At 54.0% G+C, this 57,671-nt stretch carries 51 protein-coding genes (1 of these 51 running past the window's edge); 28 read left to right on the plus strand and 23 right to left on the minus strand.

Features of this window, described 5'->3' with window-relative positions:
- Positions 1-1,005 precede the first annotated feature (1,005 nt).
- Complete coding sequence (locus ACJAXR_RS04085) at positions 1,006-1,566, minus strand: hypothetical protein (protein WP_415056988.1); 561 nt, start codon at positions 1,564-1,566, stop codon at positions 1,006-1,008.
- A 16-nt stretch (positions 1,567-1,582) separates the two neighbouring features.
- A complete protein-coding gene (locus ACJAXR_RS04090; RefSeq protein ID WP_415056989.1) occupies positions 1,583-3,766 on the minus strand; it encodes a galactose oxidase-like domain-containing protein in 2,184 nt (727 codons plus the stop codon).
- Positions 3,767-4,088: 322 nt separating this feature from the next.
- On the opposite strand from ACJAXR_RS04090, the gene ACJAXR_RS04095 reads away from it, so the two are divergent.
- From ACJAXR_RS04095 to ACJAXR_RS04125, 7 genes are all read left to right on the plus strand, one after another.
- Positions 4,089-4,607, plus strand: a complete 519-nt coding sequence (locus ACJAXR_RS04095) for a hypothetical protein (protein WP_415056990.1) — start codon at positions 4,089-4,091, stop codon at positions 4,605-4,607.
- Positions 4,608-5,093: 486 nt separating this feature from the next.
- The gene (locus tag ACJAXR_RS04100; protein ID WP_415056991.1) at positions 5,094-5,768 is read left to right on the plus strand and encodes a CsgG/HfaB family protein; all 675 of its coding nucleotides are present in this window, start codon (positions 5,094-5,096) and stop codon (positions 5,766-5,768) included.
- A 19-nt stretch (positions 5,769-5,787) separates the two neighbouring features.
- A complete protein-coding gene (locus tag ACJAXR_RS04105; protein ID WP_415056992.1) occupies positions 5,788-6,150 on the plus strand; it encodes a DUF4810 domain-containing protein in 363 nt (120 codons plus the stop codon).
- Complete coding sequence (locus ACJAXR_RS04110; RefSeq protein WP_415056993.1) at positions 6,147-6,803, plus strand: DUF799 domain-containing protein; 657 nt, start codon at positions 6,147-6,149, stop codon at positions 6,801-6,803. Before ACJAXR_RS04105 ends, ACJAXR_RS04110 begins: the two co-directional genes overlap by 4 nt.
- Before the next feature lie 60 nt (positions 6,804-6,863).
- Entirely contained in the window at positions 6,864-7,355 is a 492-nt protein-coding gene (locus tag ACJAXR_RS04115) for a YgjP-like metallopeptidase domain-containing protein (protein WP_415056994.1), read from the plus strand.
- An 88-nt stretch (positions 7,356-7,443) separates the two neighbouring features.
- Positions 7,444-8,073 carry a glutathione S-transferase family protein gene (locus ACJAXR_RS04120; RefSeq protein ID WP_415056995.1) on the plus strand — a complete coding sequence of 210 codons (630 nt, stop codon included), beginning with the start codon at positions 7,444-7,446 and terminating at the stop codon, positions 8,071-8,073.
- 312 nt (positions 8,074-8,385) lie between these two features.
- Entirely contained in the window at positions 8,386-11,676 is a 3,291-nt protein-coding gene (locus ACJAXR_RS04125) for an EAL domain-containing protein (RefSeq protein ID WP_415056996.1), read from the plus strand.
- 58 nt (positions 11,677-11,734) lie between these two features.
- Here the strand turns inward: ACJAXR_RS04125 and ACJAXR_RS04130 are convergent, their stop codons facing one another.
- Both ACJAXR_RS04130 and ACJAXR_RS04135 read right to left on the minus strand, forming a co-directional pair.
- On the minus strand, positions 11,735-13,291 hold the full coding sequence (locus ACJAXR_RS04130) for a BCCT family transporter (RefSeq protein ID WP_415056997.1): 1,557 nt from the start codon (positions 13,289-13,291) through the stop codon (positions 11,735-11,737).
- A gap of 80 nt (positions 13,292-13,371) precedes the next feature.
- Positions 13,372-13,794, minus strand: a complete 423-nt coding sequence (locus ACJAXR_RS04135) for a hypothetical protein (protein WP_415056998.1) — start codon at positions 13,792-13,794, stop codon at positions 13,372-13,374.
- 318 nt (positions 13,795-14,112) lie between these two features.
- On the opposite strand from ACJAXR_RS04135, the gene ACJAXR_RS04140 reads away from it, so the two are divergent.
- On the plus strand, positions 14,113-16,311 hold the full coding sequence (locus ACJAXR_RS04140; RefSeq protein WP_415056999.1) for an OsmC domain/YcaO domain-containing protein: 2,199 nt from the start codon (positions 14,113-14,115) through the stop codon (positions 16,309-16,311).
- Here the strand turns inward: ACJAXR_RS04140 and ACJAXR_RS04145 are convergent.
- Positions 16,308-17,006 carry a DUF4197 domain-containing protein gene (locus tag ACJAXR_RS04145; RefSeq protein ID WP_415057000.1) on the minus strand — a complete coding sequence of 233 codons (699 nt, stop codon included), beginning with the start codon at positions 17,004-17,006 and terminating at the stop codon, positions 16,308-16,310. The genes ACJAXR_RS04140 and ACJAXR_RS04145 overlap by 4 nt on opposite strands.
- A 226-nt stretch (positions 17,007-17,232) precedes the next feature.
- Here ACJAXR_RS04145 and ACJAXR_RS04150 point away from each other — a divergent pair, with 226 nt between their 5' ends.
- The 7 genes from ACJAXR_RS04150 to rarD all read left to right on the plus strand — a co-directional run bounded on the left by ACJAXR_RS04150 (position 17,233) and on the right by rarD (position 23,532).
- Positions 17,233-17,454: a general stress protein CsbD gene (locus ACJAXR_RS04150; RefSeq protein WP_415057001.1), complete on the plus strand. Its 222-nt coding sequence runs from the start codon at positions 17,233-17,235 to the stop codon at positions 17,452-17,454.
- 67 nt (positions 17,455-17,521) lie between these two features.
- Positions 17,522-18,166: a class I SAM-dependent methyltransferase gene (locus tag ACJAXR_RS04155; RefSeq protein WP_415057002.1), complete on the plus strand. Its 645-nt coding sequence runs from the start codon at positions 17,522-17,524 to the stop codon at positions 18,164-18,166.
- A gap of 41 nt (positions 18,167-18,207) precedes the next feature.
- Entirely contained in the window at positions 18,208-18,609 is a 402-nt protein-coding gene (locus ACJAXR_RS04160) for an antitoxin Xre-like helix-turn-helix domain-containing protein (protein ID WP_415057003.1), read from the plus strand.
- A complete protein-coding gene (locus tag ACJAXR_RS04165) occupies positions 18,603-19,301 on the plus strand; it encodes an RES family NAD+ phosphorylase (RefSeq protein ID WP_415057004.1) in 699 nt (232 codons plus the stop codon). Before ACJAXR_RS04160 ends, ACJAXR_RS04165 begins: the two co-directional genes overlap by 7 nt.
- Positions 19,302-19,430: 129 nt before the next feature.
- Positions 19,431-19,832: a MerR family transcriptional regulator gene (locus tag ACJAXR_RS04170; RefSeq protein ID WP_415057005.1), complete on the plus strand. Its 402-nt coding sequence runs from the start codon at positions 19,431-19,433 to the stop codon at positions 19,830-19,832.
- 22 nt (positions 19,833-19,854) lie between these two features.
- The gene (locus tag ACJAXR_RS04175) at positions 19,855-22,302 is read left to right on the plus strand and encodes a heavy metal translocating P-type ATPase (protein WP_415057006.1); all 2,448 of its coding nucleotides are present in this window, start codon (positions 19,855-19,857) and stop codon (positions 22,300-22,302) included.
- 321 nt (positions 22,303-22,623) lie between these two features.
- The gene (gene rarD, locus ACJAXR_RS04180) at positions 22,624-23,532 is read left to right on the plus strand and encodes an EamA family transporter RarD (RefSeq protein ID WP_415057007.1); all 909 of its coding nucleotides are present in this window, start codon (positions 22,624-22,626) and stop codon (positions 23,530-23,532) included.
- Here the strand turns inward: rarD and ACJAXR_RS04185 are convergent.
- The 3 genes from ACJAXR_RS04185 to ACJAXR_RS04195 are packed head-to-tail and all read right to left on the minus strand — an operon-like array spanning position 23,527 to position 26,815.
- Positions 23,527-24,477: an alpha/beta fold hydrolase gene (locus ACJAXR_RS04185; protein ID WP_415057008.1), complete on the minus strand. Its 951-nt coding sequence runs from the start codon at positions 24,475-24,477 to the stop codon at positions 23,527-23,529. The two genes, rarD and ACJAXR_RS04185, sit on opposite strands and share 6 nt — an antisense overlap.
- 28 nt (positions 24,478-24,505) lie before the next feature.
- Positions 24,506-25,324, minus strand: coding sequence for an SDR family NAD(P)-dependent oxidoreductase (locus ACJAXR_RS04190; protein WP_415057009.1), 819 nt, complete (start codon positions 25,322-25,324; stop codon positions 24,506-24,508).
- Between the two features lie 15 nt (positions 25,325-25,339).
- A complete protein-coding gene (locus tag ACJAXR_RS04195; protein WP_415057010.1) occupies positions 25,340-26,815 on the minus strand; it encodes a flavin-containing monooxygenase in 1,476 nt (491 codons plus the stop codon).
- An 82-nt stretch (positions 26,816-26,897) separates the two neighbouring features.
- Here ACJAXR_RS04195 and ACJAXR_RS04200 point away from each other — a divergent pair, with 82 nt between their 5' ends.
- A complete protein-coding gene (locus ACJAXR_RS04200; RefSeq protein WP_415057011.1) occupies positions 26,898-27,524 on the plus strand; it encodes a TetR/AcrR family transcriptional regulator in 627 nt (208 codons plus the stop codon).
- 7 nt (positions 27,525-27,531) lie between these two features.
- On the opposite strand, the gene ACJAXR_RS04205 is transcribed toward ACJAXR_RS04200, so the two are convergent.
- The 4 genes from ACJAXR_RS04205 to acnB all read right to left on the minus strand — a co-directional run bounded on the left by ACJAXR_RS04205 (position 27,532) and on the right by acnB (position 32,273).
- Positions 27,532-27,924: a hypothetical protein gene (locus ACJAXR_RS04205; protein WP_415057012.1), complete on the minus strand. Its 393-nt coding sequence runs from the start codon at positions 27,922-27,924 to the stop codon at positions 27,532-27,534.
- 105 nt (positions 27,925-28,029) lie between these two features.
- Positions 28,030-29,349 (minus strand): 30S ribosomal protein S12 methylthiotransferase RimO, encoded by a 1,320-nt coding sequence (gene rimO / locus ACJAXR_RS04210; RefSeq protein ID WP_415057466.1) that lies wholly within the window; start codon positions 29,347-29,349, stop codon positions 28,030-28,032.
- Between the two features lie 125 nt (positions 29,350-29,474).
- On the minus strand, positions 29,475-29,600 hold the full coding sequence (locus ACJAXR_RS04215) for a hypothetical protein (protein ID WP_415057013.1): 126 nt from the start codon (positions 29,598-29,600) through the stop codon (positions 29,475-29,477).
- A gap of 78 nt (positions 29,601-29,678) precedes the next feature.
- Positions 29,679-32,273 carry a bifunctional aconitate hydratase 2/2-methylisocitrate dehydratase gene (gene acnB, locus ACJAXR_RS04220; protein ID WP_415057467.1) on the minus strand — a complete coding sequence of 865 codons (2,595 nt, stop codon included), beginning with the start codon at positions 32,271-32,273 and terminating at the stop codon, positions 29,679-29,681.
- Positions 32,274-32,612: 339 nt separating this feature from the next.
- Between acnB and ACJAXR_RS04225 the strand changes: the two genes are divergently transcribed.
- Positions 32,613-33,065, plus strand: coding sequence for a DUF1289 domain-containing protein (locus ACJAXR_RS04225; RefSeq protein WP_415057014.1), 453 nt, complete (start codon positions 32,613-32,615; stop codon positions 33,063-33,065).
- A 24-nt stretch (positions 33,066-33,089) separates the two neighbouring features.
- On the opposite strand, the gene ACJAXR_RS04230 is transcribed toward ACJAXR_RS04225, so the two are convergent.
- On the minus strand, positions 33,090-33,950 hold the full coding sequence (locus ACJAXR_RS04230; RefSeq protein WP_415057015.1) for a universal stress protein: 861 nt from the start codon (positions 33,948-33,950) through the stop codon (positions 33,090-33,092).
- Between the two features lie 196 nt (positions 33,951-34,146).
- On the opposite strand from ACJAXR_RS04230, the gene ACJAXR_RS04235 reads away from it, so the two are divergent.
- The 4 genes from ACJAXR_RS04235 to ACJAXR_RS04250 all read left to right on the plus strand — a co-directional run bounded on the left by ACJAXR_RS04235 (position 34,147) and on the right by ACJAXR_RS04250 (position 38,983).
- On the plus strand, positions 34,147-34,752 hold the full coding sequence (locus ACJAXR_RS04235) for a tRNA-(ms[2]io[6]A)-hydroxylase (protein ID WP_415057016.1): 606 nt from the start codon (positions 34,147-34,149) through the stop codon (positions 34,750-34,752).
- Positions 34,753-35,063: 311 nt separating this feature from the next.
- The gene (locus tag ACJAXR_RS04240; RefSeq protein ID WP_415057017.1) at positions 35,064-36,350 is read left to right on the plus strand and encodes a DASH family cryptochrome; all 1,287 of its coding nucleotides are present in this window, start codon (positions 35,064-35,066) and stop codon (positions 36,348-36,350) included.
- Positions 36,351-36,582: 232 nt separating this feature from the next.
- Positions 36,583-37,374, plus strand: a complete 792-nt coding sequence (locus tag ACJAXR_RS04245) for a substrate-binding periplasmic protein (protein WP_415057018.1) — start codon at positions 36,583-36,585, stop codon at positions 37,372-37,374.
- A gap of 151 nt (positions 37,375-37,525) precedes the next feature.
- Positions 37,526-38,983 (plus strand): PLP-dependent aminotransferase family protein, encoded by a 1,458-nt coding sequence (locus tag ACJAXR_RS04250; RefSeq protein WP_415057019.1) that lies wholly within the window; start codon positions 37,526-37,528, stop codon positions 38,981-38,983.
- Between the two features lie 45 nt (positions 38,984-39,028).
- On the opposite strand, the gene ACJAXR_RS04255 is transcribed toward ACJAXR_RS04250, so the two are convergent.
- From ACJAXR_RS04255 to ACJAXR_RS04285, 7 genes are all read right to left on the minus strand, one after another.
- Positions 39,029-39,940: a hydroxymethylglutaryl-CoA lyase gene (locus tag ACJAXR_RS04255; protein ID WP_415057020.1), complete on the minus strand. Its 912-nt coding sequence runs from the start codon at positions 39,938-39,940 to the stop codon at positions 39,029-39,031.
- The gene (locus ACJAXR_RS04260; protein WP_415057468.1) at positions 39,937-41,898 is read right to left on the minus strand and encodes an acetyl/propionyl/methylcrotonyl-CoA carboxylase subunit alpha; all 1,962 of its coding nucleotides are present in this window, start codon (positions 41,896-41,898) and stop codon (positions 39,937-39,939) included. The genes ACJAXR_RS04255 and ACJAXR_RS04260 overlap by 4 nt, the downstream gene beginning before the upstream one ends.
- A gap of 19 nt (positions 41,899-41,917) precedes the next feature.
- A complete protein-coding gene (locus ACJAXR_RS04265) occupies positions 41,918-42,712 on the minus strand; it encodes a gamma-carboxygeranoyl-CoA hydratase (RefSeq protein WP_415057021.1) in 795 nt (264 codons plus the stop codon).
- A 40-nt stretch (positions 42,713-42,752) separates the two neighbouring features.
- The gene (locus ACJAXR_RS04270) at positions 42,753-44,297 is read right to left on the minus strand and encodes a carboxyl transferase domain-containing protein (protein ID WP_415057469.1); all 1,545 of its coding nucleotides are present in this window, start codon (positions 44,295-44,297) and stop codon (positions 42,753-42,755) included.
- 87 nt (positions 44,298-44,384) lie between these two features.
- Entirely contained in the window at positions 44,385-45,548 is a 1,164-nt protein-coding gene (locus ACJAXR_RS04275) for an isovaleryl-CoA dehydrogenase (RefSeq protein ID WP_415057022.1), read from the minus strand.
- Between the two features lie 30 nt (positions 45,549-45,578).
- Positions 45,579-45,980 (minus strand): MerR family transcriptional regulator, encoded by a 402-nt coding sequence (locus ACJAXR_RS04280; protein WP_415057023.1) that lies wholly within the window; start codon positions 45,978-45,980, stop codon positions 45,579-45,581.
- 123 nt (positions 45,981-46,103) lie between these two features.
- Complete coding sequence (locus ACJAXR_RS04285) at positions 46,104-47,048, minus strand: LysR family transcriptional regulator (protein WP_415057024.1); 945 nt, start codon at positions 47,046-47,048, stop codon at positions 46,104-46,106.
- Positions 47,049-47,236: 188 nt separating this feature from the next.
- Between ACJAXR_RS04285 and ACJAXR_RS04290 the strand changes: the two genes are divergently transcribed.
- Positions 47,237-48,445, plus strand: a complete 1,209-nt coding sequence (locus tag ACJAXR_RS04290; RefSeq protein ID WP_415057025.1) for an acyl-CoA dehydrogenase — start codon at positions 47,237-47,239, stop codon at positions 48,443-48,445.
- Between the two features lie 195 nt (positions 48,446-48,640).
- On the opposite strand, the gene infA is transcribed toward ACJAXR_RS04290, so the two are convergent.
- From infA to aat, 3 genes are all read right to left on the minus strand, one after another.
- A complete protein-coding gene (gene infA, locus ACJAXR_RS04295; RefSeq protein ID WP_022962512.1) occupies positions 48,641-48,859 on the minus strand; it encodes a translation initiation factor IF-1 in 219 nt (72 codons plus the stop codon).
- A gap of 175 nt (positions 48,860-49,034) precedes the next feature.
- Positions 49,035-49,742, minus strand: a complete 708-nt coding sequence (locus tag ACJAXR_RS04300) for an arginyltransferase (protein ID WP_415057026.1) — start codon at positions 49,740-49,742, stop codon at positions 49,035-49,037.
- A gap of 63 nt (positions 49,743-49,805) precedes the next feature.
- On the minus strand, positions 49,806-50,501 hold the full coding sequence (aat, locus tag ACJAXR_RS04305) for a leucyl/phenylalanyl-tRNA--protein transferase (protein ID WP_415057027.1): 696 nt from the start codon (positions 50,499-50,501) through the stop codon (positions 49,806-49,808).
- 230 nt (positions 50,502-50,731) lie between these two features.
- On the opposite strand from aat, the gene ACJAXR_RS04310 reads away from it, so the two are divergent.
- The 6 genes in view from ACJAXR_RS04310 to cysG are tightly spaced (at most 40 nt apart) and all read left to right on the plus strand, a layout consistent with a single transcriptional unit that may run on beyond the window.
- A complete protein-coding gene (locus ACJAXR_RS04310) occupies positions 50,732-53,137 on the plus strand; it encodes a DNA translocase FtsK (RefSeq protein WP_415057470.1) in 2,406 nt (801 codons plus the stop codon).
- A gap of 40 nt (positions 53,138-53,177) precedes the next feature.
- A complete protein-coding gene (lolA, locus tag ACJAXR_RS04315; protein ID WP_415057028.1) occupies positions 53,178-53,816 on the plus strand; it encodes an outer membrane lipoprotein chaperone LolA in 639 nt (212 codons plus the stop codon).
- Entirely contained in the window at positions 53,800-55,140 is a 1,341-nt protein-coding gene (locus ACJAXR_RS04320) for a replication-associated recombination protein A (RefSeq protein ID WP_415057029.1), read from the plus strand. The genes lolA and ACJAXR_RS04320 overlap by 17 nt, the downstream gene beginning before the upstream one ends.
- A 6-nt stretch (positions 55,141-55,146) precedes the next feature.
- Positions 55,147-55,518: a fluoride efflux transporter CrcB gene (gene crcB / locus ACJAXR_RS04325; protein ID WP_415057030.1), complete on the plus strand. Its 372-nt coding sequence runs from the start codon at positions 55,147-55,149 to the stop codon at positions 55,516-55,518.
- A 39-nt stretch (positions 55,519-55,557) separates the two neighbouring features.
- A complete protein-coding gene (serS, locus tag ACJAXR_RS04330) occupies positions 55,558-56,841 on the plus strand; it encodes a serine--tRNA ligase (protein WP_415057031.1) in 1,284 nt (427 codons plus the stop codon).
- Position 56,842: 1 nt separating this feature from the next.
- On the plus strand, positions 56,843-57,671 hold the 5' portion of the coding sequence (cysG, locus tag ACJAXR_RS04335) for a siroheme synthase CysG (RefSeq protein ID WP_415057032.1). It continues 620 nt past the right edge of the window; only the first 829 of its 1,449 coding nucleotides appear in the window; it begins with the start codon at positions 56,843-56,845; the stop codon falls past the right edge of the window.

The raw sequence follows: 57,671 nt of genomic DNA on the forward strand, positions 1-57,671 counted from the left end.
ACTCGGCCACGTCAGACGCTAGGCTGGAAGTTCCCGGTCGAGGTGCTTGTGGAATACCTGCAGCTTTCGCAGAGCAATAACCTTCAGACCATCAACTGAGTGTTGCACTTGGACCCTGAGACCGCCCAGTGTTCCAAGTTTGGTCAGCGACTAAAATTCGCCAACCCCGCAGATGACCTTGGCGTTGAGCACGAAAAAATCACTTGTCCCATTGGTGTAAGTAAGGCCCACGCCCGATACCTTCCCGCTCTATTTGATGGAAAATTTCATAACCGCCGGCCTGTGCTTCAGAAACCAAGACTGTGATTGAGAATCCAGCAATATTGAGTGGACCTGAGCGTTCTTCAGGCGGCAAAATCTGGCATAGTTTTCTTATATCAGAAGCTCCTGCCGTAACTAATATTTTACATTCCAGTAGGAAATATAGCTGCGATATCATGGCGCGTCTAATTGGTTGCTTCGCAGCAAGGCCATTACCTAATTGCTACGCTATCAGTTTGGACTTATAACGCCGCTATGAAAGGCGCGCGTTAACGCTTCCAATGGTAGTCGTTTTTGGCTCAGAATAATTTTTGATATCTTTTTAGCTCTCACCCTGCACCTCAACTTCACAACCCTTCTTCTGGAAATCTCTCTGCCTCTCTTAGTAGAGCGAGTACATACTCTCTAAAAAATACCCTCTAGATCCGCTGTCATTCGCCTCACATATCGCGGATGGTCGCGGTCAAGGCGTTACGTCCGTCAAGCTGACTTAAAAAGCCTTGGCGGAACTTCGACGGTGGTGCGAATAAGCGGGTCATGGTCGGCCTATAAATACTGCTCATCGGGGTAATTTGGCCCAGATGAACATTAATTCTTCTGCTCCTTTGCTGGTCGATCTGGTTTCCCTTCTCGGACTGATTGCCCGCTGAGTAGAAATGATTGTCTGGCACCGGCTTTGACCCCTGTTTGCAAAAAAGCCCCTGCAATGCAGGGGCCCAGGAGCAAGTGATACTTGTTTAGCGGTTATTCATAGGCCCCGAACATCAGCACGCCACTAATATGGTCTACTTCGCCGTTGGGTCCGCGCAAAGCAATTGACCATTCTTGCTGGGTATCCGCAGTATGGTGTACATCTGCCATTGTGTTGAGCCTTGGATCCAGCCAACTGAAGTTGCCCGCGTCCGACAGGCTGACCCAGGCCGGTTCTTCACCGGTGTCGCCAGCTGTTGAAGGTTGAGCCACAGGTGTTGAGCTATCGCTTGACGCCTCCCAGCTGGGACTGCGGGTATTTACCGATACGCCATCCTGGCTGAACAATAGAAAGGCTTCCCCTTCCATGCCCAGGACCGTCACGGGTTTCTCGCCGCTGTAGCGAAGCATTATGCCTGGCCTGGGCGCGCTCAGAATCATCGCATTCAGTCCTTGGATATTCGATCGGTCGGTGATGCTGGCCTTGACGAACCCCTCTGGCACATCGTCCAGTTCAAGGGCACCGTGAGCACCTGCCAGCCCGGAGGCTGACAGGCACACTAGGCCGAACAAAACGAGTCCCGAAAAGGCGGTTCTTGTTTGTCCGATGGTCATGTTTATCTCCTTGTGATCACAGAATATCGAGTGTCGACTCGATGACTCCATCAGCGGTGATAACGTCCGTGGATGCCATGACCGGGGCCATGCAAGCCAGGCTGGTATTAACGACCGTAATCGGCGCTGAGACAGACGGTATGCGACCCTCTGGCGTGTTCTTGCTGACAAACAGCATGTACTCACCAGCAGGCACCACGTTGTGGTTGTTCGGCATGGTCAGCGTGAGCTTATTGCCTGGGCCTTTTACGATATTGAGTTCAATGGCGCGCTGATCACCATCAATCAGGTGCGTCATAACCGTGCGTCTGATCAACAGGGCCTTGTCGATCTGGTCAGCCTGATCCACTTTGATTCTGAAGCGGTCACCAACGGTCAGATTGCTCGGCGCACGTTGAATCTGCGGACGGTCATTACTCATTGCGTAGGGAGGCGTATAGATCTCAAAGCTCGGATCACGGCCGTCATACGGTGCAAGACCCAGGCCCTGAAGATCTACAAAGGTCAAATAGGCAGTGTTGATCGGCGAGTGTCCGGCAACCATCACGCGGCCGTCATCCATCAGCACCGCGGTATTGTGATAGGTGCGGGCACGATGACCGGTTGCCATCTCTGTCCAGTTACCAGTTTCTGGATCGAAGCGCTCAGCAGTGCGAATCGGTCCTTCCAGCCCTGGCCCAACAACGCCGTCCCGGTCACCGCCGCTGAATACAGTGACGCTACCGTCAGGCATGAGTACATTGGTGCCGTACCAGCGTGGCTGATTCAGAGGCCCTGTAAGACGAGACTCATAGTCGATCTGATCACCATTGGTGCTTATGCGATCAATGCGGCTCTGAGCGGTAGGCAGGTAGCCGCCCGGGTTGGTCAAGACGCCGTAGCTAGGCACGCCACCAGCGGTCAGTAGCTCAATGTCGGTATACTCGCCTTCGGCATTGGGCTTCAGGGGCAACATGGTGGAGGAGGTTGAACCACGCATTCCGCCAGCAATGGCTATTTGTAGCTCTTCATCAGACACGCCAATGTCCAGCCCGTTTTCTATCAGAGGCTCCGGCGCCGAAACCACATCGCCCAGCAAAGAAGTGGTCTGCGTAAGTGACAGATTGCTTACATTCAGCGTGCTGCCGAGTTGGTCCAGGCCAACTTCGTCGAGCCTAAGGGGAAGGCCGGCATAACCGATATCGGTCCAGCGCTGTGTGGAGGGATTATAGCTGGCAGTGATATTCCACAGGGCCTGGTCATAACCTTGGCCGAATGGATTGAAGGCCTGGCCGCCTGCGTTGTAAAACACGTGACCGTTGGGCAGCAGGTGCATCCTTGGGTACAAGGGAAATGAGCGATCAGCGGTAGTCGGGTTTAGCGTCCAGGTCTGCGTGCAGGGATTGTACGTTTCAGTCTGAACGACGTTGCGCCCGCTATTGATAGGATCTTCCGGGTAAACGGGCTTGATCAGCTTGGTGACACCACTGGCAACAAAAACGTTGCCGTTGCCTAGCGTCACCAAGGATGGATACCAGCGCCCGAAGTGCATATCACCGCTTTGGGTCCAGGTGTTATTTTCAGCATCGAAAATTCGAGAATTCTTTATACCTTCAAGCTCTGCAACGCCAAGAGGTAGGCCATCAATACCGGGTTCTGAGTAGTAGTCGGTACCGCCGACCGCCATGATGTCGCCGTTAGCCAAGCCAATCACGTCAGAGCAGAACAGCGCGCCATCATTTTTGCTGGTGTTGTCAGCCGTATCTATCGAACCGTCAAGTGAGGTGCCGTTCAGCAGGGTTTCGCTGTCGTTGCCATCGGGGTTGGCGCCAGCATCCAGCGGAGCGGGCTTGAGCCAGGCGGGCGCGTCATTATCGTCGAGCGACAATACGCGGGTCTGGTCGTTGACCGATACTTCACCAAATTCGGCCACGATTGAAAACTCGACATTCTCGGTGCCTTCAAGGGCGTTGAGATACAACAGGCGTCCGTCCTTGAGCAGCGCCATCGTGCCAGCAGCGGGTTTGCACTCATCCATGCCATCGGCGCGGGTAATACACTTCTCATCTGTCTCGATGACCTGGCCATCGACAATGATGGTTGGCTCGGCGAAGGGAAGGCTGAAGCTCCCCTGTAGGCTGGCACTGACTGCTGCGGGTAAGGCCGCGAGCACCAGAAATGAACCTGTTGCGGTGATTAACCGTGTAGGTAGACGGGACATTTGCTTCTCCTGATTTTGTTTTTGTTTAATGCTGTCCAAGCTGGAAAAGAATGGGCTTGAGCCCTTCGCAGCTGTATCGGACATTAGCTATTACGGGCTGGATGCGGAAAAAGATGCAGCACGGCAAAAAAAATTGAATTGGCGCTTGGAGCAAACGGGATCAGATGAGTATTTCTATGAGATTACTCCGACGAATGTCGTGGCACCGCCAACGGGCGCACCGACCTTTACGCCAGCCGGGGCACGCTGTTGAGTCACCAGAAAACCACGCTATTTTCGGCGGGCTGGGGTCTTGAGCTGCTGATTAATAGAGCTCTGAACGTTGCTGGCGAATACCGCTGCCGTAGTTATGGTTCTGATGTTGCCGCGGATCCTTTTGATACTGTTGTTGTCTGGAATTCTGGAGCATGCTGTCGCGGTTCCGGACCCAAGTCTCTCGCTCCTGGTTACGCTGCTCCTTGTACCGCTGCTGCTGAGCGCGGTAATCCGGCCGTTGATATTGGTCATTACGCTGGTGATTGGGGCGCTGGTGCTGCGACTTGCGATCGCGGTGCTGGTCGTACTGGTTGTACTGGTCGTGCCGGGGCTGCTGGCTATACCAGGGGTGTTGATATTGCTGCGACAACTGCTGATGGTGCCTCGGCTGCTGATATTGTTGGCCGGGGTAATAGTTGTATTGCTGCACTTGGCCCTGCTGGGTGTAGATGCGCGACGACTGGCCATACGTTTGGCGGTTTGGCTGTGCGACGATCACCCGCGGCTGCGCTTGGTGTACCTGAGCATGCTGCTGATGCATAGAGTCGCGCGGACTAGCATAGGGGTTGTTGGCGCAGGCACTTAATAACAGGGTTGAAATGCCCACAAGGGCGATGCTATGCAGTAATTTCATTTGGCTGTCTCGCTTGGGTCAGACCGCATTCATACCAGCGTCTGATGCATCCTGCAGCGCAGGGATTACTGATGAGACAGCAAAATGAACATAAAGACTGCATTGTAAATGTAACTTTGCATAGATTTACTCTGGCCATGCCGTTGGCTGGTTACATTCTCTGCCCCAGATTTTTGCTCAACGCTGTTGATGGTTAATTTGTTCGGCTGAATCGGCTAATCCCTATTCAGCGGCAGAACAGGACCGTGTCTCACTGGGCGAGTACGGTTCGCTGGACTCGGGTTTTGCGTTCTCGCCGCAGTGGATATGACGGCGATTGATCGACGCTACTGAGTGGGCCAGCTTTGGCGGATTTACCATACGACTTTCCATACCCGCTGCCTTACGCAACTGCTACTATTTGTTTTTATCCCCTAATCACAGAAAGGACTCGTCTAGGTGATCTACAAATCCGCGTTGCCAGTTGCCCTTGCAGCTTTGTTTTTTCTTGGTGGCTGCGCCACTGAATCCTCCCGTACGCTCGAAGTTTCCAAGGTGGCCAGCTATGGCACTGCCTATCAGGGCGAACGTTCGCTGATTGCAGTAGGGCAGTTCGATAATCGATCGAGCTACCAGCGCGGCATTTTCTCTGACGGTGTCGACCGTTTGGGTAACCAGGCGAAGACGACCCTGGTCTCACACTTGCAACAGACCAACCGCTTCAATGTGCTTGAGCGCACCAACATGGCTCAATTGCAGGCAGAGGCGGCCTATAGCGGAGCTGCCCAGCAAATCAAGGGTGCGTCCTTTGTGATCACGGGTGATGTGACCGAGTTCGGTCGCAAGAATGTGGGCGATCAGCAGTTGTTCGGCATTCTGGGCCGTGGCATGGAGCAGGTGGCGTACGCCAAGGTGAGCCTGAACGTGGTTAACGTGGGTACTTCCGAAGTGGTTTATTCCGCCCAGGGTGCGGGCGAGTACAGCCTGTCCAATCGTGAGGTGATCGGCTTTGGTGGTACCTCCGGTTACGATGCGACCCTGAACGGCAAGGTGCTTGATCTGGCCATCCGTGAGGCCGTCAACAATCTGGTGCGGGGTGTAGAGTCGGGCGCCTGGAATCCTTCCAGCAAATAAGCTAACAAAAGGAATTGTTATGAAGTCGATTCTCCTGAAAGGGGCACTCGTCGGGTGCGTCTGTCTGCTGGGCGCCTGCGCACCCGTAAGCCCGCCGCTTTACTACTGGGGCAATTACCAACCAGCCCTCTATCAGCATCATCAAAACGGTGTGACCAACTACGACTCGCAGATCAGTGCGATGGAAGCCATAGTTGCCCGTGCACAGGCACAGGGGCAAAGCGTGCCGCCAGGGCTGCATGCGCATTTGGGTATGCTGTATTTCAATACCGGCCGTGAACCCGAAGCGCGGGAGCAGTTCGCACTGGAAAAACAATTGTTTCCAGAATCGGGTCACTTTGTGGATTACGTGATGAAAGCGCAGCCGGAGACTTCCCTATGAGATTATCAATCAAACTAGGGGGTCTGGTGCTGTTGAGCGCGCTGCTGACGGGTTGCGTAACGACTACGCCCTATGACTATACCGCGTTCCGCGCGAGCAACCCGCGCTCCATTCTGGTGTTGCCGCCGGTCAACCAGACCTTGGATGTATCTGCCAGCTACAGCTTTTTTACCCATGTCAGCATGCCATTGGCTGAGTCAGGCTATTACGTTTTTCCGGTTGCGGTGGTCGAAGAAACCTTTCGAGAGAATGGCATGACCGACCCCAATGACATTCACGCCTTGCCCCTGGAACGCATTAACGAGGTCTTTGGCGCCGATTCGGTGATGTACATCAAGATCACCCAATACGGTACCAGTTACCAACTCCTCGTCAGTGATACCCGTGTCACCGCAGACGCCACATTGGTCGACGGTCGAACCGGTGAACTGTTATGGAAAGGCCAGGCGACTGCCTCCAGCACAGAACAAAGCAATAATAACGGCGGCGGTCTGGTGGGGATGCTGGTAGTCGCACTGGTCGAACAGGTGGTTAACTCCACGACTGACCGCAGTTATCAGATCGCGGGTATGACCAGTGGGCGCCTGTTGTCCTCTGGGGCAGTCAACGGTGTGTTGCCGGGGCCACGGCTGCGCAGCCAGCAGCGGCAGTAAGCCTCAGCGTGTCGAGTCCTGTATCATCAGTCGCTCCAATACTGGCAACGCGGAGCGACTGTGGCCACGCTTAAGTACCTGGGCGGATACAGCCCCAGCCTGCAGCAGCAAATCCAGCAACTGATTGACAGGAGCCAGCTCGGCACCTGGCTTGAAGAGCGCTACCCGCTGCAAGCTCAACATCTGATTCAGACTGACCCCGCCCTGTACGATTACACCCAACGCATCAAACAGCAGTTCATGCGCAGCAGTAATCCGGTCAGCAAAGTGTTCTTTGATACCCGCATGCACGTCATCGATAATGCCTTGGGCCAACATCAGTTCGTCAGCCGCGTGCAGGGCAGCAAGCTCAAGCGCAAAAACGAAATCAAAGTCTCCGCCATCCTCAAAACCTTGCCCGAACCGTTGCTGCGCATGGTCGTGGTACATGAACTGGCGCACCTGCGTGAAAAGGATCACAACAAGGCCTTTTATCAACTGTGCCAGCACATGGAGGCCGACTACCACCAGCTGGAGCTGCACCTACGGTTGTTCTTGACCTTGCGGGGGTAGGGCGTCTGGATAAAACACCTAATTTTGGCATAGGATGAACGCAGAATTATCGCCAATCACCCTAAGCTGTCCTACGGAAGCGTCCAATATGATCAAGCTACACCATCTTAACAAGTCGCGCTCCAAGCGCATTATCTGGATACTGGAAGAGCTCGGTATCGAGTATCAACTGATTCCTTACCAACGCGACAGTGTCACTCGCCTGGCACCCCCCGCACTTAAAGCCATCAACCCCTTGGCCAAGGCGCCAGTGATCGAAGACGGTGATCTTGTGCTGTCCGAATCCGGAGCCATTGTTGACTACCTGGTGAGCCGCTATGGTGCAGACACGCTAGCCCCGCCTATCCAAACACCAGAGCACGCGCACTATATTCAATGGCTGCATTTTGCCGAAGGCACGGCTGCCTATCCGCTGATCACCCGATATCTGTTGGGTGTTGACGACAGTCAGGGCTGTTTTCTGGGTGAATTTGCCCGTAAACAAATGACCCAGGTACTGACGTACGTGAATGACGAGTTGGCCAACAAGGAATATCTGCTCGGCAAACAGTTCACCGGCGCAGACGTGCTTAACTCATTCGTATTTGAAAAGATCAGCGAAAGCCGCGGCCTGAGCGATTACCCCCATATCGAATCCTATTTAAAACGTATTTTGGCGCGCCCTGCAGCACAAAAAGCAGACTTGCTGGAACGGGAGCATGATCAAGAGAAGAGTTAAGAGGGTAGGGCGACTTTACAAAGGAATGGCAAATAATTCAGATCTATTGTGGGAATAAGTCTAGGCAGCCCTATTCGATATTCTTACCTGTGCGTAGTGAGAAAACAGCAGGCCTATAGCTACTAGCGGGTCTCTAGCAATGTGCAAGGTACGATTCGGCTAGTTACACATGAAGTGTTGCTGTGTGTAAGGTTTCCAAAGATTATTGACATGCAAAATATCAAGTTATTTGCGTGATTGCAGTCTGATTCCACGTGAAATTTTAAAATCTGTGATTCATTGTGCAGAGTCAAAAATCCTTCTGGAGCTACGTTGAGCGCACCTGATTATCCTGCCAATGAGGCAGAGCGTTTGTTGGCGCTTTACAATGCTGTGCTTCTTGATACGCTGCCTGAGGAGCGCTTTGACCGTATTACCCGCCTGGCTGCGCATGTTTTTGGGGTTCAGACCTGTTTGGTGTCGCTGATTGACAGTGACCGTTTATGGTTCAAGTCAAGGGTTGGTTTGGACGAGGAGCAGATGGCTCGGGATATTTCTTTTTGCGGTCATGCGATATTGGAGCAGGGTATTTTCACGGTTCCTGATGCGACGCAGGATCCCCGCTTTTCTGATAATCCGTTGGTCACAAGTGCACCGCACATTCGGTTTTACGCTGGTGCACCCGTGCGTGATCGAAGCGGCCAACCAATCGGGACGCTGTGCCTTATTGACCCCGCTCCGCATGTGTTCACCGACGACCAGAAGCGAGTATTGAGAGATTTAGCTGACATGGTTGAGCACGAGGTGGCTCAAATTAATCAGGCCGAGGTTCAGCGCCAATTTACCGCCAACATGATTAGAACGTCTTCCCTTCTAGGCACTATTCCCGACATGGTGTTTGTGATTGATCGTCAGTTATGTTTTTTAGTGTGTAACGAGCATCCTGATCTTTTGCTACCCAGACTCAAAGTTCTGGGGCGAACCATTGAAGAAGTGCTGCCAGGCGAACTGGGTATGCAGTTGACTGCAAATGTTAAAAAGGCCTTCAGCTCTGCGGAGGTAATTCAGCACCATTACACTCTTTCGGACAAAAAAACGTTTGAAGCTCGTTGCCGTAAGATTGACCAGAACGAAGTATTAGTCATTATACGCAATACAACTGAGCAAACCTTGATCAGTGCCGAGGTTGAGCGTCTTTCAGAGGTGGCGAGACAAACAAATAATGGTGTGATTATTACGGATGAAAACGGTTTGGTTGTTTGGACTAATGACGCATTCATCGATATTACTGGCTATAGTCTTGATGATATTGTGGGGACTCGGCCGGGTGATCTCCTGCAAGGTGAAGGTACTGACCCCGCAGCTGTAAAGATCATGAATACTGCCTTGCGCAACCGAGAAAGTTTCAATGTCGATGTGCTCAATTACACTAAACAGCATATACCATACTGGGTCAGAATTTCCTGCAACCCTATGTGGGGCGATAACGGTGAGCTCAAGGGCTATATAGCTATCGAGACAGACGTCACCAAAGAGAAACGCGATTCGGATTTGATACGAAGCAGCGAAAACCTGATCAAGTCAGTCATAGAGGCCAACAATATCGGCACATGGCGGCTCAATATGAAAACGGGTGAATTGATAATCAATGATATGTGGGCAGCCTTGCTTGGCTATAGACTTGATGAATTGATGCCGACAGATCGTAACACCTGGGAGAGCCTGACACATCCCGAAGACCTGATCTACTGTGTTGCTGAGCTTAGCAAGGAAACTGCCGGGCTCAATCCATCGTATGAAGCCAATATTCGCATGAAACACAAGAGCGGCGAATGGGTCTGGATTAATACCCGTGGGCGAGTCGTCTCTCGTGCCGAAGACGGTAGAGCAGAATGGCTGTTAGGCACTCACTTTGATATCAACGCCCGTATGATCGCTGAAAGCACTCTGCAGGAACAGTCAAAACAGATGCGCGCGATTGTTGAGAATATGCTTGATGGTGTTATTACGATCGATGCTAAAGGGATAGTTTGTACCTTCAATCGAGCTGCTGAACAGATTTTTGGTTATACCAGTGACGAGATGATTGGCCGTAACGTAAGTATGTTAGTGAGTGCGGCTGATTGTGAGCATCATGACACCTACCTATCTAATTATTTGGGTGCTGGCTTAGGGGGCGTGAGCGGCAGTAATCACGAGCTGGAAGGGCTACACAAGAATGGACGGGCTTTTCCCATTGATCTCGGTTTGGCGGAGGTGCAGCAGCTCGGGGAGGTAAACTTTATCGGAATCGTTCGGGATATTACCCAGCGGAAAAAAGACGAAGATGAAATAACGCGCTTAGCTTTTTATGATCCCTTAACACTGATGCCTAATCGACGCTTGCTTTTGGATCGACTGCAGCGTGTTATTGCCAATTGTGCTCGAGTGAAGAATTACGCTGCTTTGTTGTTTCTGGATTTGGACAATTTCAAGAATCTGAACGACAGCGGGGGGCACATCAAAGGCGATATACTGTTATGTCAGGTAGCAGAGCGTCTGATTAAATCTGTTCGGCAGGGTGATACCGTTGCGCGTTTGGGAGGTGACGAGTTTGTAGTGGTGCTTGAGGGTCTTAGTACTAATCGACATGAGGCGGCAAATCAGGCTGAAGCCATAGCCGAAATAATTAGCGCTCAGCTGAATCATTGGTTTGATTTGGATGGTCTGGTTTATAACGGATCGGCAAGTATTGGGGTAACGATGTTTGCCGAAAGCCATTCGACCAGCAAGGATCTGCTCAAACAAGCTGATATGGCGATGTATAAAGCTAAGGCGGCGGGGCGGAACAGTGTGCATTTCTTTGACCCGCAAATGCAGGTTGCAGTCAGTCTGCGCGCTACGATGGAACAGGATCTGTACGATGCTATTCGTAATGAGCAATTTCAACTCTATTACCAAAAGCAGGTTGATCAATTTGGTACTTTAATCGGAGTCGAAGTCCTTCTGCGCTGGATCCATCCCATTAAAGGGGTAATTTCTCCCGCGCAATTTATACCGCTGGCGGAAGAAACCGGTCTAATTCTGCCAATCGGTGAATGGGTTTTGCACGAAGCATGCAAAACACTAGCATTGTGGGCATCTGACCCAATAAAGTCGGCGTTGACTATTTCAGTTAATATTAGTGTCGTGCAATTCAGCAAAAAGGATATTGTCAATACAGTGCTTAGCGCACTGAAGGTGACGGGTGCAAGACCTCAGCAGCTCAAGCTCGAAATTACCGAGAGCCTTTTGGCGAACGACGTTGAGGATGTTAAATCCAAGATGTTAAAGCTGCAGCGCTGCGGAGTGACTTTTTCCATTGATGACTTCGGTACGGGCTATTCTTCCCTGCTTTATCTCAAGCAGTTGCCCATCTCCCAGTTGAAAATCGATCAAAGTTTTGTCATGGATATTATTAATAGCCCTAATGATCAAGCCATCGCGCAGGCAGTAATTACATTGGCCTACGCCATGAAACTTGATGCGATAGCCGAAGGTGTTGAAACGGAAGCCCAGCGGGCATTACTTCAGGATATGGGTTGTGGACTCTATCAAGGTTACCTGTTCGGCAAGCCCTGCGCGCTTGAAGACCTGGTTATCTAGATAGCAAAGTGCCGAGCTGGTCTCAGCTCGGCGAATTCAACGCTATCTTAGTGCTAGGTTAAATCAGCCCTTGCTCCCGGGCCATTGCCATCGCAGATTGCGGTCCTGTCCACAGGGATGGGAGGATAATGAGTGAGACTGGTATGGCAGTGATCACAATGAACTGCTGCAGTACACCGATCTGGCCAGCTCCCATATACAGCAAAATGGCTGCCATCAGTGCCATAGCGCCCCCCCAGAATACGCGCATCCATGGATTTGGCTCATCGTGACCGGCGCCAACCATGGCAATGGAATAGCTCATAGAGTCGCCTGTGGTGGCGACAAATATGGTGGTCAGCAGCAAAATGGCTGCTGCCATCCAAGTACCACCGGGTAAAGCTTGAGCGACAGTCAGAGTAGCAATATCAAAACGGAAGTTGTTGAGTGCGTCGGTCAGGTCAAAGGTGCCGGTCAGCTGGTGATAAATGCCGGAACCGCCGAGCAGCGTGAACCAGATGGTTGTCGCAATAGGGGCTAGCACTGCTACCGCGATGATCATTTCCCTGACGGTGCGCCCGCGCGAAATCCGTGCGACGAAGACGGCCATTAGTGGGGTATAGCCAATAAACCAGGCGAAGAAAAATACAGTCCACCATTTCATCCACCAGTCTGGTGCAGTCTCTGCTGTCATAGTGGCCATGGTGAAGAACGAGGTTGCGTACTCGCCCATGGACTGTGTGTATGTGTTAACCAGGAACAGGGTCGGGCCGAAGATAAAAATCACCGCGGCAATCACTAAAGCCAACAGCACGTTAAAGCGGCTGAGTAACTGAATACCCCTATGCAGTCCGGTCATGGCCGATGTCATGTAGACCGCTGCCAGAACGATCAGCACGCTCAGTTGAGTGGCATATCCGTCGGGAGTGCCAAACAACTGATGCAAACCGAAGCTCATCTGGGTGGCTAGAAATCCAATCGGCCCCACTGTTCCTGCTACCACCGCAATCACGCAAAAGGCATCAACTACACCACCGATGCGGCCCTTGAGTACCTTCTCGCCAAACACGGGGTATAGCAATGTTCTCGGCTGCAGGGGTTTGCCTTGATCGTAATGCGCGCGGCTTAATACCAACGCCGTCAAGGATCCGAGCACGGCCCAGGCAAGGAAGCCCCAATGAGTAAATGATTGTGCCATGGCCGGCGCTACCGCAGCAGCGGTTCCGGCTTCAGTGGTAAAGGCAGGCGGTGTCACTACAAAATGATAGACCGGCTCGCCGGCGGCGAAAAAAACACCCCCACCGGCCAGCAAAGTGCACATGATCATCGATAGCCAGCGAAAATGACCTATCTCGGGCCGGTCCAGGCCACCTAGACGGGCAGCCCCGGCGCGGCTCAGTGCGGTGCCGATGGCGATGAAGAAGGTCAGCATGAGCAGTATCTGAAAAAACGATCCGAGATAGGTTGCTGTCCAGGCAAAACCAGTACCTATGAGTTCTGCAACATAGTCGCTGTTCACCATCGAGGCGACCACAAAGAGCACAATAAAGCCGATGGTGAGCACTAATACAACGGGATCGCTGCCAGCCAACGTCTTCGTCTCGGCCTTGTTGGCCGGCTGAGATGCTGTGTCCATAATGTCTGCCTCTAGAAAAAAGCCGTCAATCCTGCATGAAAAAGCGCAATCATGCAAAGGTCTAATTGATATTGCACTCTCTATTTGTCAGGCCAGATTAAGCGCATAAGGGACTGCCGTCGTGGGTCAGGAAAGGTAAGGGTGTTGCCTGCGTTCTTAATTGCCAGGATTTCTTCAAGGGTGTGAAACAGGCTTAGGTGATCATGGATACAGTGGGGGACTCTTTGCTCACGCAGCAGGCCAAGATACGCATCCAGATTATCCCGATCCGTATAGCGATGATCTGCAAATCCATGGTGGTAAATGGCTTTCAAGGCAATAGCCTTCCACTCATCACGGTAGCTCGTTTCCAGCCTTTCGGGGTACAGGTAAAGGTCGATCATCTCTTTTTCGATAGTGACCACGCTGTGTTCTGGAGGAAAGAGAAGCCGCATTGCCAGCAGATCATGGATATCACTCAGGTGCTGCTCTATTGATTGTCTGACCCTTTCAATCCTGTTCATTGCTGTTCACTCGTTGATCTGACGTAAGCCCAAGATGTCGGACTGTCAGTACGCTTTGGTCCAACATGCATGTGTCTCTTGATAACATGCTATAACCCAAAAACCATCAAATCGCCGGGCTGAAATTGATACAAAAATATGCTCGATAGGTAATAAAGAGCCAGGCATCGCTGCAGAGCAAGCCATTCATATTGTATTGGGCCGATGAGTCATTGCCTGGGGTTATTCAGCGTCCGGTGCTTAGAGAGACAAGACTTCTGGCTGAAAAATACCGCACAATAGGGGCCAATTCGTTTCGCTCGTTTTATGGGATCCCGCATGGAAATCAAGGTCAATTTTCTCGACAACCTTCGTCTTGAAGCCAAGTTTGATGACTTCACGGTGGTGGCTGATCAGCCTATCCGCTACAAGGGCGATGGTTCAGCTCCGGGTCCATTCGATTACTTTTTGGCGTCATCGGCTTTGTGTGCGGCTTACTTTGTGAAGCTGTATTGCGATACGCGCAATATTCCCACCGACAACATTCGTTTGTCGCAGAGCAATATCGTAGATCCGGAAAATCGCTACAATCAGATTTTCAAGATTCAGGTCGAGTTGCCTGCGGATATCTCTGCGAAGGATCGCCAGGGTATTTTGCGTTCCATTGATCGTTGCACGGTAAAAAAAGTGGTGCAAGCTGGACCAGAGTTTGTGATAGAGGAAGTGGAAAACCTCGATGCCGATGCTCAGGCATTGCTGATGCCCAGTTCGATGTTGGACGCCAGCACTTATATTGCAGGTAAGGATCTGCCGCTGGAGCAGACTATCGCTAATATGTCAGGCATTTTGGCAGACTTGGGCATGAAGATTGAAATTGCCTCCTGGCGCAATATTGTCCCTAATGTGTGGTCGTTGCATATTCGCGATGCGCATTCGCCGATGTGTTTTACCAATGGCAAGGGCTCGACCAAAGAGGGCGCGTTGGCCTCGGCGTTGGGCGAGTTTATCGAGCGGCTGAATTGCAATTTTTTCTACAACGATCAATTCTGGGGTGAAGATGTTGCCAACGCGGCGTTTGTGCATTATCCAAATGAGCGTTGGTTTAAGCCTGGCCGCAAAGATGCATTGCCGGCTGAGATACTCGATGAGTACTGTCTGCCTATTTACAACCCCGAGGGTGAGCTGCGTGGCTCGCATCTGATCGATACCAACTCTGGCAACTCAGCACGTGGCATTTGTTCGCTGCCGTATGTGCGCCAGTCAGATGGAGAGGTGGTGTATTTTCCGTCCAACCTGATCGAAAATCTTTATCTCAGTAATGGTATGAGTGCTGGTAATACGCTCGCCGAGGCCCAGGTGCAGTGTTTGTCGGAAATCTTCGAGCGCGCAGTAAAACGCGACATTCTGGAAGGGGAGTTATCGCTGCCTGATGTGCCGCAAGCCGTGCTGGCGAAATACCCCGGTATTATGGCGGGTATTCAGGGGCTGGAAGATCAGGGCTTTCCGATACTGGTGAAAGATGCGTCGCTAGGCGGGGAATTCCCTGTGATGTGCGTCACCTTGATGAACCCACGTACCGGTGGTGTGTTTGCCTCGTTCGGCGCGCACCCCAGCTTCGAGGTAGCATTGGAACGCAGCCTGACAGAGTTACTTCAGGGCCGAAGTTTTGAAGGCTTGAACGATCTACCTCAGCCGACCTTTGAAAGTAACGCAGTGACCGAACCGAATAACTTTGTTGAACACTTTATCGATTCCAGCGGTGTAGTGTCGTGGCGTTTTTTCAGTGCCAAAGCGGATTTCGAATTTGTGGAATGGGATTTTTCTGGCGAGGGTGAAAGCTCTAATGCCGATGAAGCTGCGACCTTGTTCGGTATTCTCGAAGAGCTGGGTAAGGAAGTGTATATGGCGGTGTATGAGGACCTGGGCGCCACCGCCTGCCGCATTCTGGTACCGGGTTATTCGGAAATTTATCCGATCGACGACTTGGTCTGGGATAACACTAATAAGGCGCTGTTGTTTCGCGCCGATATCTTGAATCTGCACAGCCTGGACGAAGGCAGTCTGCAAGCACTGGTTGCGCGGCTGGAAGAAAGCGAGCTAGACGATTACACCGACATCACAACCCTTATCGGCATCGAGTTCGACGACAACACCGCTTGGGGTCAGCTAACGATTCTGGAACTGAAGTTGCTGATCTATCTCGCCCTGCAGCAGTTTGATGAGGCAAAGGAGTTGGTGGAAGCGTTTCTGCAGTTCAACGACAACACTGTCGAGCGCGGATTATTTTATCAGGCCTTGAATGTAGTGTTGGAGGTCATGCTGGACGACGAGCTGGAAATTGGCGATTACCAGATTAATTTCCGCCGGCTGTTTGGTAATCAGCGCATGGATGCGGTGCTGGGGTCGGTGGATGGCAGCGTCCGTTTCTTCGATCTAGCGCCTACCAGCATGAAGCTGGAAAGGCTAGAGAGGCATCAGCGGCTGATTGATAGTTATAAAAAATTGCACGCTGCGCGCACCAAGATAGCCGCTTGTTAGCGCACACCTTGCTGCAGGCTACCAAATACCTTTTTCGCTAGGCTGGAAGCTGCGGCGGCCGGATTGCTGCGAATGCCGGCTTCCTGTTCGGCAATCATTGCGAACAGGCCATCGAGGGTGCGCTCCGTGACGTACCCTTCAATGTTTGCAGCCTGGCTGTCGACGACCCCAAAGTTGGCGGCTTGGGAGGCGAAAGTATTGTATTGCTGGGCGAGGCCGACCTGATCAGTAGCCTTTTTGACTACCGGAATGAAAAGCGCACGAATCTGGTCGCGACTCCTGCTCTCTAAATAACGGGTGGCTGAGTCGCTGGGGCCGGTAAGGATGGATTTTGCATCCTGCACGCTCATTTTGCTGATGGCATTGACCAATAGAGCTTGAGCCTGCGGTACAGCAGCTTCGGCAGCCCTGTTCATGCTGTCTTCCAGCTGAGTGATCTGGCCCCCCATGCCCATCATCTTCAAGGTTCGCGAGGCCTGACCCAGTTTGCCGGGCAGCTCAATGCGTAAATCTGGATTATTGCCAAAGCCACCTGGTGCACTCAATTCTTTTACCGCTATGTCAGTGCCCTGAATCAAGGCATCTTTCAGACCAGCTCCGGCATCTCCTTGGCTTAAATCCGAGAGGGATAAAGCGCTTGCAGAGGCGGAAAAGAGGGCGCTGAATAGCGCAGCAACGATCATCAAACGGGACATGGCAGACCTCCGCACTGATTGGCTTAAAATCCTAGCTTAGCGCATTAACCAAAGGGGAAAGTATTCTTTCCCCTTTCCCCTTAGCTTTTATTCAGTCTGCCGGTAGACCTTATAAGGTAATAAAAACCTGCTCTATGTGCTCTAGCGCACGGATATTAAAGAAAGCAAATGTCACCTTCCGCGACGTTACTGCGTTTTTTGCGCAGGCAGAGGGTCAGAAGCAGTCATGGATAGAGCACGCGTTGACACAAGCATCAGCCAATGGTCCGGGCTCACCAGTATGGCCCGTATTGTCTGGGACAACGTGACCCTGGACGAATTGATAAGCTGCGAAGGTGATACACAAAAGCTGATAGCCCTTGTGCAACAGCGCTACAACATTACATATGAAGCTGCTGCCTGGCAGGTCATGAATTTCTTTCGAACGGCAGAGTATTATCAGGCGTGATGGTAGTCCGATAAGATAGGTTTACATTATCTTATTGCGGTAATCACGCTAGGAGTCCAAGTACCTCATGTCCGATCCTCTAAATGGTCTTAGCCAGTTGGCTAGGCAGACGCTGTCGCATTATGAACATAATGCAGAAGGCTTTCGTGAGGGGACGCGAGATCACGACGTCAGTCAGAACATTGATGCCTTGCTACGCCATATCCAGGTTGAGGCCCCGTTACATATCCTTGATGTGGGGTGTGGGCCTGGGCGAGATTTGAAGCGGTTTGCCGCTCTGGGGCATGTCGCGGTCGGACTGGATGGTTGCAAGCCCTTTGTAGAAATGGCCAGAGCAGATTCAGGCTGTGAGGTGTGGCTTCAGGATTTTCTGGCCTTGGATCTGCCTGCTCGGCGTTTTGACGGCATATTTGCCAATGCGACCTTATTTCATATTCCTGTCCAAGCATTACCAGGCGCATTACGACAGCTTCAGCACAGCTTGAAGCCCGGAGGTGTGCTGCTCAGCTCAAACCCGCGGGGCAATGATCAGGCAGGCTGGAACGTGGATCGATATGCGGCCTATTACCAACTGGAAACCTGGCAGGCTTTTATGCGGGCGGCGGGATTTATCGAGATCGAGCACTACTATCGCCCAACCGGTCTGCCGCGCGATCAACAGCCATGGCTGGTCAGTGTATGGCGCAGTGTATTTGCAAAAACATTTTTGTGATATTAGTATCTACAGGCACATTCTTTTATAGGCCGTTACCCATGTTGACTCTCACCGCTGACACCTCCGAAAGAACAGCTGCTGCTACCGGACTGCGCACAGCTGTGGCTATCCTTGATAAGTGGGGCGCTAGCGGAGAGCAGGGGGAGGCAATACTGCGTGTTTCGCATAGTACCTATGCACGGGCCAAGCGCAAGGATGGGCTGGTCTCGATCAATCTGGATCGTGATCAGCTTACGCGTGTAAGCTTCGTATTGAACATGCACGGTACGTTGCGTACGGTTTTTGACAACCCGGAAAACGTGTACGGGTTTATGCGGATGGCAAATGACAATCCATTTTTTCTCGGTCGCTCGCCGCTGGAGGTGCTGGGTGACGGAGACATTGTAGCCCTGTACGAGACATTCCGGCGTATTGATGTGCTGCGCGGCAGCCAGTGGTAACAGTCCATAGTCTGCCGGTACTACCGGCAGCCAGCATTCGCGCTTACCGGCTGGTTAATTCCAAGTTTCCACCTATTGCGATCTTTGATGACGTTGCCAGCGTGGATGAATTTGAGCAGCTGTACGCACTGCAGGCGCTGACTAATCCGCGGTTGGCCAATCAGGCTGGTCGACTGGAGCTGATACCAAGCGCCGATATTCCATTCGGTATTCCCGGTTGTTCCTACGCCGCTGCGCCCTTTACGCACGTCAATCCGGATGGTTCGCGTTTTAGCGATGGAGCATTTGGCGTGCTGTATCTTGCTGACTCCATGGACGCGGCCATCGCTGAGGTTCGTTATCACCAACAGGCGTACTGGACGAACGTCCCCGCTTTGCGCTACGAGCGCTTTGTGTTCAGAGGACTGACTGCGCGGTTTGATGAAGAGGGTGCGTTGGATGCGCTTACGGTGCAACGTACCGACCCGATTTACTCGCCGACTGAGTACAATGCATCGCGCCTGCTTGGACGCAGTGCGTTGAGCTCGGGCGTCAACGCAATCCGGTACCATTCTGTCAGGCAAGCTGGCGGCATTTGCTGGGGCTTGCTGACACCCAGGCAGGTGTCTTCGGTAGTACAGACCGCCCATTACGAAATGATCTGGAATGGTGATGTCATTGGGGTGCATAAGTTGTCAACGCGCGTCGGTTGACTACCCGCGCGGGGGTGGGTTCCTTTAGTGAAATAGTAATTTCTACCCTGAGTCCGGATAAGACCCTTGACCTTAAAGCTGACTTCAAGGTTATTGTGTGTCTATGCTTACTGCCGCAACGGAGTTCCAATGAAATCGTTCAGTATCGGTGAGCTCGCCATAGCCACTGGCGTGACCACACAAGCCGTTCGGTATTATGAGCAGCAAGAACTGATGCCTATGCCGCGGCGTACCGAGTCGAACTATCGCCGCTATCCACAGGAGGCCGTTGCCCGCTTGCAGTTCATCGTGCATGCCAAACAGTGGGGCTTTACGTTGGAAGAAATTCGCGAACTTTTGTGGTTGCAGGATGCCAATGGCGATCGTGCTGAGGCCAAGCGTATCGCCGGTGAGAAACTGGCCAAGATACGTGAGCAGATCGAGAGCTTGCGGCGCATCGAAGCGATTTTAGCGAAGACCTTTGACGAGTGCTCGGGTGAGGGCGCCGTGATGGGTTGTCCGATCGTAGAAGCTATTGCAGAGCAGTCCTGATAGTGCGGGTAGGGGAGGTCATATGAGCGGCAGTATCGAAATTGGTATCAACGGGATGTCCTGTGGGTCCTGTGTTGGCCGAGTAGAGCGTGCATTGGCTAGTGAGCCGGGCGTCATTCGAGCTCGGGTCAATCTGGCGACGGCCAAAGCGCATGTTGATTTCAGCGGCCAGGCCGATCCCGACTCTGTGATCCGTGCAATCGAGACGGCGGGATATCAGCCTGTCATAGCCTCGGCGGAGATCCCGGTGTTGGGTATGTCCTGTGGGTCGTGCGTGTCACGTGTCGAGAAGGCGATCAGTCAGTTGCCCGGTGTGGTGCGGTCCAGTGTCAACCTCGCTACGCAAAAAACCTCGGTTAACTTTCTGCCAGACGTCGTGTCGTTGGTCGATATTCATCAAGCGATCCGCCAGGCTGGATATGAACCAGAGCAAGTCGATAACAGCTCGTCGCTGGACGTCGTGGATAAAGAAGGGTTGGAGTTGCGCAGCAAAATACTCTTTGCTGCGGCGCTGACCATTCCTATTGTATTCATTGCCATGGGCAAGATGTTGCCTGGCCTGGATGCCTATTTCGCTGGGGTAATGTCCCATCGTGGCTGGATGGGTATTGAGTGGTTGCTGACTACGCCGGTTTTATTTTATGCAGGAGCACGGTTTTTTCGAACGGGCTTTGCGGAGCTGCGCCATTTCAATCCGGGCATGAACAGCCTGGTCATGATTGGCTCAAGCGCTGCTTATTTCTATTCCGTGGTTGCCTTCCTGCTACCGGATCTATTTCCCGCCGGTACCGCTGAAAGTTATTTCGAAGCGGCGGCGGTGATTGTGACCTTGATTCTACTGGGCCGGTACTTCGAACATATCGCCAAGGGTCGTACTTCTCAGGCGATCCAGAAGTTGTTGCGCCTGCAGGCGAAGACTGCACGAGTACTGCGTGATGGTGAGACTTTAGATGTCCCAATTGAAAGGGTGGTGGTCGGCGACTGTATACACGTCCGTCCAGGTGATCGAATAGCAGTAGACGGTGTGGTGGAAGAAGGCCAGTCCTACGTTGATGAGTCGATGATCAGTGGTGAGCCGGTACCGGTTGCAAAAGAGACAGGTTCAGAAGTAGTGGGCGGTACTATTAACAAAAACGGCTCCATGGTCTTTCGTGTGACACGGGTCGGCGCCAATACCGTGCTCTCGCAAATAGTCAAGATGGTGGAGCAGGCCCAAGCAGACAAACCACCCATTCAGCAACTCGCGGATAAAATAGCCGGCATATTCGTACCCATTGTTCTGTTGATCGCGATTATTACCTTTGCCGTCTGGTACTGGTTTGGTCCCGAGCCGACCTTGTCCTTTGCGTTTGTCACTAGCGTCAGCGTGTTGCTGATTGCCTGTCCTTGCGCGATGGGTCTGGCGACGCCTACAGCGATCATGGTGAGTACCGGGAAGGGCGCTGAGATGGGTGTATTGTTTCGACGCGGTGCCGCCCTGGAGACGTTGGCCAGAATGGATACCGTTGTGCTCGACAAAACCGGCACGCTGACCCAGGGCCGACCGGAGCTGACCGATTTCATTGTTATGGAAGGTGACCATAACGACGTGTTGAGCTGGGTAGCCGCGGTCGAGGCCCAAAGCGAGCATCCCATTGGTGAAGCTATTGTCAGTTCTGCCAAACAGCGTGGACTGGAGCTGCCAGACGTTACCGCATTTAATAACGAGCCAGGCTACGGTATTCAAGCGAATGTGGCGGGACGGCAGGTTCATATCGGTGCAGATCGATATATGGAACGTCTCGGTATTGGTTTGGCAGGCGCAGAAGATCAGGCCAGGACACTGGCAGAAGAGGGTAAAAGCCCGTTTTATGCAGCCGTCGATGGTGGTCTCGCAGCGATTATTGCAGTGGCGGATCCGCTCAAAGACGGATCAATCGAGGCTATAGCGGAGCTCAAGTCCATGGGTCTGGACATCGCTATGCTGACTGGCGACAACCGAGTGACCGCAGAGGCAATCGCTCGCCAGGTAGGCATCGACAGTGTGCTTGCCGAAGTGTTGCCACAGCAGAAAGCCGAGGAGATTAAACGTCTACAGGAACAAGGCAAACGTGTGGCCTTTGTCGGGGACGGAATCAATGATGCGCCGGCGCTGGCACAAGCCCACGTGGGTATCGCCATCGGCACTGGGACCGACGTGGCGATTGAGGCAGGCGATGTAGTCCTGATGCGCGGTGATCTGCGCGGTATTGTTAATGCAGCCGCTCTTTCGCGGCGTACACGCAGAACGATTCTAGGCAATTTCTTTTGGGCTTACGGCTACAATCTGGCGTTGATTCCTGTGGCAGCAGGTGTGTTGTTTCCCTTCACCGGGTTTTTGCTCAATCCAATGCTGGCGGCCGGCGCAATGAGTTTGTCGAGTATCTTTGTAATAACCAACTCCTTGCGTCTGCGCCGGTTCACGGCGCAGGTGACAGTCGTACAAAAGTAGTTTGATAAGCGGTGGATTGGTCGCGCGGGCAAGAGGGCGGTGAAGTCGTTGAAGTCACTGAGCCCGATGCTCGGGAGATGCAAAAATCCGGAGGCGAGACTATTCTGGTAGTAGACGATGAGCAGTTAGTGAGGCAGCTGATAATCGAAGTATTAGCGACCTGCTGATTACTGATGTGGGCTTGCCAGGCGGTATGAATGGCCGTGATCTGGCTGTTGTTCATTACCGGCTTTGCACCCGACCAATCGCTGTAACAATTGACTCTTCAGCCTGACACCCGTTGGCTGATCAAACCTTACCTCCCACTCATCCGAGTTCCTAATGGTCGCCAGATTATCCGAAAACAGTCAGGGCATAGCCTATGGCGTCAGCGCATACATGGTGTGGGGCTGCTTTCCGCTGTTCTTCGCCCTCTTCGAGGGCGTGCCAGCCTACGAGATTCTGATCCACCGGATCATCTGGTCCTGTGTGTTCCTGGCTTTTGTTATCACCTTGATGCGTCGTTGGCAGCCCGTTGCAATGGCGCTGGCACGGCCTGGCCGGCTTGGCAGGGTGCTAGGCTGCGCGGTACTCATTGCGCTTAACTGGGGCGTCTACATTTTTGCGGTTGAAACCCAACACGTGTTGCAGGCCAGCCTGGGGTACTTTTTGACTCCGCTGATCAACGTCGCGCTGGGCATGCTGGTTCTGCGTGAGCGCATGGCGCGATTGCAGGGGGTTGCAGTGGTGCTCGCTACGGCAGGAATACTGGTGCAACTGATACTACTGGGTACGGTGCCCTGGATCAGTCTGGTTCTGGCGCTGAGTTTTGGCACCTACGGGTTGCTGCGCAAACAAATACTACTCGATGGATTATCCGGGCTGTTTGTGGAAACCTTGCTTTTACTGCCGGTGGCCCTGCTGACACTGGCCCTGCTGGCTAGGGCTGATCTCTCACACTTCGGTCAGGATACCGATACGGTCCTGCTGCTCATGGCCAGTGGAGTGGTTACTGCCATTCCGCTTCTGGCGTTTGCCGGAGCAGCCAGGCGTTTGCGCCTGGCTACAGTGGGCTTTCTAATGTACATCAACCCCAGCATGCAGTTTGTGATCGCGCTGTTTGTATTCAACGAAACGATCAGTCCTGTTCAGCTAGCCAGTTTTGCGCTCATCTGGTTTGCTCTGGCTCTGTATTCGTGGTCTGCCTGGCAAACATTACAGTCGGCCAGATCCAACCCGATCCGTTCATGAGACCGTATGGCGCCGAATGAAGTCAGCGGTGACGTCGGGCTGGGTAATTGGTAGCATGTGGCCGCCGTCGATCAATTCCAGCTCTACGGTTGGCGCAGCGTTGGCGAGTCCTTCGCCCTGTTCCCTGTAATTTAGAATACGATCCTGGCGACCATAAAGCACAGCGATCGGTAGCGTCAGTCCGGCATATTGCGTCTGCATCATGGGCAGGATCTCTGGCAGGGCGGTCATATCGCTAGAGGCGGCGATAAACTGACTGGGACGTAGACCCAACAAACCTCCGCCGCGTACAGGGAAATCCTTGGGTACGCTTTCCGGACCAAACACAATATCCATTACCTTTTCGCGTTGCAGAATCGACCCAGGTGTCGCCAAGGTCCACGCGACCAGACGCCTGAGCCATGGCCTGGTGATACCCAGTGCCGCGAAGGCTTTGGACGTTTCACTGGGCATGTGCGTCAGCGGGGCCACGAGTGCGAGCCCGGCGACCTTGTCCGGATAACGCAATGCGGTTGCCAGGGCCACTGCGCCGCCAAGGGAATGGCCAACAATCAGAGGTTTGCCCAGATCCAGCGCATCGATTACGCCGGCCACCACGTCAGCCTGGACGACCAGAGAGGCAGACGAGCGCGACGGGCGTACTGAGTAGCCGCTGCCAGGGCGGTCAATGGCAACCACCCGATGCGTCTTGGCGAGTTCTCCTAACACGCTGTAGCTGAAGTTCTGCGCCACGCCTCCCAGGCCATGGATCATTACAATTACCGGTGCCGTGCCCTGAGTCCTGCCCTGCTCAAGATAATGTATGCGGTTGCCCATGACAGTAACGAAACGGCCCTCTGGAGGGAGACCCATACTCACGCGCTTTGCGATAAACAGTGTGAACAGAAATAGCCCGCCGATAACCAGAGATAAAATGATAAGGATGGCACTAAACAGATAATTCACCCTGTAATTCCTTTTATGGTGGGAGTGATCAAGGGGTCTTCCCCGTGGCAAGACCCGGTAGCAAGCGCCAATAATTTACGGGCATTAGCCGCTCCAGCCAGGACAGGATGCGCGCATCATTACCGACCACTACGCGGGGTTTATTGCGCTCTATGCCACGAAGAATGATTTGAGCGGCTTTCGCAGGAGGCATGCGCAAGAGTTTTTTAGCCTGCTCCAGTTGGCGGGCGTATTCTGCCTTATCGACCGTTTCCGCTGGACGGGCGCTGGTAGCGATAGCGGTTGCGACGCCGCCCGGGTGCACCACGGTGACCCCTACTGGTCCGCCATGCAGTTCAAGACGCAACGCATTGGAGAAGCCGCGGACCGCGAACTTGCTCGCACAATAAGCGGTCTGGCCTGCAGGAGTGATGAATCCGAACAGGCTGGATATGTTGACTATCCGCGCGGCAGGCCGCTGCTTGAGCAAAGGCAGGAAAGCGCGTGTCATGCAGACCACCGCATCGAAATTGATCGCCATCAACCAGTCAAAGTCTTCGATGCTGACCTGATCGAAGGTCCCGCCCAGTGCAACCCCTGCATTGTTGATTAACAGATCAACTTTTCCATGCTTTGCCATGACTGCCTGGGGTAAAGCGGCCACCGACGTCCGGCTGGCCACATCAAGAGAGTGCTCGCTAACCTCCACACCATGTTGGCGTGCTTGTTTGGCTGTCTCGGCGAGGGCGTCTGCATTCAAGTCCGCCAGCGCTAGATGGCAGCCTCCCTCGGCCAGAGCCAGTGCTAATGCACGGCCAATACCACTGCCCGCGCCGGTGAGTACCGCAACGCAATCATTTACTTGCATGACTTATTATCCTTTTTATTGAAATTGCATCACACCGTCATTCACTCGGCCGTATTGAATCGCCAGGGTATCCTGTAGATAGTTCTGATGTACCTGCCAGGGTTTACGGTCGCCCTGCTTTGGCAGCATAGCCTTACCACGCTGAACATACCCGGATGTAAAGTTGAGGAACGGAGCGTCCTGTACTTGCGCATCGCGTCGCGGTACCGCCACCCGGTATCCGTTGCGGTCCATATACTGCAGCAGGCGACAGGTGTAGTTGGACGTCAGCTCTGCCTTGAGTGTCCAGGAAGCGTTGGTGTAGCCAAACGTGAGGATCAGATTGGGAATGTCGCTGAGCATCATGCCCTTGTAGGCCATATGTTCACCGAAAGCCACCGGCTCGTCATCCACACTGACTTTTACATCGCCCAGCGCGTTCAGCTTGAGCCCAGTGGCTGTAATGATGATGTCTGCAGACAGTTCTTCGCCAGACGTCAAGCGAATGCCATCAGCGGTGAAACTGTCGATAGTGTCAGTGACGATCGATGCGCGACCGGCACGGATGTCGTGAAAAAGATCACCGTCTGGAACGGCACACAACCGCTGATCCCAGGGCTTATAGGATGGAGTAAAGTGCTTCATGTCCAGCTCTGGGCCGACCTGCGCCCTGACCATGTGCAATAAGCGCTCCTTGAACATCTCTGGCTTATTCCGCGCGATCCTGAAAAAGAACGAGCCCAGCAGAACGTTCTTCCAGCGAGTGAGACGATGAGCGGTTGGCATGGGTAGCCATTTTTGCACATTTTGCGCAAAACCATCTTCCAGCGGGCGTGATACAACATAGCTGGGTGAGCGCTGAAGCATGGTGACATGCTCGGCCGTCTTGGCCAGCGCCGGGACCAACGTCACCGCCGTCGCGCCACTGCCGATAACCACCACGCGTTTGCCGCTGTAATCGAGATCCTCCGGCCAGAATTGCGGGTGCACGATCTGGCCTTTGAAGTCGGCTTCATTTGGAAAGTCGGGGTGATAACCTTCGTCATAGCTGTAATAGCCCGCGCAGACTGAAAGCATGCGCGCCTGCAGGACTTCTTCGTGTTCCTGGCCTTCATGATCAGTCGCGATTGCGGTCACTGTCCACAGTGCTTCAGCGCTCGACCAGTTGGCCGACAGCACTTTACGTTGAAAGCGGATGTGATTATCGATCCCGGATTCTTCCGCGATTTCTTCGATATAACGTTTTATATCAGGACCGTCTGCGATCGCTTTGCGGTGGGTCCAGGGCTTATAGCTGTAACTCAGGGTGTACATGTCAGAGTCAGAACGGATGCCCGGATATTTGAACAGATCCCAGGTGCCGCCTATGGCTGCTCTGCGCTCCAGAATCTGGTAACGCTTGTCTGGACATTGATCAGTCAATGCTCGGGCCGCACCGATACCCGACAGGCCGGCGCCGATGATGAGAACGTCTAGGGGACTGGGTTGAAATTGTTGTTTTGCTGTACTCATACTTATGTCCCGACAATGGGTGGTGGTGACAATCTAAATAGTCATATAGCATTTGGCAATCCGTATTGTCAGAATCAAGCATATGAATACAACAACTACCGTAATTACCTCTGCGAAAAAAAGACGCTACCGAGGCTCTGCAGTCGAGGAGCGCCGTGCCCAGCGTCGCCAGCAGTTAATTGATGCAGCAATTCAGGTCTATGGGTTAAACGGGTATCGACACTCGGGAGTTAAGCAGGTGTGTGATGCGGCAGGACTGACGCAGCGCTATTTTTACGAGTCTTTCGCCCATAGCGATGAACTGCTGATTGCCAGTTACGAACAGGCCTCACGCTGGATGCGTGAAGATAATATGGCGGCGGCTGAAGCTGTTGGGGTGGATCCGCTGGCGCGGAGCAGGGCGATGCTGGAGGCCTGGTTCCAGCGCTTGAAGGAGAATCCCACCATTGCTCGATTGTTGTTGATCGAAATACGCGGGATCAGTCCGGCGGTGGATCACGCAATCGACAAAGCGCTAAAAGCCACCAGTGATGATATTGCACGCGTCCTCGCGCGTCCTGGCAAACACTTCGACGAACTATTGCACGCCGGTATCCTGGGTGGCGTTATTCATATTGCGTTGCACTGGATGGCTGACGACTACCGCACGCCAGTCGACGTGGTGACGGCCACCGCACTCAAACTTGGTGTGTCGCTGTTGGACGATTAAGTCAGCGTTAAGCTGCTGGTTTGTTTGGCTTGATAGGTTGTTTGACAGGGAGCGCGTTTGTTTTTTCTTCAGACCTACCAATGCGAAACGAATCAAGCACACCGATAACCCAACAGATCACTAATAACAGGGTCGGTATATTAATAAGTTGGGCGTTACTCCCAGCCAACTGTTGAGATACCCGTTCACCTATTGTGGTGATATCCACAGGGATCGCACCACTTTGAATTTGTATGCTCAGTCGTTGCGCGATATCAACCACCGTATTAAGCAAAACATAGAGACACACCAAGGTTATGCCTGTGAGTAGCGTGCCTTGTAGCGGTTTTTTTAACCAGAAATGCCCGACGCCTGGCAAGATGAGGGCTGATAATAAAGCGGCTTTGAGCGATTTATTCATAATGTATATAAACGCCTCTGAATGAGGGAGAAGGTCTGCTATCCGAGAGAAGGCGGGTAGCCGAGGTAGAACTCGGCCTTCCCAAGGGAACGCGGTGGGGTCGAGTTAGATTTGTTCGGCCCACAGATCGTATTCGTCAGCGTCGGTCACTCGTACGGTGATCATATCGCCGGGCTGCAGGTCTTGTTCGGTATCAATATACACGTTGCCGTCGATTTCCGGAGCATCAGCCATCGACCGGCCTATGGGACCTTCTTCGTCTACCTCATCAATTAAAACCTGGATGGTCTTGCCAATTTTCTGCTGCAGGCGTGCGCTGCTGATCACTTGCTGGTGCGCCATGAAGCGTCCCCAGCGTTCTTCTTTAACCTCTTCGGTTACGGCGCCCGGCAGTGCGTTAGCTGCCGCACCCTCGACGTCTGAATACTTGAAACAGCCGACACGGTCCAGCTGAGCGTCGGTCAGCCAGTCGAGCAGGTATTGGAAGTCTTCCTCTGTTTCGCCGGGGAAGCCGACGATGAAGGTGGAACGGATGGTTAGCTCGGGGCAGATTTCACGCCACTTCTTGATGCGTGCCAGGGTCTTGTCCTCGAAAGCCGGGCGCTTCATTGCCTTGAGGATTTTCGGGCTGGCGTGCTGGAAAGGAATATCCAGGTAGGGCAAGATCTTACCTTCGGCCATCAGGGGGATCAGCTCATCCACGTGAGGGTAGGGATAGACATAATGCAGTCGGACCCAGATACCCAGCTCGCTTAAGGCTACGCACATTTCGGTCATGCGTGACTTTACTGGCCGGCCATTCCAGAAACCGGTGCGGTATTTGATGTCTACGCCATAGGCGCTGGTGTCCTGGGATATTACCAGCAACTCGCGTACTCCGGCCTTAGCTAAGCCTTCCGCTTCACTCAGCACTTCACCGACCGGGCGGCTGACCAGTTTTCCGCGCATACCGGGGATGATGCAGAAGCTGCAGCTGTGATTACAGCCTTCGGATATCTTCAGGTACGCATAATGGCGCGGGGTCAGCTTGATGCCTTGCGCGGGAACCAGATCAATCAGCGGATTGTGGTCGGCAGGCGGGGGGATTACTTCGTGGACCGCGTTGACTACCTGCTCGTATTGTTGAGGCCCGGTAACGGCCATAACGCTGGGATGCACGTCACGGATTGCGCTTTCTTCAACGCCCATGCAACCGGTCACTATCACTCGGCCGTTAGCAGCGATCGCCTCGCCAATAGCGTCCAGGGATTCGGCTTTGGCGCTGTCGATGAAACCACAGGTGTTGACCACCACGACATCAGCATCTTCATAGGTGGGTACGACCTGATAGCCCTCGATGCGCAGTTGGGTGAGAATGCGCTCGGAATCCACCAGTGCCTTGGGGCAACCCAGACTGATAAAACCGACTTTGGGACTGGTCGACAGGACCTTGGACATGCTGAACCTCACGGGCGACGCGGCTGGGCCGGATACGAAATCGGAAAGGCGCGTATTCTAGCTGCCATGCTTGCAGCATGCCATAGCTGGAAGCTGCCGCTCGTCTCATGAGCCTAACGCGACGTCAGGCCGCAGGGGACTGCCGTGACTGATGTGGCCCAGTTCACTGCAGGCGCCCTGATCTCGTTATGAATATCCAGTACGGGCTTGATCCAGTGGGCCGCGACTTGCAAAGACATTATTTCGACGCCAGTGGAAAGGGCTCTATAGCCATAAAAAAACCCCGCACCAGGCGGGGTTCTTCGCGTGCTTGCTGCTTACAGCTGAGCGACTGGAATAGACGCTGCTGCTTTCTGGTAGGACTCGATTTCGTTGAAGTTCATATAGCGATAGATATCGCTGGCCATGCTGTTGATTTCAGCAGCGTAGCCCATGTATTCCTCAACGGTCGGCAGGCGACCCAGAATCGACGCAACCGACGCCAGCTCGGCAGATGCCAGGTACACATCGGCGCCATCACCCAGACGGTTCGGAAAGTTCCGCGTGGAGGTGGAGACGACGGTGGACTTGGCAGCTACGCGTGCTTGGTTGCCCATGCACAGCGAACAGCCGGGCATTTCCATGCGCGCGCCCGCTTTGCCGTAGATGCCGTAGTAGCCTTCTTCAGTCAACTGGAAAGCGTCCATCTTGGTTGGTGGAGCCAGCCATAGACGGGTCGGTAAGACACCCTTGTTTTTCTCAAGCAGCTTACCGGCGGCGCGAAAGTGACCAATGTTAGTCATGCAGGAACCGATGAAGACCTCATCGATTTTCTGACCAGCTACCTGGGACAACAGACGGGCGTCATCCGGATCGTTAGGCGCGCATAGAACCGGCTCTTTTACGTCGGCCAGATCGATTTCGATCACGGCGGCGTATTCGGCATCGGCGTCAGCTTTCATCAGCTTGGGATCGGCCAGCCAGGCTTCCATGGCTTGAGCGCGACGCTCCAGAGTCCTTGAGTCCTGATAACCATCGGCTATCATCCAGCGCAGCAGGACAATGTTGGATTTAAGATACTCGGCAATGGATTCTTCGCTCAGCTTGATGCTACAGCCTGCAGCGGAGCGCTCTGCTGAGGCGTCGGACAGCTCGAAAGCCTGTTCGGCAGTCAGGGTGTCGAGACCTTCGATTTCCAGAATGCGACCAGAGAAGACGTTCTTCTTGCCTTTCTTCTCAACGGTCAGGTGACCTTCCTGAATTGCGTAGTAAGGGATCGCATGCACCAGATCACGCAGGGTGATACCAGGCTGCATTTCACCCTTGAAACGCACCAGAACGGATTCCGGCATATCCAGTGGCATAACGCCGGTAGCCGCTGCGAAGGCGACCAGGCCGGAGCCTGCGGGGAAGGAAATACCCATCGGGAAGCGGGTGTGTGAATCGCCACCAGTGCCGACAGTGTCGGGTAGTAGCATACGGTTCAACCAGCTGTGGATGATGCCATCACCTGGACGCAATGCAACACCACCACGGTTGTGGATGAAGTCGGGCAATGTGTGGTGAGTGGTGACATCGATTGGCTTGGGATAAGCGGCTGTGTGACAAAAGGACTGCATTACCAGATCAGCAGAAAAGCCCAGGCAAGCCAGATCTTTCAGCTCGTCGCGGGTCATCGGGCCGGTGGTGTCCTGGGAGCCTACAGTGGTCATCTTCGGCTCGCAGTAGGTGCCTGGACGCACACCTTCAACGCCACAGGCCTTGCCGACCATCTTCTGCGCCAGGGTGAAACCCTTGTTACTGGCAGCGGGGACATCGGGCTTGCGGAATAGGTCAGAGTGCGGCAAGCCCAGTTCGATACGGGCTTTGTCGGTCAGGCCACGGCCAATGATCAACGGTATACGGCCACCGGCGCGCACTTCGTCGAGCAGGACCTGAGTCTTCAGTTCGAAGGTGGTGATGACGTCTTGCGTGCCGTGCTTGCATACCTTGCCGTCGTAAACGTAAACGTCGATTACGTCACCGGTGTTGATATCGTCGACATCAAATTCGATCGGCAGCGCGCCGGCATCTTCCATGGTGTTGTAGAAAATCGGAGCAATCTTGTTACCAAAGCAGAAGCCGCCGGCCCGCTTGTTCGGTACGAAAGGAACATCGTCACCGAAGAACCACAACACTGAGTTGGTGGCTGATTTGCGTGAGGAGCCAGTACCGACTACATCACCTACGTATGCAACAGGGAAGCCTTTTGCTTTAACTTCTTTGATCATTTTCAGCGGACCGATAGCGCCTTGCTCGTCTGGTACGATACCGTCACGAGCCATCTTTAGCATGGCCAGAGCGTGCAGCGGTATGTCAGGGCGCGACCAGGCATCCGGAGCCGGAGAAAGATCGTCGGTGTTGGTTTCTCCAGGCACCTTGAATACGATCAGGCTGATTTTGTCAGCAACGGCGGGACGGTTAGTGAACCATTCACCATCGGCCCAGGATTGCAGTACTTCCTTGGCGTGGACATTGCCGTTCTTGGCGCGATCGGCCACGTCATGGAAGGCATCAAACATCAACAGGGTATGCTTGAGTTCCTTGGCAGCAGTAGCGGCGAGCTCGTCATTATCGAGCAGTTCGACCATGGTGACGATGTTGTAGCCGCCTTGCATAGTGCCCAACAGCTCTACGGCACGCAGTTTGGTCAGCAGGGGGGTGGAAACCTCGCCCTTGGCAACGGCGGACAAAAAGCCGGCCTTGACGTAAGCAGCTTCGTCTACGCCCGGAGGGATGCGATTGGTCAGTAAGTCAAGCAGAAACTCTTCTTCGCCAGCTGGTGGGTTTTTCAGCAGGTCGACCAGACCGGCGGTTTGTTCGGCGTTCAGCGGCTGGGGCACAATGCCCTGGGCTGCGCGCTCTTCTACATGTTTGCGATAGGCTTCAAGCACAATTATTACCCTCATCAGTCTGTTCTGCTTTTGGCGGAACGATCATCCTCTCGGACCAGGGAAGCACTGAATAAGCATCTTACGAAAAGGGAGTTATTCAGTGCTTCCCCTGCATGCCGGACTTAGGGCTGGGAGCAGGCTCGGCCTGTTGCTACTGGCGGGCAAGCTGGTAACGGGTCACGCAGCCCCAACGGCGGGCTAATTCTACAGTAAGTGCCGGGTAAAGTTAAGCTTGAGGGCTCTGGGACCTTCGTATCAGGCGTGCATTAATTGCCACTAGCAGGGGCTGGGGTCCTGTAAGCGGGTGGTTTATCATGGACTACCGACCCGGAGCAGACGATGACTGAGAGAATCTATACCAGCAAAACACCCTGCGTGGGGCTTTGTTCGACGGTTTACGGCGATGTGGTCTGTCGCGGTTGCAAGCGCTTCAGCGACGAAATCATCGATTGGAATCGCTTTGATAGCGGACAAAAGAGTGCCGTCTGGAAGAGGCTTGAGCAATTTTTGTCGCAGATAGTAACGGCTCGAATAGAAGTGGTTTCAACGGTAAAACTATACGAAGGGCTTGCTGCCAGACACATGACAGTGGTGATGGAGCAGCCGTTACCGTTTCAAGTGTGGCGGCTATTGTGTCACGCAGATGCGCCAGCGTTGGCAGAATGTGGCCTGAGGGTGCAGCCAGATTATGCGCATATTCCGCTGAGGTTGTTGCTTGATGAAATAGACAAACTCTATTTCGAGTTGTCCCACGTTTATTACCAGAGGCACACGGTGAGAGCGAATCTCTAACCGCATGCCAATGGCGAGGAGGTGTTACTTCTCTAGTAGCTGCTCGAGGTGCGCCATGCTGTCCTGGGGCTTGAGCACCAGAATGTCGCTCTCCAGCTGGTCGAGGATGACTTCTGCGGTGTTGCCGATCAGGGCGCCAGCGATCCCCTTGCGGGCAACGGTGCCGATGACCGTGACGCTTGCTCCGATTTGGCGCGCAATGCGTGGAATCAGGGTGTCCGCTGGACCTTCGTCAATGTGCACACCGGACGCTTCGAGGCTATATTGACTGGCATAACGCTCAACTTCGTCACGATAGCGTGCAGCAATATTTTCACGTAGCTGATAGACAGGATCGGAAGCGGACATCATGGGGGCAGGATGTGCGCTGACCAGGTGCAAGTCCCCGTTGATCATTTCGACGATGTCGGCAGCATGACTGACTATGGTGTCGTGCAGTACGTGATGCTGGTCATCATGATTACCCACATCGACTGCGGCCAGAACGCTTCCCTTCATCCATGTGTCGGTGGTCTTGACCAGCAGGATTGGGGTAGGACAATAACGCAGCAGCTTCCAGTCATCGGGGGTGAGCAGCGCTTTTCTCAGCGGGCTATCGGGCAGGTGCTGCTTGACGACAAGTCCGCAGCCCTCGGATGCTACGACATGCACCACAGTGTCGGTCAGATTCTTGTGCCATGCCTGGCTGCAGCCGGCATTCAGCCCACTAGCTTTGAGTTCAGCACAGAGCTTCTCAAGCATCGGCGTGTGATCCTGTCGGTCTTCACACACGAGCAGGTGCAGATCCGACTCAATAACCCCAGCAATCAATTTGGCACGATTGAGCGCGAGCTGCTCGGTTTGTGTCGGATCAATAACAACCAGAATCCGCTTGATGGCTTGCATGGCCTTTCTCCCTGTTTTTGATAGAACTGTTTTGATTTCTACTACCAATGTAGCCTGTTTTTACCCCAGTGCTGTTGATTTGAATCAAAGCTATGGTGTGCGGGGCTTTCAAGAGTGGTGGATAATGGCTTTCTTAGCCTTGACCCTGACCATCGCGAGAAAAGATTGGCCACACTGAGTGCACGGAGAGACCGAAATGCTTGTTCCTGAGATTGAAGAGTTTTTGGGGTGTTCAACCCCGACGCCATGGGTTGAAGAAGCTCTTGTAAACCAGGAAATACTGCTTCTGGATCACAAGAATAATGAGATGAAGGCCGCTTCGTCTGCGTTGGCTTTGATCGGTCGTTATGGCGATGATTTTGAATTGTGCAATTACATGTCAAAGCTGGCCCGCGAAGAGCTTGTTCATCATGAGCAGGTTCTGAGAATCATCAAGCGACGCAATATAAGGCTACGGCCTGTTACAGCATCTAGGTATGCCAGCTTGCTAAGATCAGCGGTGCGTAAAGCGGAGCCGCACCGGCTGGTAGACACTCTGGTAGTGGGCGCTTTTATTGAGGCTAGAAGTTGCGAGCGATTCAAGTCCATAGCCCCTCATCTGGATGATGAGCTCAAGCAGTTCTATGAAGGGCTTCTTCATTCAGAAGCTAGGCATTACCAGCATTACTTAGGTTTCGCTCTTCGATTTGCTGGCGAAGCCGAGGTGAATATAGCTGTAGATCGGTTCAGGGTGGTAGAGCGGGGCTTGATAATGAGCAGAGATGAGCAGTTTCGCTTTCATAGCGGCAATCCACAGGGATAAAATCTTGACGGGTCTATGATTAGTTCGGCTGACCGTTTTGGAGTCAGCCTGGAAACTCGGCTACAGAGGGCTTGAGGGTAGCCGAGATCAGTGGTGTGTTGCAGGTGGGGTTTGTGTTTTGCCAGTGAAATCCTTGCGCCATGGTTTGCCCTGGCAGGTTGAGCGATTGGCACAATCAGCCTGACATCCGCGGCATGGCAGGGATTGAGCCTGGGGTTTAGGTAACATTTTTCGCGCTCCCACAAAGATTGATTGTTATGCATTTTAGGGTGATTGTATAAGTTAAGTACAGCAATTAGCGGAGTATAAAAATGTCAGTGCTGGTTTGGTTCAAGAGTGACTTACGCTTGGATGATAATCCAGCTCTTCTGGTGGCGCAGGAAAGCAGCGCGTGTTTGCCAGTGTACTGCCTCGATCCTGACCAGTTTAGAACTGACCAACAGGGTATGAAGAGCTGCGGGCAACGCCGAGCAGCCTACCTGCTGGACAGTCTTGCAGACCTTGACATGTCTTTGCAGAAGCTGGGTTCGGGATTACTGGTTAAGATTGGTAGCGCCGAACTCATTCTGCCGCAGTTGTGCATGCAACTGGGGATTGATCAGATCATTTGTCATGACGAGCACGCGCCAGATGAGCAGGCCTTGGTGCAGCGTGTGGCTTCAGCGCTGCCTGATAATATTCGATTGATATCACTCCAAAGTAACGCGTTGTTTGCCCACGAGGATCTCCCTTTTTCCCGGGAGAAAATACCCCAGGTTTTCACCCGCTTTCGCAATCAAGTAGAGAAGTATCCACCTACCGTCAAGGCTCTGGCCGCGCCCGAGCGACTACCTGGTTGGCCTGCTGGGGCCTCAGCATTTCCTGCCGGTCAGCCATCGATGGCTGATCTGGGTCTTTTGCCAGCAGGTGATGAGCCGCGTTCTTCTCTGCCCTACATAGGGGGAGAGATGCCTGCAAAAAAATGGCTGGATGATTATCTATGGGTCAGTCAAGCGGTCAGGCAGTATAAGAGCACGCGTAATCAGCTACAAGGTCACTATTTTTCATCCAAGCTCTCTGCTGCCCTGGCGCATGGCTGCCTTTCCCCACGCAGAATCGTGCACGAGCTGCAACGTCACGAGCAGTCGCTGGGCGCTAATGAATCAACTTACTGGCTTTGGTTTGAATTGCTCTGGCGAGAATTCTTCCGGTTGAATCTAGGATTGCATGGCAAACATTTTTTCCTTCATGGGGGCTTGAATGGGGGGAGTCCACCGAAAGGGAATGATCAGCGTTTTTGTGATTGGAGCACTGCCAACACTGGCCAGTCATTTATCGACGCCTGCATGAATGAGCTCAATGCCAGCGGCTTTTTATCCAATCGTGCCAGGCAGATTGTCGCCAGTTATCTGGTTCACGATTTGCAACAGGATTGGCGGCTGGGTGCAGCCTGGTTTCAGCAGCAATTGGTGGACTACGACGTGGCAAGCAATTGGGGTAATTGGGCTTACATTGCCGGCGTCGGGCATGATCCACGTGGCGGACGAATATTTAATGTTGCTAAACAGGTTGAACAGCATGATCCCGACGGACGCTATGTTGCAGTCTGGTCGCGCTGACCGGATCGTGGAAACGCTGTTGGAACTACCCGCCACCACAGGGGCTGGCGGGTCGGCAAAAAGTGAAGAAGCCTAAAAACAGGGCGTAATTCGTTTATACTTCGACTCAGATCGCACTCTTTAAATCCGGCTCGTTTCCGGCGTACCTCAAGGAGCAGCAATGAGATTGGCAAGGGCCTTATTGGATTATGGTAGAAGGGTCGTGAGACTAACTGTCTTTTCAGTACTGTCTATGACCACTCCAATTGCACTGGGCGCAGCTCCGCTTTGCGAACGCATAGTCGCTACCGGTAATCCACAATATCCGCCAATCCTCTGGGTCGATCCCGAAGACGATACGCGTTTAATCGGTGCTGGCGCAGAACTGCTGGAAAAAGTCCTGGCGCAAAGTGATATTAAGCTTGAGATGTTGAATGTCGGACCATGGTCACGTGCCCAAGAAGAAGTCCGCAGCGGACGGGTCGACATGCTCGCAGGTGCTTTTCTGACTCGCCCACGCCTGGGACAAATGGATTATATTCACCCTGCCTACGCCGAAGTACCCAGTGTAATTTTTGTCCGTGCTGATGGAATCTTTCCCTACAGTGGTTGGGAGGACTTGCGCGGGAAGGTCGGTAGCACTGTTCTGAACAATAGTTTCGGGAATGCTTTTGATCGCTTTGCAGCGGACTTTCTGGATATGGAAACGGTGCCTTCGATCGAGCAGTCCTTCCAGAAACTGCTGCGCGGCCGAGCCGATTATGTCATCTATGAGCGGCATCAGGGGCTTGCACTTGCCCAGCAAATGGGCATTACCGACGATCTGGACATCATTGATGGCTCGCTGATGAACGAGCATCTTTATCTCACTCTGTCGCATAATTCGGCCTGTAACTCGCCGGACTTACGTGCCGTTCTGGCACAGGGGATGTACGATCTGACCCTCGATAATGAGCCTCAGCGGTTGCTGGAGAAATACCGCGAGGTATGGGCTCAGCAGCAGATAACTGCCGGTGCGGTTCCGGGCCCAGCTATAAACGAATAACAACGGGTTTACGCAACAGTTTGTTTCTTCTGCTATTGCTCCCAGACAGTTAATGCTGCTGCTAAGCTGTTCGGATAATTTTCCGTACAACTGTATGGCGCATACCGATTTGCTGCTGAGTTAGGGTGAAACGGCTTGCAGGAGAACCGTAATGAGCAGCCCTCTATATCAACAGATCGCCCACCAGTTAGCCGAAGATATTCGCAAGGGATTCTACCAGCCGGGTGAGCGCATTCCGTCGGTACGTAAGCTGAGTACGCAGAAAAGTGTCAGCCACGCGACAGTTCTGCACGCTTATGCGACGTTGGAAGATCAAGGCCTCATCCGTGCGCGGCCGCAGTCAGGATACTTCGTGCATAACACCCCAGCGCTGACGGCACCCACGCCACCCATTGCTCGGGTCGAGCAACCTTATGCGGTTACGCGTAGTGGGATTATCAACGAGATTCTTCACCAGTCCCGCAGGGAAGGCGTCATACCTCTGGGAGCTGCGGTTCCATCGAGCCAGTATTTGCCGTTGCGCGCGCTGCATCAACAGATGAGTAAAGTGACGCGTTTTCACAGCCAGAAAGCGTTCAGCTACATATTCAGTCCCGGATACGAGCCGTTGCGCCGCCAGATCGCTATTCGCATGCGTGATGCCGGTGCGATTGTCGATCCATCACGGATCGTCGTTACCAATGGCTGCGTCGAGGCCATGCAGTTGTGTCTGCGAGCAGTGACGCACCCTGGCGATCTGATCGCGACCGAGTCGCCAAGCTATTACGGCTTGATTCAGTTGTGTGATCTGTTGGGGCTGAAAGTCATCGAGATCCCTACAGATCCCGATACTGGATTAAGTCTGGAGTCGCTGGAGAAAGCCGCCGATAAATGGCCGATCAAGGCGCTGGTGCTTACCGCGCGGGCTGGCAATCCCATGGGAGCGACGATGCCGGAAGAGCGTCAGCGCAAGCTGGTGGCAATGATGGCCCGACGCGGTTTGCCAATCATCGAAGATGACATCTACGGGGAATTGATGTTCGAGCCTGGTCGCTCGAAAGCTCTAAAAGCCTTCGACTGCTCGGATACGGTGATGTACTGCTCGAGCTTTTCTAAAACTATCTCGCCTGGTGTGCGCACAGGGTGGGTTATCGCCGGTAAACATCAGCCGGAGATCGAGAAACTCCAGACCTTCACCACACTGTCGGCGTGCAGCGTCAGTCAAATGGCCGTTGCAGCTTATCTGGAAAACGGCGGTTATGACCGGCATTTGCGCTATTTGCGCCAGGAGTACCGCAAGAATCTGAGCAGTTTTCAGTTGGCTATTCAGAATCACTTCCCTACTGGAACGCAGATCACCCGACCTGCCGGAGGCTTCATCCTGTGGATCAGTTTGCCTGGTGGCATTGACGCCCAGCGCTTATTTGAACAGGCGCTGACACAGAATATCAGTATCGCGCCTGGCGCTGTTTTCAGCCATTCAGCACAATTCAACCATTGCCTGCGGTTGAATTGCGGCGTGCCATGGAATCAGGAAACCGAAAGAGCCGTGATTATACTAGGTGTTCTGGCAAGACAATTACTGATTAAAAACAATGAGGTACAAGAGGTATATGAAGTAAATTCTTAGTAAATAAAAGCGGTCATAGTGTGTGGTGTAGTCCGAATCAACAGATTAGGTATGTGTTCCGGCGGACAGCATGGCTCTGGCGACTCTTGATCCGTTCTCCCGTCCCAATACCCCGTTGATCCTGGCTCCGGCCTGCACCAGAAGAGGCAGGTCAATGCCGGTATTGATATCCAGTCCATGCAGCAAGTACACCACATCTTCTGTTGCGACATTGCCAGTGGCGCCCTTGGCGTAAGGGCAGCCCCCCAGTCCGGCAACTGAGCTATCAAAGACGCTGACCCCTTCGAGCAGGCTGGCATAGATATTGGCCAGCGCCTGGCCATAAGTATCGTGAAAATGCCCAGCAAGTTGTTCGCGTGGTATGTGGGTGGCGACTTGTTCGATCAGGGCGCGCGTCTTCCCGGGTGTACCGGTACCAATGGTATCGCCAAGAGAAATTTCGAAGCAGCCCATTGCGTATAGCTCCCGGGCAACAATGGCAACCTGCTCTGATGAAACTTCACCCTGGTAGGGGCAACCAAGGACGCAGGAAATATAGCCGCGCACTCTGACGCCAGCCTGCTGTGCAGTTTCCAGCACTGGCGCGAAGCGCTCAATGCTTTCAGCGATAGAGCAGTTGATATTGCGCTGGGAAAAAGCTTCGGAAGCCGCAGCAAATACTGCTACTTCTCGCACCCCGGCCTCTAGCGCCGCCTCGAGGCCCTGCATATTGGGCGTCAACGCGGAATAACTCACACCAGAGCGACGCTGTATCGCCGCAAATACCTGCGCCGAACCAGCCATCTGCGGCACCCACTTGGGCGATACAAAACTGCCTACTTCAATGTGACTCAACCCGGCAGCGCTCAAATTATCAACCAACCGCACTTTGTCAGCTATATCAATGGGTTGTGATTCGTTCTGCAAGCCGTCTCGAGGTCCAACATCGACCAGGCGGACCGTTTTGGGCAGGCTCATGTCATCTCCTCCAGTTCAACCAGCAGCGTACCTTCGGCGACCAGATCACCTTCGGCGCATAATATCGCGCTGATGGTTCCGCTATGGGGGGCGCGAATGTTGTGCTCCATTTTCATCGCTTCAACTACCAGTAGCGAAGTTCCAGCCTCCACCTCATCGCCAACGCTGACCAGCATACGCACGATGCTGCCATTCATCGGAGCCTGTAAACCGCCGGCATGTTGTTGCGCTTGGGCCGCACGGCTGATGGGGTCAACCTTTTCGATCCGCTGCCAGTGTTCCTGCCAGTGGATAAAGACTGTTTGACCACGGGCCAGCGCTTGATAACGGTGCAGCACTCCGCTTTGGCTGATGGACAATTCCTGAGTCACTGGATCGTAGGTGCAACCTGTGGTGTCTATCTGGTCGAGGCGGCGATCTACGCTGCCGCTACGCAGGTGCAAGCAGCTGTTTGCGGGGATTGCGCTTCGCCAACCGGGGGGAATTGTGGTCCAAGGTGAGCCCGCATCATCGTTGCGCTTCACGGCGCCCATGCAGAGCAACCAGCCGACGCCGGCCAACAGCCAGAATTCATCAGCCAGTTCGGCCTTGGGCGGAAGTAAGGCCAGGGCGTGTCGAGGAATGAATCCCGTATCCAGCTCGGCCCGCACAAAAGCGGGATGGTCGATGATGTGTTGCAGGAAAGCCAGATTGGTCTGTACGCCGGCGATAGCGGTTTGGCGTAACATGGCCAGCAAGTTAAGCCGCGCTGCTTCGCGCGTCTCACCCCAGGCAATCAGTTTGGCCAGCATCGGATCATAAAAGGGCGAAACCTCGTCATTCTCGCTGATGCCGGAATCAATCCGCCTGCCGGGGCCCGGCAGCGATTCACGATAGAGTTGCAGCGTGCCACTAGCGGGCAGAAAATCCTGCAAGGGGTCTTCGGCGTATAGTCTTGCCTCAATGGCGTGGCCTCGCAGCGGGACTTCATACTGCTGCAAAGGTAAAGGCTTACCCTGGGCAATCTGCAGTTGCCAAGCCACCAGATCCTGACCAGTAATGGCCTCAGTAACCGGGTGCTCAACCTGTAGGCGGGTATTCATTTCCATGAAGTAAAAACGTTCTTGGCCATCGAGCAGAAATTCAACGGTTCCGGCCCCCACATAATCGATTGCCAGCGCCGCTTGCACGGCTGCGTTACCCATTTCCTGGCGTAGAGATGCAGATAGACCCGGAGCAGGCGCTTCTTCGATCACTTTCTGGTGACGTCTCTGGATGGAGCAGTCGCGTTCGTTCAGATGAATACATTGGCCATGCTGATCGGCAAAAACCTGAATTTCGATGTGTCGCGGCCGCGCCAGATAACGCTCGACCAGCATTCGTCCATCACCAAAGGCTGCTTGCGCCTCTCTTTGGGCCGATGCCAGTGCTTCGGCCAGGTCTACTTCGCGTTCTACGACCTTCATGCCTTTACCGCCGCCGCCGGAAACCGCCTTGAGCAAAACAGGATAACCAATGCGGGCGGACTCGAACAGGAAGGTTTCCAGGCTTTGGTTTGTGCCGTGATAACCGGGCACCAAAGGGACTCCAGCTGCTTCCATCAAAGCCTTGGCAGCTGATTTGCTACCCATGGCATCAATAGCGCTGGCAGGCGGTCCCACAAATATCAGACCCTGAGCTGCGCAGGCACGAGCAAATCCGGCATTTTCGGACAAGAAGCCATACCCGGGATGAATGGCTTGGGCGCCACTGGCGCGGGCAGCATCAAGAATTCGATCAATACGTAAATAGCTGTCTGCTGGTTTGGCACCGCCCAGATTGACTGCAATGTCGGCTTCGAGCACGTGGCGTGCATCACGGTCCGTTTCGCTGTGAATTGCCACGGTGCGTATGCCCATAGCCTTGGCAGTCCGCATGATACGGCAGGCTATCTCACCCCGATTGGCGATAAGCAGGCAGGTGATGGGCTCGGCAGAAATGTCATGCGCGGTAATCATGTCAGTGCTCCTGCCAAGCCGGTTTGCGCTTGTCGAGAAACGCGGTCAGTCCCTCCTGACCCTCGGGACTGACACGCACGCGGGCAATGGCTGATTCAGTATATCGACGCAAAGCCGGAGTCAGTTCGCCATGCTTGACCTCTTGCATCAACGCCTTGGTCGCACGCATGGCCGCAGGGCCGTTCTGCAGCAGGTTGCTGGTCCAATCGCTCACTGCCTGCTCAAGCTCAGGTGTTGAATAACAAGCGGCCAGCAACCCCAGATGCTGAGCCTGGCGACCATCGAAGCGTTCGGCGGTGAGGGCATAGCGCCGCGCCGCACGCTCGCCGATGGCCTTGACCACATAGGGGCTTATGACCGCAGGGAGGATACCAATGCGCACCTCCGATAAACAGAAGAGGCTGTCCTCGGCGCCTATGGCTATATCGCAGCAACTGATCAAACCCAGTGCACCACCAAAAGCAGCGCCCTGAACTACAGCGAGCGTTGGTAGTTTGAGCTGATACAGGCTGGCCATGACCTGTGCGAGTTCTCGCGCATCATTGAGATTCGCACTGTAGTCAAGTTTCGCGCTTTCCTTCATCCAGGTCAGATCGGCGCCGGCAGAGAAATGCGTACCGCGTCCTCTGAGCAACAGAAAGCGTAGCGTGGGGCGCGTCTCGATTTCATCAAAGGCAAGCAGCAGCTCGCGAATCATCTCGCCATTGAAGGCGTTATTTTTCTCGGGCCGGTTCAGCCACAAAGTAGCTACGCCATTGTCGCTGAAATCAAGTTCGAGGGTGTTGAACTGGGGCATGAGTTGTTTCCGTATGGCAGTCGTATGGTCTGCAGCAGCATTACATGCGAAAGATGCCGAATCGTGTTGGTTCGATCGGCGCGTTCAAGGCGGCGGAAATAGCCAGTCCCAGAATATCGCGGGTTTGCGCAGGGTCGATGACGCCGTCATCCCAGAGTCTCGCGCTGGAGTAATAGGGGTGGCCCTGGTGTTCGTACTGATCAAGTATTGGCTGACGTAGAGCCTGTTCCTGCTCGGTGCTAAAGGTATTGCCACTGCGCTCGGCCTGTTCATGCTTGACCTGTACCAGTACGCCGGCGGCCTGTTCGCCGCCCATCACCGAAATACGCGCGTTGGGCCACATCCACAACAGACGAGGTTCGTAAGCCCGGCCACACATGCCGTAATTACCCGCACCGAAACTTCCGCCAATAATTATCGTAAATTTGGGCACGCGGGCGCAGGCCACAGCTGTTACCAGCTTGGCGCCATGCTTGGCGATGCCGCCTGCTTCGTATTTCTGGCCAACCATGAAACCAGTGATGTTTTGCAAAAACACCAATGGAATGCCGCGCTGACAGGCGAGCTCGATAAAATGTGCGCCTTTCTGCGCAGATTCGCTGAACAGTACACCGTTATTAGCGATAATCGCCACGGGATAGCCATGCAAGTGGGCAAAACCACAGACCAGCGAGCTACCGTAAAGGGCCTTAAATTCGTCGAAGACTGAATCATCAACCAGTCGGGCAATGACTTCACGCACATCATACGGTTGCTTGGGATCTGCCGGGACGATGCCGTACAGATCGCTGGCAGGGTAGCGCGGCGCCAATACTGGCTTGCACTGCAATTCACCCGCCTTGCGCCAGTTCAGATTGGCAATGCAGCGCCTGGCAATCGCCAGCGCGTGTTCGTCGTCCTCGGCGTAGTGGTCAGCAACACCGGATGTCTTGCAGTGAACGTCGGCGCCACCTAGGTCCTCGGCACTAACGACTTCACCGGTAGCGGCTTTTACCAGCGGCGGGCCCGCGAGAAAAATGGTTGCCTGGTCGCGGACCATGATTGCTTCATCGGCCATCGCCGGCACATAGGCGCCGCCGGCCGTGCAGGAGCCCATCACCACAGCAATCTGAGGAATACCACGGGCGCTCATATTGGCCTGATTATAAAAAATCCGGCCGAAATGCTCACGATCGGGAAATACCTCGTCCTGACGCGGGAGATTGGCTCCGCCGGAATCAACCAGATAAATACACGGCAGGCGGTTCTGCCCGGCTATGGTTTGCGCACGCAGATGTTTTTTCACGGTTAGCGGGTAATAGGAGCCGCCTTTGACAGTCGCATCATTGGCGACAATCATGCATTCGACCCCCTCGACGCGGCCGATACCGGCGATCAGCCCTGCGGCTGGAACGTCCTCGCCATACACCTCATGGGCGGTGAGTTGGCCTATTTCCAGGAAGGCAGAGCCGGGGTCGAGGAGGGCATCGATACGTTGCCTGGGTAACAGCTTGCCACGGGACAGATGTCGCTCCTGCGCCTTTGGACCTCCGCCCCGGCTGATCTGTTGTAGCAACTGCTGCAAATCATTGACCAATGCCTGCATCGCATCACGGTTGACGATAAACTCATTAGAATGCGCGCTGAGGCGCGTGGTCAGAATAGTCACCGGTGATCTCTCCTGCGAGATTGCTCAGCGCGTTTCATTGAAGAGTTCCCTGCCGATCAGCATGCGGCGAATTTCGCTGGTGCCGGCGCCTATTTCGTACAGCTTGGCATCGCGCAGCAGCCTACCCGTCGGGTAGTCATTGATATAGCCGTTGCCACCTAGAATTTGAATCGCTTCTAGCGCCATCTGGGTGGCCCGTTCGGCTGTATAGAGGATGACGCCTGCGGCATCCTTGCGGGTAGCTTCACCGCGGTCACAGGCTTGAGCGACGGCATACAGGTAAGCTCGGCTGGCGTTGAGTTGAGTGTACATATCCGCGACCTTGCCCTGGATCAGTTGAAACTCGCCAATGCTTTGGCCGAACTGTTTGCGGTCATGGATATACGGGACCACCTCGTCTAGACAGGCCTGCATGATGCCCACTGGGCCCCCAGCCAACACAACGCGCTCAAAGTCCAGTCCACTCATCAGTACTTTTACGCCGGCATTCAAGCCGCCGAGAATATTCTCTGCGGGCACTTCGACGTTATCGAAGACCAGCTCGCAGGTGTTCGATCCGCGCATCCCCAGCTTGTCGAGCTTGGGCCCACGAGAAAAACCTGTCCAGTCACGCTCAACGATAAAAGCGGTAATGCCGTGGGGACCTTTCTCCGGCTCGGTCTTGGCATAGATCACATAGACATGGGCATCGGGACCGTTGGTAATCCACATCTTTGTGCCGTTGAGCACGTAATGATCACCTCGTTTATCTGCCCGTAGCTTCATGCTAACGACGTCGGAGCCGGCGTTGGGTTCGCTCATAGCCAGCGCACCGATATGTTCGCCGCTGATCAGGCCAGGTAGGTAGCGAGCTTTCTGCTCAGTGCTGCCGTTACGGTTAATCTGATTCACGCAGAGGTTCGAGTGCGCGCCGTAGGAGAGGCCGACAGAAGCCGATGCACGACTTATTTCCTCCAGCGCCACCACATGGGCCAGATATCCCAGACCGGCACCGCCGTATTCTTCGCTGACAGTGACGCCCAGAAGTCCTAGGTCGCCAAAGCGGCGCCATAATTCATTGGGGAACTGGTTGTCCTTGTCGATACTGGACGCACGGGGCGCCACCTCAGCTTTGCAAAATGCGCTTACCTGCTCACGCAGCATGTCGATGGTCTCGCCCAGAGCGAAATTCAGAGAGGTGTAATGCATGTCATCACCTGTTGTTCTTGTTGGGTATGCTCAGGCGCTGATTGGGCGCCCGGATAAAGTTTTGGTCAATGCGACGTGGCAACGTTCTTCTGCGGTGTCGAGCTCGATCTGCATCTGTTGAATATCCAGCATTTGCTGCTCAAGTTGCGCCCGTCGATCGGCGATTTTTCCGAGCATGGTATTAAGTTGCTTTTGGTTACCACCCATAGGGTCGTACAGGCTGATCAGCTCCCGGCATTCAGCCAGTGAGAAACCGATGCGCTTGCCGCGCAGGATAAGTTTCAAGCTGACCTTGTCGCGTGCGCAATAAACGCGTTCCTGGCCTCGACGCTCAGGACTGAGTAATCCCTGTTCTTCATAAAAACGAATGGCTCGAGTGGTGATATCAAGCTCACGGGCCAGATCGGAAATGGAATAGGTAGCAGAATGCATGGGACGTGTTCTCTTTAACCTTTACGTTAACGTAAAGCTGAGACTGACTTCTGTCAATGGGAGGATGAGGGAGAGGGCGAAAGAGCATCCCGGCATGGAATCATGCCGGGGCCAAACAGGTATTTAAGCGGGCAGGAGGGCTGCGTCGCGTTCTTTATTCATTTTCCGTTCAAGCTGCTGCGACAGCTCGATGATCTGCTCACGCATCCAGCGGTTAGCTGGATCCTGGTCGGTGCTTTCATGCCAGAACAGATGGGTCTCGATCGGAGGCACGTCATCAATCGGCAGTTCAGAGTAATGCAGATTGTGGCGACGGGCGAAGCGCTCGGGTACGGTCATTACCATGTCGGTCGAGTCGAGCACCAAAGGTGCCATCTGATAATGCTGCGACCGCAGCACCACTCGGCGCTGTATGCCGATTTTACCCAGGGCCAGATCGACGTGGCCAAGGCCGTTGCGTCGACTGGAAATATGAATATGCGACTGTGCCAGATAGTCATCCAGGGTGATCTTGCCCTTGGTTGCCAGCGGATGGTCCTTGCGCATCACGCAGACATAACGGTCTTCGAAAAGTTTGACGTGACGGACCTGGGTGTCGGTATTGAGCGGAGCATCAATGGCGAAGTCCAGACGGCCGGCCGCCAGCTCCTTGGTTGTTTCGCGGCGCTTTGTGAGAAAGCTATCAATATTGACGTTCACTGCCTGGCGACGTATGCGCGCAGCCAGATTGGGCAATATGACTGCCTCGGACAAATCGGTCATGCTGATCCGGTAGGTCTTGGTTGCCTCATCGGGATTAAAGCTGCGGCTCTCCTGCACGGAAACTCGGAGTAACTGCAGCGCATGACGCACTGGGGTAATAATGTTCTGCGCCATGGGTGTCGGCACCATGCCCTGGGCCGTGCGCACAAACAATGGGTCGTTGAAGGTTTCACGCAGGCGGGCGAGAGCGTTGCTCACTGCGGGCTGGGTGATCCCAACGATCTGTCCGGCGCGGGTCAGGTTGGCTTCGGTATATATAGCGTCGAACACAATGAACAGGTTCAAGTCGACTTTACTGAGGTTCATCGCAACATCATCCTACGTAGGGCTTGTGAAAGACTGCCTCATTGCGAGACATCACCGATACATCATAAGCTAAGTATATATTGCTTATGAATGTTAATACACGTGGAAAATAGGTTAGATAAATTGAGACGCGTCATCTAGCATCGTTGTTGTCGTTAACACATCGTTACCAGAAAAGGCACACAACTATGGATTTCGGATATTCCCCCAAGGTCAAAGATCTACGCGAACGCGTTGACGCATTCATGCAGGAACATGTTTTCCCAGCCGAACACATCTTTCATCAGCAAGTGGGTGAGGGTGATCGTTGGCAGCCCACTGCTATCGTCGAAGAACTCAAGGTCAAGGCGCGCAAGGCTGACCTGTGGAACTTGTTCCTGCCTGAGTCCGAACTGGGCGCTGGTCTGACTAACCTCGAGTATGCGCCTCTTGCTGAATTGATGGGCCGTTCAGGTCTGGCTTCAGAAGCGTTTAACTGCAGCGCGCCGGATACCGGCAATATGGAAACCATCGTACGCTACGGCAATGAAGAGCAAAAAGAGCGTTGGGTAAAGCCACTGCTGGCTGGCGAAATTCGTTCCTGCTTTGGTATGACCGAGCCGGATGTTGCGTCTTCCGATGCGACCAACATGCAGGCCAATGCCCGTCGCGATGGTGATGAGTGGGTTATCAACGGTCGCAAATGGTGGACTTCAGGCGCTTGTGATCCACGCTGCAAAATCATGATTTTCATGGGTCTGACTGATCCCGATGCACCGCGTCACCAGCAGCACTCGATGATTCTGGTGCCAATGGATTCTCCCGGTCTGAAAGTAGTTCGTCACTTGCCTGTTTTCGGTTATGACGATGCGCCGCACGGCCATGCTGAGGTTGTACTGGATAACGTACGTGTTCCTTACGAGAACGTACTGCTAGGCGAAGGCCGTGGTTTCGAGATCGCTCAGGGTCGCCTTGGGCCAGGTCGCATTCACCACTGCATGCGCTCAATCGGTGCCGCAGAACGCGCATTGGAATTGATGTGTCGTCGTTCGGTCGAGCGTGAAGCTTTTGGCAAGCGTCTGGCCCAGTTGGGCGGTAACGTCGATCTGATTGCTGAATCGCGTATCGAGATCAACCAGGTTCGACTGCTGACGCTGAACGCCGCTTATATGATGGATACAGTAGGTAACAAGATCGCCAAAAGCGAAATTGCTCAGATTAAGGTCTCTGCGCCCAATGTGGCACTGCGCGTGATCGACCGAGCAATTCAGATGCATGGTGGTGCAGGTGTATCAGAAGATACTCCTTTGGCCCACATGTATGCCATGCAACGCACGCTGCGTCTGGCCGATGGTCCGGACGAAGTACACCGCGCAGCAATCGGCAAGATTGAGCTGGGAAAGTATATGAAGCGTTAAGCTTCATGTCACTCTGCGTGAAACGTAAAAACCGCTCCTAGGAGCGGTTTTTTTGTGCTTTCTCGCTCTGTATTTTATCGAGGATGGAGAGTTTTTTGAGCGCACAACAACACCCATCCGCGCTAACGGATGCGCATGTGAAGGGGCATTGGCGTTGGCCGATAAGGCCGGAGTTGCCGGGAACAGCGCCCCGGATTAACGAGCGCGATAGGTGATGCGACCCTTAGTCAGGTCGTAAGGTGTCAACTCGACGCGTACCTTGTCGCCGGTCAGGATGCGGATATAGTTCTTGCGCATCTTGCCTGAAATGTGAGCAGTAACAACGTGACCGTTTTCCAGTTCAACGCGAAACATGGTGTTGGGCAGGGTGTCAACAATGGTGCCTTCCATTTCAATACTTTCTTCTTTCGCCATTAAGCAAAGGCCTCTCAAATTACGGAATATCAACGAGACACTCATGCAGCGCTCGCAAAAAAGGTGAGCAATTGTGCCTGAAAACCGCACAACAACCAAGTTTGATCGCTTGTTTTTAGCTGTTTATCACAACAGGGTCTGTTTGCTAGCTAAAAGAGCAGCCGATGGTTGTGCATTAATTGATCCGGACCCACCTCTGATTGGCCAGCATCTCTAGCGGGCGATACTCGGTCTTGTAACTCATCTTGCGGCAGTTTTTGATCCAGTATCCAAGGTACACAGCGTCCATGCCGGTGCGTCTGGCTTCCTCGATCTGCCAGAGTATCGCGAAACGCCCCAGGCTGCGCCCGGGATGGTCTGGGTGAAAGAAGGTATAAACGGCTGAAAGGCCATTGAGCATGTGGTCAGTCACGGCTACAGCCAGCAGTACCCCATCGAGACGAAATTCGTAAAACAGACTGAAAGGCCAGTCCCTAACCAGGAAAGAATCGAACTGTTGACGACTGGGGGGATACATATCGCCATCAGCATGTCGCGATTCGATGTAGTGGGCATAGAGTTCATAGATTTCGTCAGTCAACCTGGGAGGTTGAGGACTGACTTCAAGGTCCACGTTACGCTTGATGATACGTTTCTGTTGGCGGCTTGGCGCGAAATCTGCCGCTGGCACTCGTGAAGCGACACAGGCACTGCAGGCCTGACAATGCGGTCGGTATAGATGATCGCCACTGCGACGGAAGCCCAGCTCCGAGAGATGACTATAGGTTTCCACGTCAATCGGCAGCTGAGGATCGAGAAATAGGGTTGTGGCACGCTCGTCTGGCAGGTAGCTGCAGGCATGGGGATGGGTAGCGTAGAACTTGAGATGGGCGAGGTTGGTCATGGACGTATGCTCGGCAAGAAGTTTTGCACTCCAATAACATTATTATATTCCCTGTGCGTTCCGCTATAACACATTGTATGCCCACCTATTTTTTGCGTTTAAAGGGCAAAGTTGCGTCAATTTACGTATAAATTCGTCGCGGCTAATCGACTCGGCGCCCAGACTGAATAAATGCTCGGTCGGCATCTGGCAGTCGATAAGGGTGTAGCCCCAATGTTCCAGTTGCCGGACCAGAAAGATAAATCCCACCTTGGACGCATTGCTACGCCTGCTGAACATGGACTCTCCAAAAAAAACGCTACCCAACGCAACGCCATACAATCCGCCGACCAGTTGGTCGTCTTTCCAGACTTCAACTGAGTGAGCTACGCCAAGCCGATGCAGTTCGCAATAGGCCTGTTGCATCTCGGTAGTGATCCACGTGCTGTCGCTATAGTCTCGCGGCTCAGAACACGCCCGAATGACAGCAGGGAAATCCTGGTCCAGAGTGACTACTAGCTCTGTTTTGCGCAGATGCTTCAGCATGCTACGTGATACGTGGAGCTTGGCGGGCTGTAAGACGGTTCGCGGATTGGGCGACCACCAAAGCAGCGGTTGGCCATCCTGATACCAGGGAAAAATGCCTTGGGTATAAGCTCTTAGCAATCTCTCCGGGGACAGATCGCCACCGGCTGCAAGTAACCCCTCGGGCTCGGCCATTGCCAGACTGGGGGAAGGGAAGGCCAAGCTGTCGGAACGCAGCCAGGTCAGCTGGGGCATAAAAGGGCGCCTTGATAGCGGTTAAAGTGTTTAAATATTTTATCAAGATACTGATATAAGTTATTGTGATTCATGGATATAGTTTCATAATGGGATGCAGTACGGTTCACCTGCGGTGCCCACAGCTTATACTCGTTCCCGAAACTTGACTGCCGTACGTAAAGGCAGTTGTGAATTCCCCGGCCGGACATCGTACAATACTCGGCTGTACAACGACGGAAGCCAGCGTGTTGAAGGATAACAAAGCCCAAAAAGTTACGCCTGCATGGCAGGAACAGCTCACCTTACGCTTACGCGAGGGCGCGCTGCTGGCAATGATCGCCTTGTGCCTTTACCTGAGTATGGCATTGCTGAGCTACGACACATCTGATCCGGGCTGGACCCGAAGCGGTGGACTTGGAGAGGTGGGCAATGCAGGCGGCAGCATGGGCGCTTGGATCGCCGACGTTCTGCTCCTGACGTTGGGCTATCTGGCTTATCTGTTTCCCGTCATTGTTGCGGTGAAGGTATGGCAAATGTTCCGGCGCCGACATTTACCCTTCGTCTGGAATGGCTGGTTGTTTTCCTGGCGGTTGATCGGTTTTGTACTGACATTGTTTGCTGGCACTGCGCTGGCCGCTTTGCATGGCAGCGCGCCTGAGGGTTTTCCCGAGGGAGCAGGTGCGGGTGGTGTTCTGGGCGAGTTGCTTTCTGGGTTGGCTTACCCGGTACTCAATATGCAGGGCAGCACATTGCTGTTCCTCACCTTGTTTCTGTTTGGTTTGACGGTATTTACTAACCTCTCCTGGTTTCGGCTGATGGAGTTGACTGGCAAGATCACTCTGGATGTGTTCGATCTAGTCAAGCGTGCCTGGGCTAGTTGGCGCTCTCGCCGCGCTGCAGCCGCAGTCCAGCAGGATCTGTCTGGTCGGCCGGCCAAGGCCCCGGCGGGTCGAAGCGAGCCGATCTTCAGCGCGGCTGAACAGCGCGAAGCTGAGGCGTCCCGTGCCCGCCGTCAGGAGTCGTTAGCCAAGCATGTAGCGTCACAGGAAAGCCGCCAGCCACCGGAAATAGTCCCGCCGGATACCAAGCCGGTTCAGTCGAGCGCGCGCCTGCTAAAGGAAAAGCAAGCGAGACTGTTCAGCGAATCGGTCGAGCCGGGCTCGCTTCCACCCATTTCACTGCTTGATCCCGCGACCAAAAAGACCAAGGGCTTTTCGGCAGAATCTCTGGAAGGTATGTCCCGACTACTGGAGCTCAAACTTAAGGATTTCGGCGTCGATGCTGAAGTTGAGAAGGTACAGCCGGGGCCGGTTATCACCCGCTTCGAGATTCAACCGGCTGCAGGCGTCAAGGTCAGCAAGATTACCAACCTAGCAAAGGATCTGGCCCGCTCCCTAGCGGTGATCAGCGTCAGGGTGGTAGAAGTGATACCGGGCAAGACCACGGTCGGCATTGAGATACCCAACGAAGACCGTGAAATTGTGCGACTATCTGAGGTCTTGCAGACTCGCGAATTCGATGAGGCAACCTCGCCGGTTACCCTGGCGCTCGGTCACGACATCGGTGGCCATCCGGTCATGGCCGATCTGGCAAAAATGCCGCATCTGCTTGTCGCCGGTACTACTGGCTCGGGCAAGTCGGTTGGCGTTAACGCGATGCTGCTGAGTATTCTGTTCAAGTCGCCACCCGAAGAGGTGCGCCTGATCATGATCGACCCGAAAATGCTCGAGTTGTCGGTCTACGAAGGCATTCCACACTTGCTTGCCCCGGTCGTAACCGACATGAAGGAAGCGGCCAATGCCTTGCGCTGGTGTGTAGCGGAAATGGAGCGGCGCTACAAACTGATGGCAGCGATGGGTGTGCGGAACCTCGCGGGCTTCAACCGCAAGGTCAAGGATGCCGAAAAAGCTGGAACACCGTTGACCGATCCGTTGTTTCGCCGCGAGTCAATGGAGGATATTCCGCCCGAACTGTCCACATTGCCGGTAATCGTAGTGGTTATTGACGAATTCGCTGACATGATGATGATTGTTGGCAAAAAGGTCGAAGAGCTGATCGCACGTATTGCGCAAAAAGCACGGGCTGCTGGTATACATCTGATTCTCGCAACGCAGCGTCCGTCGGTGGATGTGATCACCGGTTTGATCAAGGCTAATATTCCGACGCGCATGGCGTTCCAGGTATCCAGTAAGATTGATTCGCGGACCATTCTTGACCAGGGTGGGGCGGAACAATTGCTCGGTCACGGGGATATGCTCTACATGCCCCCGGGTACCAGCCTGCCGGTGCGTGTGCACGGCGCGTTCGTTTCTGACGAGGAGGTGCACCGTCTGGTCGATGAATGGAAGAAGCGCGGTGAGCCAGACTATATTCAAGACATACTCGACGGCGCGGATGACGGCGCTGGTAGCAGTTTCGACACTTCCGGCGGCATGGGTGGGGGCGATAGTGAGGAAGACGCCCTGTATGATGAAGCTTTACGCTTTGTCACCGAAAGCCGCCGTGCTTCGATTTCTGCCGTACAACGCAAGCTCAAGATAGGCTACAACCGCGCTGCCCGGATGATCGAAGCCATGGAGATGGCTGGAGTGGTAACATCAATGAACACCAATGGCTCGCGAGAGGTTATTGCACCGCCTCCGGTGCGCGACTAACGCGGCCTGACCTACTTAACTGCGGAGAATACCCCTGATCATGATCAAAACCTTCTTTCGCTCAAGCCTGGCCACTCTTTGTCTGCTAAGTCTGCCATTTGCGGCAATGGCTGACGAACAAAGTGTCGCGGCGGAGCGGTTGAATATACTGCTGTCGCGTGCCAGCACCATGAGTGCGAACTTTTCGCAGATGACGCTGAGTTCAAACGGCGCGAGCCTGCAGGAAGCTACCGGCAGCGTGGTGCTCAAGCGGCCTGGCATGTTCCGTTGGCATACCGATCCTCCAGCTGAGCAATTGCTGGTGTCTGATGGTGAACAGATCTGGCTGTACGATCCGGACCTGGAGCAGGTAACTATTCAAAAAATGGATAAACGTCTGACCCATACGCCGGCGCTGCTGCTCTCGGGAGACGTCAGCAAGCTGGAAGAGAATTTCAATATCACCGTGATCGAGAGTGGCGATGTATCCGAATTTCTGCTCACGCCCAAAGCCAACGACACACTGTTCGATAATCTTCGCCTGTCTTTTCAAGGTGAAAAGATAAACGACATGCAAATGAGCGATGCTATCGGTCAGCGCACCAACATCCTTTTCCAGAACGTTAAAACCAACGAAAGTATGCAGCAGAGCCAATTCAGCTTTGACATTCCATCAGGAGTCGATGTCATCAGTGAGTGAGGCAGGCCTCTTCCCCGATCGTGGCACTCACCAGCCGCTGGCTGCACGCATGCGGCCTGCAACCCTTGACGAATATACCGGTCAGGGTCATTTGCTGGGCTCTGGCCGCCCATTGCGCGTTGCGCTGGAGCAGGGCGCGTTGCATTCGATGATTTTCTGGGGGCCGCCGGGAGTCGGTAAAACCACTCTGGCGCGTCTGCTCGCGACCTTGGCCGATGCTCACTTTGTAAGCATCTCTGCCGTACTCGCCGGGGTCAAGGACATACGCCAGGCGGTTGAAGTGGCTCGTCAGCAGGCCTCGCAGAGCGGCAGACAAACTATATTGTTTGTTGACGAGGTGCACCGTTTCAACAAGTCCCAGCAGGATGCGTTTTTACCCTATGTCGAGGACGGTACCTTGCTGTTTATTGGTGCGACGACAGAAAATCCCTCGTTTGAACTGAATAATGCATTGTTGTCCCGCGCCCGGGTATATGTGCTCAAATCTCTTGATGAGAACTCCTTGTCCAGTCTGCTCGACCGTGCCTTGCATGATACTGAACGGGGTCTGGGTCAGCATGTACTGTCGGTCAGCGATGAAGCCAGAGGTATACTGATTGGCGCCGCTGATGGCGATGCTCGTCGGCTGTTGAATCTGCTAGAGATCGCTGCCGACCTTGTTGAGGACGGCGGCACTATCGATACCGCACTGGTCAGCGATCTGCTCAACGATACTCGCCGCCGGTTCGATAAGGGCGGTGAAGCTTTTTACGATCAAATATCAGCGCTGCACAAGTCGGTACGCGGCTCCAATCCCGACGCCTCGTTGTACTGGTTTGCGCGCATGATTGACGGTGGTTGTGATCCGCTGTTCCTCGCCCGCAGGATAGTCCGGATGGCTAGCGAAGAGGTCGGCAATGCCGATCCCAGAGCATTGACACTGGCACTGAATGCCTGGGACGTGCAGGAGCGGCTGGGTAGCCCGGAAGGCGAGTTGGCGGTGGCTCAGGCCGTGGTTTATCTGGCATGCGCGCCGAAGAGCAATGCTGTTTACAAGGCATTCAATGCGGCAATGAAAGATGTTGCCAGTCAGCCATCCTTGGAACCACCTCTGCACCTGCGCAACGCGCCGACTAAACTGATGAAGGAGCTGGGCTATAGCGAAGGCTATCGCTATGCTCACAATGAGCCGCAAGCCTATGCGGCCGGCGAGGACTACTTCCCCGAAGAACTTGAGCCGAGACGCTATTACGAACCGGTTGATCGAGGTCTGGAACAGAAAATCGGCCAAAAACTGGAATATCTGCGCGGCCTGGATGCGGCCAGCGAGACCAAAAGGAGATAGGCACTGATGGGCGCCAGTATTTTCGCAATAGCGCTTGGCGGTTCGTTGGGTGCGCTGTGCCGGTTTGGTATTGCTCAGTGGATCATGCTGACCTGGCCAAAGGCCTTTCCGTTGGCCACTTTCGCCGTGAACCTGATTGGTTGTCTGATCATAGGTATACTGTACGGTTTGTGGCTGAGCCGTCCGGAGTTTTCACCGGCACTGCGCCAGGGCCTGTTTATAGGTTTTCTGGGCGCTTTCACTACATTTTCCACGTTCTCCCTCGATGCCATCCGGTTGATGGAGAATGGCGAGAGTCTGATGGCTCTTGGATATATCCTGCTCAGCGTGTGCGCTTGTCTGCTCGCCACCTGGGCCGGTCTGTCGCTGGCTCGTTAGCCCGCCAGGCTGCCACCCGTAACCATAAGATGATGACTTATGCTTGATCCGAAATTGGTCCGTAGCCAACCTCAACTGGTCGCCGAGCGACTCGCTACGCGCGGCTTCGTGCTTGATGTAGCCCAGCTGGAGAGCCTTGAAGCGCGCCGCAAGACGGTTCAGACCCGTACTGAAACCCTTCAGGCCGAACGCAACAGCCGCTCCAAGTCGATTGGTCAGGCCAAAGGCCGTGGTGAAGACATTCAGCCCTTGCTGGCTGATGTGGAACGCATGGGCACCGAATTGAGTGAGGCGAAGCTGGATCTGGATGTCATCCAGGCTGAGCTCGATACCTTGCTGCTGAGCATGCCCAATCTGCCAGAAGAAACAGTCCCGGTTGGTGCTGATGAGGACGACAACGTTGAGGTGCGCCAGTGGGGCACTCCACGTGAGTTTGATTTTGATCCGCGCGATCACGTGTCGCTGGGGGAGCAGCATGGTTATCTGGACTTCGAGACCGCAGCCAAGCTGTCCGGAGCCCGTTTTGCCCTGATGCGTGGCCCAATGGCTCGCCTGCATCGCGCTCTGGCCCAATTCATGCTGGATGTCCATGTTAACGAGCATGGCTACGAAGAGCTGTATACCCCTTACCTTGTGCAGGCCGAAGCGCTTCAGGGTACTGGTCAACTGCCCAAGTTCGAGGCGGATTTATTCCGCGTACCCCGAGGCGAAGATCAGCGCGATCTGTATCTGATTCCCACGGCGGAAGTAACGCTGACCAATACGGTCAGCCAAAGCATTATCGACGCTGACAAGCTGCCTATGCGTATGACCGCACATACGCCCTGTTTTCGCAGTGAAGCCGGCTCGGCTGGACGTGATACCCGCGGCATGATCCGGCAGCACCAGTTCGACAAGGTAGAAATGGTACAGATCGTTCGTCCCCAGGACTCTGCCGCTGCATTGGATGAACTGACGGGGCATGCCGAGAATATCCTCAAGCTGCTGAACCTGCCGTATCGCGTGCTTGCTCTTTGCACTGGCGATATGGGCTTTGGCGCAACCCGCACGTACGACCTGGAAGTCTGGATTCCCAGCCAGAACAAGTATCGTGAAATATCGTCCTGCTCCAGCTGTGGTGATTTCCAGGCCCGACGCATGCAGGCGCGCTGGCGTAACCCGGAAACCGGCAAGCCAGAGCTGGTTCACACGCTGAATGGCTCGGGACTGGCTGTTGGCCGCACATTGGTAGCGATTTTAGAAAATTACCAGCAGGCTGATGGCAGTATTCTGATTCCTGAAGTGCTCGAGCCTTACATGCTCGGCATTGGGCAGATCGGCTGATATGGAGTATTTGCCGTTATTTCATAATCTGCAGGGCCGAGTGGTTCTCGTGGTCGGTGGCGGTGAGATAGCGCTGCGCAAGTCACGACTGTTGTCTGAGGCGGGCGCAGTTCTGCGGGTTGTGGCACCCGAAATAGAGCTGCAACTGGCAGAGCTAGTCGCTCAAGGGGGTGGTGAGTGCATTGAGCGTGGATATCTCGAGGTCGATATGAACGGCACCCAGCTGGTTATCGCCGCCACCGACGACGAACCGCTGAATGCGCAAGTGTCTGCTGATGCCCAGGCTCGGTTCCTGCCGGTCAATGCGGTGGACGCACCTGATTTGTGCACTGTTATATTTCCAGCGATTGTTGATCGCTCACCTCTGATCATTGCTATTTCAAGCGGAAGTCATGCCCCGGTGCTGGCCCGTTTGACCCGTGCGCGGATCGAGACGTTGTTTCCGTATACCTATGGCAAGCTTGCCCAGTTGGCCAAGCGTTTTCGCAGCCAGGTGAAAGCGGCCTTTCCGCAGATCAATCAACGCCGCGTGTTCTGGGAAGATGTGTTCCAAGGCGATGTAGCCGAACGTATTTTTGCTGGGCAGGATGAAGCTGCGGAGCGCTTGCTGGCGAGCCGTCTGGCTGATCAGGCAGGGCAGAGCTACCGGGGTGAGGTATACCTGGTAGGGGCTGGGCCGGGGGATCCTGACTTGCTGACTTTCCGTGCACTGCGTTTGATGCAACAGGCGGATGTGGTGTTGCATGATCGTTTGGTGCCGACAGCCATCATCGATTTGTGCCGGCGAGATGCAGAACGCATTTACGTCGGTAAAGCGCGTTCGGACCACG

Origin of the sequence: Halopseudomonas sp. (assembly GCF_047631575.1) — a bacterium.
GTDB lineage: Bacteria > Pseudomonadota > Gammaproteobacteria > Pseudomonadales > Pseudomonadaceae > Halopseudomonas.

Bases quoted from the DNA above. Each gene is read 5' to 3' on its own strand.
- ACJAXR_RS04085 (WP_415056988.1), bottom strand. From the start codon at position 1,566: ATGACCATCGGACAAACAAGAACCGCCTTTTCGGGACTCGTTTTGTTC.
- ACJAXR_RS04090 (WP_415056989.1), bottom strand. From the start codon at position 3,766: ATGTCCCGTCTACCTACACGGTTAATCACCGCAACAGGTTCATTTCTG.
- ACJAXR_RS04105 (WP_415056992.1), top strand. From the start codon at position 5,788: ATGAAGTCGATTCTCCTGAAAGGGGCACTCGTCGGGTGCGTCTGTCTG.
- ACJAXR_RS04110 (WP_415056993.1), top strand. From the start codon at position 6,147: ATGAGATTATCAATCAAACTAGGGGGTCTGGTGCTGTTGAGCGCGCTG.
- ACJAXR_RS04120 (WP_415056995.1), top strand. From the start codon at position 7,444: ATGATCAAGCTACACCATCTTAACAAGTCGCGCTCCAAGCGCATTATC.
- ACJAXR_RS04130 (WP_415056997.1), bottom strand. From the start codon at position 13,291: ATGGACACAGCATCTCAGCCGGCCAACAAGGCCGAGACGAAGACGTTG.
- ACJAXR_RS04135 (WP_415056998.1), bottom strand. From the start codon at position 13,794: ATGAACAGGATTGAAAGGGTCAGACAATCAATAGAGCAGCACCTGAGT.
- ACJAXR_RS04140 (WP_415056999.1), top strand. From the start codon at position 14,113: ATGGAAATCAAGGTCAATTTTCTCGACAACCTTCGTCTTGAAGCCAAG.
- ACJAXR_RS04145 (WP_415057000.1), bottom strand. From the start codon at position 17,006: ATGTCCCGTTTGATGATCGTTGCTGCGCTATTCAGCGCCCTCTTTTCC.
- ACJAXR_RS04150 (WP_415057001.1), top strand. From the start codon at position 17,233: ATGGATAGAGCACGCGTTGACACAAGCATCAGCCAATGGTCCGGGCTC.
- ACJAXR_RS04155 (WP_415057002.1), top strand. From the start codon at position 17,522: ATGTCCGATCCTCTAAATGGTCTTAGCCAGTTGGCTAGGCAGACGCTG.
- ACJAXR_RS04160 (WP_415057003.1), top strand. From the start codon at position 18,208: ATGTTGACTCTCACCGCTGACACCTCCGAAAGAACAGCTGCTGCTACC.
- ACJAXR_RS04170 (WP_415057005.1), top strand. From the start codon at position 19,431: ATGAAATCGTTCAGTATCGGTGAGCTCGCCATAGCCACTGGCGTGACC.
- ACJAXR_RS04175 (WP_415057006.1), top strand. From the start codon at position 19,855: ATGAGCGGCAGTATCGAAATTGGTATCAACGGGATGTCCTGTGGGTCC.
- rarD (WP_415057007.1), top strand. From the start codon at position 22,624: ATGGTCGCCAGATTATCCGAAAACAGTCAGGGCATAGCCTATGGCGTC.
- ACJAXR_RS04190 (WP_415057009.1), bottom strand. From the start codon at position 25,324: ATGCAAGTAAATGATTGCGTTGCGGTACTCACCGGCGCGGGCAGTGGT.
- ACJAXR_RS04195 (WP_415057010.1), bottom strand. From the start codon at position 26,815: ATGAGTACAGCAAAACAACAATTTCAACCCAGTCCCCTAGACGTTCTC.
- ACJAXR_RS04200 (WP_415057011.1), top strand. From the start codon at position 26,898: ATGAATACAACAACTACCGTAATTACCTCTGCGAAAAAAAGACGCTAC.
- ACJAXR_RS04205 (WP_415057012.1), bottom strand. From the start codon at position 27,924: ATGAATAAATCGCTCAAAGCCGCTTTATTATCAGCCCTCATCTTGCCA.
- ACJAXR_RS04215 (WP_415057013.1), bottom strand. From the start codon at position 29,600: ATGTCTTTGCAAGTCGCGGCCCACTGGATCAAGCCCGTACTGGATATT.
- ACJAXR_RS04225 (WP_415057014.1), top strand. From the start codon at position 32,613: ATGACTGAGAGAATCTATACCAGCAAAACACCCTGCGTGGGGCTTTGT.
- ACJAXR_RS04230 (WP_415057015.1), bottom strand. From the start codon at position 33,950: ATGCAAGCCATCAAGCGGATTCTGGTTGTTATTGATCCGACACAAACC.
- ACJAXR_RS04235 (WP_415057016.1), top strand. From the start codon at position 34,147: ATGCTTGTTCCTGAGATTGAAGAGTTTTTGGGGTGTTCAACCCCGACG.
- ACJAXR_RS04240 (WP_415057017.1), top strand. From the start codon at position 35,064: ATGTCAGTGCTGGTTTGGTTCAAGAGTGACTTACGCTTGGATGATAAT.
- ACJAXR_RS04245 (WP_415057018.1), top strand. From the start codon at position 36,583: ATGACCACTCCAATTGCACTGGGCGCAGCTCCGCTTTGCGAACGCATA.
- ACJAXR_RS04250 (WP_415057019.1), top strand. From the start codon at position 37,526: ATGAGCAGCCCTCTATATCAACAGATCGCCCACCAGTTAGCCGAAGAT.
- ACJAXR_RS04255 (WP_415057020.1), bottom strand. From the start codon at position 39,940: ATGAGCCTGCCCAAAACGGTCCGCCTGGTCGATGTTGGACCTCGAGAC.
- ACJAXR_RS04265 (WP_415057021.1), bottom strand. From the start codon at position 42,712: ATGCCCCAGTTCAACACCCTCGAACTTGATTTCAGCGACAATGGCGTA.
- ACJAXR_RS04270 (WP_415057469.1), bottom strand. From the start codon at position 44,297: ATGCAGGCATTGGTCAATGATTTGCAGCAGTTGCTACAACAGATCAGC.
- ACJAXR_RS04275 (WP_415057022.1), bottom strand. From the start codon at position 45,548: ATGCATTACACCTCTCTGAATTTCGCTCTGGGCGAGACCATCGACATG.
- ACJAXR_RS04280 (WP_415057023.1), bottom strand. From the start codon at position 45,980: ATGCATTCTGCTACCTATTCCATTTCCGATCTGGCCCGTGAGCTTGAT.
- ACJAXR_RS04285 (WP_415057024.1), bottom strand. From the start codon at position 47,048: ATGAACCTCAGTAAAGTCGACTTGAACCTGTTCATTGTGTTCGACGCT.
- ACJAXR_RS04290 (WP_415057025.1), top strand. From the start codon at position 47,237: ATGGATTTCGGATATTCCCCCAAGGTCAAAGATCTACGCGAACGCGTT.
- infA (WP_022962512.1), bottom strand. From the start codon at position 48,859: ATGGCGAAAGAAGAAAGTATTGAAATGGAAGGCACCATTGTTGACACC.
- ACJAXR_RS04300 (WP_415057026.1), bottom strand. From the start codon at position 49,742: ATGACCAACCTCGCCCATCTCAAGTTCTACGCTACCCATCCCCATGCC.
- aat (WP_415057027.1), bottom strand. From the start codon at position 50,501: ATGCCCCAGCTGACCTGGCTGCGTTCCGACAGCTTGGCCTTCCCTTCC.
- lolA (WP_415057028.1), top strand. From the start codon at position 53,178: ATGATCAAAACCTTCTTTCGCTCAAGCCTGGCCACTCTTTGTCTGCTA.
- ACJAXR_RS04320 (WP_415057029.1), top strand. From the start codon at position 53,800: ATGTCATCAGTGAGTGAGGCAGGCCTCTTCCCCGATCGTGGCACTCAC.
- crcB (WP_415057030.1), top strand. From the start codon at position 55,147: ATGGGCGCCAGTATTTTCGCAATAGCGCTTGGCGGTTCGTTGGGTGCG.
- serS (WP_415057031.1), top strand. From the start codon at position 55,558: ATGCTTGATCCGAAATTGGTCCGTAGCCAACCTCAACTGGTCGCCGAG.